We start from the raw sequence: 47,814 nt of genomic DNA, 5'->3' as shown, positions 1-47,814 counted from the left end.
CGCCTGAACGCAAACCGGATAGATAAGAGAACCTTCTTAATTACCGCTTACACATTGACCTTTCAGAGAAAATGGTCGACCATCCAGTAAGCCGTTTTCGTTGAGAGCGGCGTTCTATGGGGTTGTATTTCGTCCGGCATCGCGCGGACTCATCCTTGAAACCATTAACAGGATTAAGGAGTTAGAATGAAATCGAACCGTCAGGCCCGTCATATTCTTGGCCAGGACCACAAAATATCCAACCAACGTAAATCCGTGACCGAAGGTGACAAAACCAGCGTGGTCAATAATCCTACCGGTAGAAAACGCCGCGCTGACAGCAATAAGTAACCGCCTGTTTTCGATATGACGACCAACACCATTGCCCCCGCAATGGTGTTTTTGCTTATAAAACCCCTCTATCCATACACAATGCTTTATAATCTGTGCCCGATTCCCTGGCGCAAGGCAACATATGACGATAAATGACAATGCCAGGGACGGTAATTCAAAAAAGAGTGAGTGACATGGACATCAAAACCAAGAAACCGCGTTCCCTTTATATTCCCTACGCCGGCCCTGTACTGCTTGAATTTCCTCTCCTGAACAAAGGCAGCGCATTCAGTGTGGAAGAGCGTCGTAACTTCAACCTGCTGGGGTTACTGCCGGAAGTCGTCGAAACGATTGAAGAACAGGTTGAACGCGCCTGGATCCAGTATCAAGGATTCAAAACTGAAATCGATAAACACATTTACCTGCGCAACATTCAGGATACCAACGAAACCCTGTTCTACCGCCTGGTGCATGACCATCTCGATGAGATGATGCCCGTCATCTACACCCCAACGGTCGGTGCGGCCTGCGAGCGTTTTTCGGAGATCTACCGTCGTTCACGCGGTGTGTTTATCTCCTACCAGAACCGTCACAACATGGACGACATCCTGCAAAACGTCCCGAACCACAATATCAAAGTGATCGTGGTGACTGACGGTGAACGTATTCTGGGGCTGGGTGACCAGGGGATTGGCGGTATGGGGATCCCTATCGGGAAATTGTCTCTGTACACCGCCTGTGGCGGGATAAGCCCCGCGTACACCCTCCCGGTGGTGCTGGATGTCGGCACCAATAACCAGCAACTGCTGAACGATCCGCTCTATATGGGCTGGCGTAACCCGCGTATTACCGACGATGAGTACTATGAATTTGTCGATGACTTCATCCAGGCGGTGAAAGAACGCTGGCCGGATGTGCTGTTGCAGTTCGAAGATTTTGCACAGAAAAACGCGATGCCGTTACTCAACCGCTATCGTGATGAAATTTGCTCTTTCAACGATGATATCCAGGGGACTGCTGCGGTCACCGTTGGCACACTCATTGCGGCCAGCCATGCCGCAGGCAGCCAGTTAAGCGAGCAAAAAATCGTCTTCCTCGGCGCCGGTTCCGCAGGTTGCGGTATTGCCGAGCAGATAGTTGCGCAGATTCAGCGCGAAGGGTTGAGTGAAGAAGCCGCTCGCCAGCGCGTGTTTATGGTGGATCGCTTTGGTCTGTTAACCGACCGGATGCCTAACCTGCTGCCGTTCCAGACCAAACTGGTGCAAAAACGCGAGAATCTGCAACAGTGGGATACGCAAAATGACGTGCTCTCCCTGCTTGATGTGGTGAGGAATGTGAAGCCGGATATTTTGATCGGCGTTTCCGGCCAGACGGGGCTGTTTACCGAAGAGATCATTCGTGAGATGCACAAGCATTGTCCGCGTCCGATCGTGATGCCGCTGTCTAACCCGACGTCTCGCGTGGAAGCGACGCCGCAGGACATCATCGCATGGACGGAAGGAAATGCATTGGTGGCGACGGGCAGCCCGTTTACCCCTGTGGTGTGGAAAGACAAAACCTATCCTATCGCCCAGTGTAATAACGCCTATATCTTCCCGGGTATCGGTCTGGGCGTGATCGCCGCAGGCGCGTCACGCATTACCGATGAAATGCTGATGTCAGCCAGTGAAACATTGGCGAAATACTCGCCGATGGTGCTCAACGGCGAAGGGCTGGTTCTACCGGAGTTGAAAAATATCCAGACTGTGTCGCGCGCCATTGCTTTTGCCGTCGGCAAAATGGCTCAGCAACAAGGTGTCGCAGTGAAAACCTCTGCCGAGGCGCTGCAACAGGCTATCGACGATAACTTCTGGCTGGCGGAATACCGCGATTACCGCCGTACCTCCATCTAACTAAAAATAGGCCCGGCGGCGAAATGGTCGCCGGGCTATTCTCCCCCCGATGTTTGCAGTAGCGAAATTCCCCCTTTGTGCTTACACTTTCACCATCCATTAACATTCGGAAAATAAAAGGAGGATACTTATGCTGTACTGTGAACGTTTCATCGCTTCACATACATTAGGCGATCGCCAGTGCTCAAGCGTTATCGGTATCGTGCTGCGATAACTTTGGCTTGAGCGAAGCAACCAACTCTTACCTCTTCTCTCGGGCTTACCGGGTTATCGTCAGCGATGTTTGACGAGGCGTTTTCACGCCTGTAACTCTTGAGTAAGCAACAATGAGCACTTTATTAACCGCACAATCTTTACACGTTGATACGGCGTTTGGCCCGTTATTCCGCGATCTCACCTTTACGCTAAAAAAAGGCGATCGTATGGGGCTTATCGGCGACAACGGTTGTGGCAAAAGCACGCTGTTAAAAATTCTCGACGGCAGCGAAATGCCGACGTCAGGTTCTGTTTCTCTGGCCAGTCACTGTCATCTCGCCCGTGTTGAACAACATTTGCCGCCTGACATTCTCTCGTTACCCCTACGGGAGGCGGTGTTGGGGCAACTGCCGGAACGCGAACGCCTCAGCCAGCAATGGCAGGCTGAGTCAATACTCGCGGAAATGGGGTTTACGACGGACGATTTGTCATTGTCAGCGCAAGTTCTGAGTGGCGGACAGCATACGCGTCTGTTACTTGCCCGTGCGTTGATGCGCCATCCTGACCTGCTGTTACTGGATGAGCCAGGCAACCACCTGGATCTCCCCACCTTATTGTGGCTGGAACAGTTCTTACAACGCTGGTCAGGCAGTTTCGTTGTTGTCTCGCATGATCCAAATCTGTTAGATGCAGTCACTAACGGCACCTGGATCCTGCGTGATCATCGATTACACGCCTTTGCGCTGCCCTGTAGCGCGGCCAGACAGGCACTGGCTGACGCCGATGTCAGTGATGCGCTGCGTTACAAAGCAGAGCAAAAAGAGATCGACAGGGTCACTGCCAGCGCCAAACGCCTGGCAAACTGGGGGCGGGTTTACGACAACGAAGATTTGTCTCGTAAAGCAAAGCAGATGGAAAAACACGTTTCCCGTCTGAGAGCCGTGCAGACAGAAGTCACAGCAGGAAGTCAGTGGTCACTAACATTAAAAGGTGAAACCGTTCGTGCAGACCGTTTGCTGGAGATTAACGGGCTGCACGTGTCACCGGCGCCGGAGACACCTGTGCTGTTTTCTGTTCCGGGGGCCAGACTTAAAAGTGGCGACCGGGTTGCCCTTATTGGACGTAACGGCTGCGGAAAATCATCACTGCTCCGGCTTCTCTGGCAACAGTTTCAGTCTGTGCAGGACAATGCGAGCGTCTGTCTGCACCCTCGCGTTTCTGTGGGCTATTATGATCAAACGCTGCAGCAGCTCGCGGATAATGATTCGTTGTTTGATGCGCTTGAGCCGTTTGCCCCACAGCCCGACGTACGCAAGATGGCGCTGATAGGTGCGGGTTTTCCCTGGAACCGTCATCAGCAACGGGTCGATACGTTAAGCGGCGGCGAGCGCTCACGGTTGTTGTTTGTGGGATTGTCGCTGGCGCGGTTTAGCGTGTTGATGCTTGACGAGCCGACCAACCATCTGGATATGCAAGGGAAAGAGGCGCTGGCGCAAACCCTGCAAAGCTTCGGCGGCGGCGTGCTGCTGGTGAGTCATGACAGACAGTTTATCCGCCAAAGTTGTAATCGCTTCTGGTTTATTGATCGGGAGATATTGAGTGAATGGCACGATCTCGAGGCGATCAACGCGCGTATTCGGGAAACGTCTGTTGCGTGGCCGACGACGCCCCGCCCGGCTCAGGAATCAGCGCATTCCCTCGCAGATGACAGCGATCGCCTGCTGGAAAAGCTTCTGCTGCTGGAACAGCAATTAGCGGATGACCTGGCGCGTAAGCCAAAGCACCAGAAGCCGCATTTGCAGGCGCAATGGCGTCAGGAGATCGACGCGCTTATGTTGCGACTAGAATAAGCACGTCATTGGGCACCGTTCGGGTGCCCTCTTCACCTGCCTCGTCAAGCCATTAATATTAGTATTTATTATGATTTGACATGCCCATTAACGGTAAAAAACAGCCTGAAACGCGGAAAATATCGTTCTTCACACTTGCATATATCATCAGAAAAATTAATCCTTACGAGGTAAAAGAGAATAAGACTTACTTGCCTTACTCGCTATGCAGTTCACGATCATGATAAGGAGAAGACTATGAAAGCTGCTGTTGTCACTAAAGATCATCAGGTTGATGTCACTGAGAAAACGCTACGCTCGCTGCAACACGGTGAAGCGCTACTGAAAATGGAGTGCTGTGGTGTGTGTCATACCGATCTCCATGTTAAAAACGGCGATTTTGGCGACAAAACCGGCGTTACTCTGGGACACGAAGGCATTGGCGTGGTCACTGCCATTGGGCCAGGCGTGACCTCCCTTAAGCCAGGCGATCGCGCAAGCGTGGCATGGTTCTTTGAAGGATGTGGCCACTGTGAATACTGTAACAGCGGCAACGAGACGCTGTGCCGTGACGTCAAAAACGCAGGTTACAGCGTTGATGGCGGTATGGCTGAAGAGTGCATCGTGGTGGCGGACTATGCGGTGAAAGTGCCGGAGGGTCTGGATTCCGCGGCGGCAAGCAGCATCACCTGTGCGGGCGTCACCACTTATAAAGCCGTGAAAATCTCGAAGATTAAACCCGGTCAGTGGATTGCTATCTACGGACTCGGCGGTTTGGGCAACCTGGCGCTACAGTATGCGAAAAACGTTTTTAACGCCAAAGTGATTGCCATTGACGTGAACGACGAACAACTCAAGCTCGCCAAAGAAATGGGTGCCGATCTGGTTATCAATTCACGCACAGACGATGCGGCGAAAATCGTACAGGAGAAAACGGGTGGCGCGCATGCGGCGGTCGTGACTGCTGTTGCGAAAGCCGCGTTTAACTCTGCGGTGGATGCGGTGCGTGCAGGTGGCCGGGTGGTTGCCGTTGGCCTGCCGCCGGAAGCCATGAGCCTGGACATTCCGCGTCTGGTGCTGGACGGTATTCAGGTGGTCGGTTCGCTGGTGGGGACGCGTCAGGATCTGACCGAAGCGTTCCAGTTTGCCGCAGAAGGCAAAGTGGTGCCTAAAGTGGCCCTGCGTCCGCTCGGCGACATCAACGCTATCTTCAAAGAGATGGAACAAGGCCAGATTCGTGGCCGTATGGTGATTGATTTCCGCCGCTAATCGGTAAACGGCGACAGCTTTACGCCTCGTCGCCGTTTGTTTTGCGAAGTGTTTTCCACAAACATCCTCTCCTGCTTCCTCTTTGAACGCGTTCCTCGCAGAATTTTGACAATCGTAGCGAATGTTGTTGCGTTACACGGAACAATAATGATAGCGTTCCTCCTGAAGGAACAAGGATGATACGGATGATCATGAACTTCAGACACAAGGGATTGCGTGACTTGTTTCTTCATGGGCGCACTTCAGGCGTTCTGACAACGCAGGTAAAGCGATTGCGTTGCCGTCTCGCTGTGATTGATGCCGCCTGCCATATTAACGATATCGACATGCCGGGTTACAAGCTGCACCCGTTGAGCGGCGATCGTGATGGAATTTGGGCGATATCTGTCTCGGGGAACTGGCGAATAACCTTTGAGTTCGTCAATGGCGATGCATACATACTGAATTACGAGGACTATCACGCATGAAAATGGCAAATCATCCCCGCCCGGGAGAGATTATTCAGGAGGCGCTGAACGAACTTAACGTCAGTCTGCGCGAATTTGCCAGAGCAATGGACATTGCTCCCTCTACAGCAAGCCGGTTGCTCACAGGGAAAGCGGCGTTAACGCCAGAAATGGCGATTAAGCTCTCCGTGGTGATCGGCAGTTCACCGCAAATGTGGCTGAATCTGCAAACCGCCTGGAGTCTGACAGAAGCAGAAAAAACCGTCGATATTTCAAAGCTCCGCCATCTGGCAATGCAATAATCCACCTGAATCTGGAATTCTTGCTGAGAATGGATATCGGTGCGCCGTAGTGTATCTGATAAAAAAATGGCGCCTTTTCAGCGCCATTTTTACGGTATCGAGTCAAAAGGGATTATAACCCTTCTTCACTCTCTTTTTTGGCTTCGGCTTTCTCGACATCGCGATACCAGCGCGGATGGTGTTTCTTCGCCCAGCGACGGCTGACTTTCCCTTCAACCATGCCTTTGATCGATCCCTTCACCCAAAAGGCCATATACATATGGATGAGGATGGCGTGCATCAGAATAATGCCCGCCGCCGCGTGGATCAGCAGGCTGTAACGCACCACCTGCATCGGGAAGAACTGCGCGAAGTACGGACGCCAGATAATGACGCCCGTCACCAGCAGCACGAAAATCATGCTCATGATCGACCAGAACATCATTTTTTGCCCGGCGTTGTACTTACCCACATCCGCCACTTTGTGTTCATTACCTTTCAGCACTTCCACAATATTCTTCAGCCACGGAATGTCTTTCTTATCCGGGATGTTGTGCTGTACAAAACGAAAGAACATAAACATCAGCGCGACGAAGATAGCGATGCCGAAGAACGGGTGCAGGATGCGCCCCATCTGCGGCGTACCGAAGGTTTGCGTCAGCCATTGCAACGTCGGGAAGAAAAACGAAATTCCCGACAGCGCCACCAGGAAGAAACAAATCACCACCGTCCAGTGACAGGCGCGGTCGATAAATTTCGTGCGCACTATCATTTTTGACTTACTCATGATTTCCCTCCTCTTCGTCGTCCACTTCTTTGTTCGGGCCGATACCAATGTAGTGGTAGATCAGTCCGGCGAAAGTGGCGATAAACCCAGCTGCCGCCAACGGTTTCAACGCCCCTTTCCACAGGTTGATTGAGGTGTCGACTTTCGGGTCCTTCGGCAAACCATGATACAGCTCTGGCTGGTTCGCGTGATGCAGTACATACATCACGTGTGTCCCTCCCACGCCTTGCGGGTTATACACCCCGGCATGCTCATAGCCACGCGCTTTCAGTTTTTCTACGCGCTGCTCAGCCATTTCCAGCATCTCTTGTTTGGTGCCGAAATGAATCGCCCCCGTCGGGCACGTTTTCACGCATGCCGGCTCCTGGCCGACGCTGACGCGATCAACGCAAAGTGTACATTTATAGACGCGGTTATCCTCTTTATTGAGGCGCGGTACATTAAACGGACACCCGGCAATACAGTAGCCGCAGCCAATGCAGTGTTCGGACTGAAAATCGACAATCCCGTTGGCATACTGGATGATTGCCCCGGCAGACGGGCACGCCTTCAGGCAGCCTGGATCTTCACAGTGCATACAGCCGTCTTTACGGATCAACCACTCCAGCTTGCCGTTTTGCTCGGTTTCGCTAAAGCGCATCACCGTCCAGGATTTCGCGCTCAGATCGGCCGGGTTGTCATATACCCCAACACAATGCCCAACCTCATCGCGAATGTCGTTCCACTCCGAGCACGCCACCTGGCAGGCTTTGCAGCCTATGCAGGTGGAAACGTCGATCAGTTTGGCGACCTCAGCCTTGTAATCACGCACCTGGGGAGGCGGCGTGATGGCGTTTGTTGCGGACCGTTTGATGATGTCCTGCGTTTCCAAAGACATATGTTCGCCTCCCTTACGCCTTCTCGATGTTAACTAAAAACGCTTTGTATTCCGGCGTTTGCGAGTTTGCATCACCGACGTTCGGCGTCAGAGTGTTGGCGATAAAGCCTTTACGCGCGACCCCTTCAAAGCCCCAGTGAATCGGGATCCCCACCGTTTCGACCTGCTGACCATTCACCTGTAAGGTGCGCAGACGACGTGTGACGACTGCAACCGCACGAATAAATCCGCGCTTGCTGCTGACTTTCACATAGTCACCGTTGGCGATACCTTTCGCGGCGGCCAGCGTTTCGCTGATTTCCACAAACTGCTCTGGCTGGGCGATAGCATTCAACAATGCATGCTTGGTCCAGGTGTGGAAATGTTCCGTCAGACGGTAGGTCGTACCGACATACGGGAACTGATCCTTCTTGCCCAGACGCAAGGCATCTGATTCATACAAACGCACCGCCGGATTGGAAATGACGTTTGGATGCAGCGGGTTGGTCCCCAGCGGCGTTTCAACCGGCTCGTAGTGTTCCGGGAACGGCCCTTCCGCCATTTTATCAATCGCGAACAGACGTCCCAGCCCTTCCGGCTGCATGATAAACGGCCCGGTAGCGCTGCCCGGCGGAGCGGTATTGAAGTCAGGGATATCGTTACCCGTCCATTTCGCGCCGTTCCACTGGATCAGCATCCGTTTCGGATCCCACGGTTTACCCTGCGGATCGGCGGAGGCGCGGTTATACAGAACGCGGCGGTTCAGCGGCCACGCCCACGCCCACCCCAGTGTGTTACCGAGGCCAGACGGATCGGCGTTGTCACGGTTGGCCATCTGGTTGCCCTGCTCCGTCCAGCTACCGGTATAAATCCAGCAAGAGGACGCCGTAGTACCGTCATCGCGCAACTGCGCGAAACTGCTCAACAACTGGCCTTTTTTAGCGATCAGCACACCGTTGGCGTCATAGAGATCGGCCAGCGCATAGCCGTTGTTTTCTTTGGCGACTTCTTCTGATTCCGGATGGTCGGGCTGTTTGTAGTGCCAGCTCATTTTCAGCAGCGGCTCTACACCTTTACCGCCTTCTGTGCGATAGAGATCGCGCAGACGATGGTAAATCCCGGCCAGAATTTCGCCGTCATTGCGGGCTTCGCCTGGCGCGTCTTGTCCTTTCCAGTGCCACTGCAACCAGCGACCGGAGTTGGCAATGGAGCCATCTTCTTCCGCAAAACAGGTGGACGGCAGACGGAACACTTCAGTCTGAATCGATGCCGGATCGACATCATTGGACTCACCGTGGTTCTGCCAGAACGTCGAGGTTTCTGTCACCAGCGGATCGATAACGACCATGTACTTCAACTTACTCAGGGACTGCACCACTTTGTTTTTGTCCGGGAAGGACGCCACCGGGTTGAAGCCCTGACAGATATAGCCGGTCACTTTACCGCTATCCATCATGTTGAAGTATTTAATGACGTCGTACGACTGATCCCATTTCGGCAGCCACTCAAATCCCCAGTCATTCTCTTTCTGCGCCGCGTCGCCGTAGAACGATTTCATCAGGCTGACAAAGAACTTCGGATAGTTACCCCAATAGTTAACCTGTTCCGCCAGCGTGGCTTTTGGCGTATTAGCCGTCAAATAGGTTTGCAGATCGGTCTGTTTTTCTGACGGTAGCGTCAGATAGCCAGGCAAACTGGTGGAGAGGAGACCTAAATCGGTTAACCCCTGAATGTTGGAGTGCCCGCGCAACGCGTTCACGCCGCCGCCAGCCATCCCCATGTTGCCGAGCAGCAACTGGATCATCGCCATCGTGCGAATGTTCTGCGCGCCGACAGTGTGTTGCGTCCAGCCTAAGGCATAAAGGAAGGTGGTCGTACGATCGGCCGCGCTGGTGGAGGCTAACACTTCGCACACTTTCAGGAAGTCGGTTTTTGGCGTACCGCAGATGTTTTCCACCACATCCGGCGTATAGCGGGAGACGTGCTGTTTCAGCAAGTTCCACACGCAGCGTGGGTGACTCAGTGTGTCATCGCGTTTTGCATAGCCGTTTTCATCGAACTGGTAGTTCCATGATGACTTATCATACTGCCGTTTTTTCGCGTCGTAGCCGCTAAACAGGCCGTCTTCGAACGTAAAATCATCCCGCACCAGCAAGCTGGCATTGGTGTAATGCTTCACATACTCAGCATTGATTTTCTGATTTTCGATCAGATACAGCAGTACGCCAGACAGGAATGTAATGTCCGTACCGGAACGAATCGGCGCATAGATATCCGCAACCGACGCAGTACGCGTAAAGCGAGGATCGACGACAATCAACGTCGCATCATTATTGTTCTTCGCTTCCATCGCCCAGCGGAATCCCACTGGATGTGCTTCAGCGGCGTTACCGCCCATCACCATCACGACGTTGGCGTTTTTGATATCAACCCAGTGGTTGGTCATCGCACCGCGACCAAATGTTGGAGCAAGACTTGCTACCGTTGGTCCGTGTCAGACGCGCGCCTGGTTATCGATGGCCAGCATGCCGAGAGAGCGCACAAATTTTTGCGTCAGCATACCGGTTTCATTACTGGACGCTGAGGCGCAAAGCATCCCGGTAGTCAGCCAGCGGTTGACGGTAACGCCCTGCTCGTTCTTTTCAATAAAGTTAGCGTCACGGTCAGCTTTCATCAGTTTTGCGATACGGGAGAACGCTTCATCCCAACTGATACGCTGCCATTTGTCTGAACCCGGTGCGCGATATTGCGGATAACGCAGGCGATTTTCGCTGTGAACATAGTCCAGCAAACCCGCGCCTTTAGGACACAATGCCCCACGGCTTACCGGATGGTCCGGGTCCCCTTCAATATGGTAAATCGCTTCCTTTGCGTTTTTGGCTCCATCTCCGAGGCTATACATTAATAGCCCGCATCCTACGGAACAGTATGTGCAAGAGTTTCGGATCTCTTTGGCGCGCAGCAGTTTGTAATTACGCGCCTGAGCCAGTGCAGACTTGGGGGCAAAACCAAGCGCTGCGACTGTTGTTCCTGCCATACCGCCCGCGCAGATTTTAAAAAATTGTCTGCGGCTGACGTCCATTGCTTTCCTCTTTTTTACAGGGATGTAACTTCGCGACGAAACTAACAGCTATGCCCATATCTTTTTTGCGTCAAATCAAAAACGAATCGGTTCCGCTACTAAATAGTGCTGTTTGCCTAACATTTGTACCCACAAAGAAGTAGCAGGTAGGATGATTTATTAACGCCAGACTGTTTAAAAGTGCTATAAATTTCAGCTTCTTTAATTAAAAGGAGCGAGGACAGACGAACAGAATGACGAGACAAAAAGCAACGCTAATAGGACTGATTGCCATCGTGCTCTGGAGCACCATGGTAGGGCTGATTCGGGGCGTGAGTGAAGGGCTTGGTCCGGTGGGCGGCGCGGCCATGATTTATTCATTAAGCGGACTGTTGCTTATTTTTACTGTCGGGTTTCCTAATATTCGTCGCTTTCCTGTTCGTTATTTAATCGCTGGCAGTCTCCTTTTCGTCAGTTACGAAATATGCCTCGCGCTGTCGCTGGGTTATGCGGTTACGCGGCATCAGGCTATTGAGGTTGGTATGGTCAACTATTTATGGCCCAGCCTGACGATTCTTTTCGCCATCTTGTTTAATGGCCAAAAAACAACCTGGCTGGTCATTCCTGGATTAATGGTGGCGTTGACCGGTGTCTGTTGGGTATTAGGGGGTGAGAATGGACTTAATCCTGGTGAAATAATCAACAACGTTGCCACCAACCCATTAAGCTATTTTCTCGCCTTTATTGGGGCATTTATCTGGGCGACGTATTGCACGGTCACCAATAAATATGCCCGGGGATTTAACGGTATCACTGTCTTTGTTTTGCTCACCGCCGCAAGTTTGTGGGTACACTATTTATTGACGCCTCAGCCCGAAATGCATTTCACCCTTCCCGTTACCATCAAGCTATTTTCGGCGGCATTAACGTTAGGTTTTGCCTACGCAGCATGGAATGTCGGAATTTTGCACGGAAATGTCACTATTATGGCCGTAGGATCTTATTTTACCCCGGTACTGTCCTCTGCACTGGCAGCGGTTCTTTTAAGCGCCCCACTTTCATTTTCGTTCTGGCAAGGCGCTATTATGGTGTGTGTCGGTTCGCTGCTTTGCTGGCTGGCAACACGCCGTGCCTGAGGGCTACAGTCGGGCCTTAATATCGTCCACTGGATGAAAAACGACCCGATAGCCTATTTCTTGTTACAATTACACATCTTACTCTCACTGCAGATAATAGCCCTGCACCGAAAATTCTTATTTGCTTTTTTCCCATCTTATTGCCATATAGTTAATACACCGTGGATTGTTCATTTTGACGCCACGTGCGCATTTTGTATTCAATTGTTTTATTTTGTGTTAAATATGTTATTAATTTGATGTTATATTGATAACAAATGGCATTTTATGCACAACCGAAACTGTATTTTGCCACATAGTCCGCATTTGTAACTAAACCATTTCAAACAATAAACAGATGTATAATTCACTCATTAAAATATACCTAATAAGAAAGTCCCTTATTTAAATTAATATCATCATGACTATTATGTAGATCCAGATCACATAACTGTAAATATTTGGTAATATAGTGAAACTTATTATTGAACTTATACCACTGCGTAATTTAAAAATGGTCTGCCATTGACGGACGGGTTCGTTTAGAAATGGTTTAGGAAACACACTAAGAAAATTATAAGGATTATTGAGAATGAAACTTAAATTAGTTGCAGTGGCAGTGACTACCCTGTTGGCAGCAGGAGCAGTAAACGCAGCAGAGATTTATAATAAAGACGGCAACAAACTGGACCTGTACGGTAAAGTTCACGCTCAGCATTATTTCTCTGATGACACCAGCAGCGACGGTGACAAAACTTACGTGCGTACCGGCTTTAAAGGCGAAACTCAGATCAACGACCAACTGGTTGGTTTTGGCCAGTGGGAATATGAATTTAAAGGCAACCGTACTGAAGATCAGGGTTCCGAAGGCGACAAAACTCGTCTGGCATTTGCAGGTCTGAAATTCGCTGAATACGGTTCCTTCGACTATGGCCGTAACTACGGCGTAGCGTACGACATCGGCGCATGGACCGACGTTCTGCCTGAGTTCGGTGGCGATACCTGGACCCAGACTGACGTGTTCATGACCAGCCGTACTACCGGCGTTGCAACTTACCGTAACACCGACTTCTTCGGTCTGGTTGAAGGTCTGAACTTTGCCGCTCAGTACCAGGGTAAAAACGAAGACAAACGTAATCCTAACGAAGCCAATGGCGACGGTTTTGGTCTGTCTACCACCTATGAGTACGAAGGTTTTGGCGTGGGCGCGACCTATGCAAAATCTGACCGTACCGATGGTCAGGTCACTTATGGCCGTGCCGACACTCTGAACGCTGACGGCGATACCGCTGAAGTATGGGCTGCAGGTCTGAAATACGATGCGAACAACATCTACCTGGCAACCACCTACTCTGAAACCCGCAACATGACTGTGTTTGGTGATAACGATTATATCGCGAACAAAGCACAGAACTTTGAAGTTGTGGCTCAGTATCAGTTCGACTTCGGTCTGCGTCCGTCCGTTGCTTACCTGAAATCCAAAGGTAAAGATCTGGGTACCTGGGGCGACCAGGATCTGGTTGAATACGTTGACGTGGGTGCGACCTACTACTTCAACAAAAACATGTCTACCTTCGTTGATTACAAAATCAACCTGCTGGATGACAACAACTTCACCAAACATGCTGGTGTAAGCACTGATGACATCGTGGCTGTTGGCCTGACTTATCAGTTCTAATTTTGTTGTAACCTGAAATCAAAGCCAGCCCATGATGGGCTGGCTTTTCTTGATTTGTTGAACCGGTCATAAAGGAGTATGCCGTGCAAACGTTCACTGGACGTTGTCTCTGCGGACAGAGTCAATTTACCGTTAACGTCGAAATGCTTGATGTCTATGCCTGTCATTGCACGCTATGCCAGAAATGGTCAGGTGGCATTGCTATGTATCTGGAAGCCAGCGGTGAACCGCTGATGTCGCCAGAGTCATCAGAACCTTCGCACTTTCCCTCTTCAACGCGTGGCGAACGTTTTTTCTGTTCCGGTTGCGGATGCCCACTGTGGTTTACGCTGACCAACAACGAGCGCTACTTTATTCCGTGGACATTGCTGGAACTTAACGAGGTTGATCGCCGCCGTCTGATTCTGGCCGCGGAAATCTACACCGAAACGCAACCAGCTTTCTGGCGACTGACGGGGCAATACGCTCGCCTGAGCGGTAAAGAAGTCGAGGAGATGGACTACCCCTGTCAATTAACCCATTAAATTAACGCTGCTTTATCTTTGCCAGACTGAACCACATCCCCACCGCCAGTAGGATCAACAGACTTCCGGCGCTGCTTAACGCCACACTGTGCGACCAGGTGAACGCCTGTCTGGCCGCCCCGAGAACCGCTTCGCCAAGCTTTGGTGAGAGCGTATGGGCAAGCTGTACCGCTTCACCCATTGATGACGACGCGCGTTCTATCTCCTGCTCGTTTAACCCGCCCGGTAGCATGACAGATGCCGAGAAACTCCGGCTCAGCAGTAAACCAAAGATGGCGATGCCTAACCCCGCGCCCAGCTCATAGGCCATCGTTTCAATGGCACCCGCGGCGGCGGCTTTTTCTGCCGGTGCCGCGGCCATAATGGCCGCCGTTGATGCCAGCAACGCACTGGCGGCGCTGAATCCGAGCAATGCCATCAACCCCCAGGCCTGCCATTGTTGAGTGCTAAAGTCGGTCAACGCCAGACCATAAAAACTCAACGCGCTAAACGCCATCCCGCCTGTTGCCACCCAACGCAAACCTAGCCGTGATACCAGCATGCCGGCAATGGGACCGCTGAATCCGCTGGCCACCATCACAGGCAGCATAAACAGTCCTGCCTGATACGGCGTTAAACCGTGAACAAACTGCAACTCCTGCGCCATCAGCAGTTCAAAGCCCACCAGCGTTATCATCGCGGTCATCGCCATCACCACGCCACTCAGGATGATACGGTGGGTAAAAAGACGCATGTCGATCATCGGGCGCGAAGCTGCCAGTTGGATGCGTACAAACGCGGCCAGTAACAGCGCCCCCACCAGCAAGGTCAATGCAATCACACCGACCGCAAGATGCCCCTTCAGCGCTGTTTTCGCGCTATAGACCAACAGCAAAATGGCGATGATCAACATGATTGCGTGTGCCAGATTGAGCGACTGCTCGCGACGACCGGACTGTGGCGGTACAAAGCGCGCCGTCAATCCCATTACCAGTAAGACTATCGGTACGTTGATCAGAAATACTGAGCCCCAGTAGAAATGCTCCAGCAACATCCCTCCGACCAGCGGACCAAATGCTGCGCCCCCCGATCCTACGGCGGCCCAAACGCCCAGCGCCATATTGCGATGACGCACTTCAGAGAAAGTCGCGCGGATCCCCGCCAGTGTCGCAGGCACAATCATTGCAGCACCGATAGCCAACAGCGCCCGTGTTGCAATCAACAGGCTGGCGCTATGGGCAAATGCGGCGGCCAGCGAGGCCATCCCAAATAATCCGCCACCCAATAACAGCAGACGTTTAAAACCGATACGATCGCCCAGCGCGCCCATCGGTAAGACCATCCCTGCCATCACCAGGGAATAAATATCAATGATCCACAGCAGCTCGTTGCCACTGGCGCCCAGCGTCATACTCAGCGTGGGAGCGGCAACATGCAGCACCGTTGCATCGATCGCAACAGGGATGTAGACCAGCACAATAATCACTAACGTTAACCACTGACGAAACATAAAACTCCCGCTAAAAACAAAGTTGGACACTTGTCCAGTTTTAGCGATCCTACGGAAAGTTGAACGCATGTCCAGCTTTTTGTTACACTGCCGTCACGGTAAGCGGAGTGAGAGGCGTATGCGCTATTTAAATCGGGATGACCGTCGTGAAGTGATTCTGCAGGCGGCCATGCGCGTTGCGTTGCAGGAAGGGTTTAATGCCATGACGGTGAGACGTATTGCGACCGAAGCCAGCGTGGCGACCGGGCAACTTCACCACCATTTCAGCAATGCGGGCGAACTTAAATCACAGGCGTTTATTCGTCTGATTCGTACCCTGCTGGATACCAATATCGCACCGCAGAACGCTAACTGGCGAACGCGTCTTCATGCCATGCTGGGCAGCCAGGACGGCGGTTTTGAGCCGTACATTAAACTCTGGCGGGAAGCGCAAATCCTTGCGGATAAAGACCCTGAAATCAAAAACGCGTATCTGCTGACGATGAAAATGTGGCACGACGATACCGTGCGGTTGATCGAGCAAGGTCGTGAGGCCGGAGAGTTCACCTTCACCGACAGCGCGGCGGAGATCGCCTGGCGTTTAATTGCGCTGGTTTGCGGTCTGGACGGTATGTACGCGCTTGGCATGACGGAAATGGCCGATCCCGCCTTTGAACGGCATCTGGATCATATGATTTCACGGGAACTGTTTCTCTGATGCTAACTCTGATGTCGGGGTTCTCCGCCAGAGGGCATCGCTCTTCGGTGGACTGCGCGTTATGATGGTTCTCCGACCTAAGGAGAACCGAATGAAACCCCAGGTTTATCATGTTGATGCTTTCACCTCCGAACCATTTCGCGGCAACTCGGCGGGCGTCGTGTTACATGCTGATGGACTCAGCGACGCGCAAATGCAGCTTATCGCCCGCGAACTACACCACAGTGAAACGGCATTCGTCTTAAAAAGCGACGACTGCGATGTGCGTATTCGTTACTTTACGCCAACGGTTGAAGTGCCTATTTGTGGTCATGCGACCATTGCGGCGCATTATGTTCGCGCCACCGTACTGGGATTAGGAAACTGTACCGTCTGGCAACGCTCGCTCGCCGGACGTCACCGGGTCGATATTTTTGCGCAAGAAAATGACTATCGCATCACGCTGGAACAAGGTACGCCAGGCTTTGAGCCGCCGCTTGAAGGTGAGACGCGAACTGCCATCATCAACGCATTCCACCTTTGTGAAGACGATATCCTCCCAGGTCTGCCCATTCAGGTGGCGACAACGGGGCATTCGAAAGTGATGATCCCGCTGAAACCGGAGGTCGATATTGACGCCCTTTCCCCCGATCTTGCGGCACTTATCACTATCAGCCAGCAGATTGGGTGCAACGGTTTTTTCCCGTTCCAAATCCGTCCCGGGAAAAATGAAACCGATGGCCGCATGTTCTCCCCCACAATGGGTATTGTTGAAGATCCCGTAACTGGCAACGCCAATGGTCCTATGGGAGCATGGCTGGTTCATCACAATGTGATGGCGCATGATGGTAAAACGCTACGTATTCAAGGGCATCAAGGGAGGGCGTTAGGTCGTGATGGCGTCATTGATGTGACTGTTACCATTCGCGATAACCAGCCGGAGAAAGTGACGATTTCCGGTACTGCGGTGATCTTATTTTCCGCCGAATGGTCTATTGACCTGTAAGGTTCTCCGCCGGAGGGCACCGCTCTCCGGCAAACTGCGAAATACCTATTTTCCTGCTTCCGGATGGGTATCAAACGCAGACATCACCGCCGCCAGTTCCGCCTCGCTAAAACCGTGCTTCGCATCGTCAACGCCCAGACCAAAACGTGTCTGCAACAGCGCGTACAAACTGGCCACATCGGGCAAGTTTGTCTGCTCTATCGCGTGCCCATTTTGATAGTGCGTAAAATGGAAGTTGGTCAGCGTCAGTTTCCCTCCGTCCGGCAGATGACGACACATCAACAAATAGTGGCGAAAATGCGATTGCGGCCAGTGCGCCGACCAGAAGTTCCCCATCACATAATCACTTTGGTACTGGATGCCGAGATCGAAATAATACATCGCTTGCCAGTGCTCATGGTGGCGGAACTGCAAAATCCACGCATCGCCCTCTTGAATCAGACGGTATTCCCCATGAGGCGTCTGTTGTTCAAGGTTGGCCTGAAGTCGGATCGGCGCGGTCAGCGTTTGCCCCCCGAACCCCACGTCGGCTATCCACGGTTCACCCTGTAACTCCACCAGTAACAAGCGATGAGTGCGTGGCGGCATACTCGCCGGATTCGCCAGCACGACTCTCCCCAGTAAGATGCGAACGCTGAATCCAGTCTCACGTAATGCCCGTTCAAAAACGCCATTCTGTTCGAAGCAGTATCCGCCACGACGTGCGACGATCAATTTTTCTTCCAGCGACTGATCGTCCAGCTGTATTTCTCGCGGTAACAGCACATCGAGGTTTTCAAACACGATGGCACTGTTGTGATGCAAGTGCAGCGCCCGCAGAGTCTCAATGTTGACTTCAGGCGTGCCTGACCAACCCAGGCGGGCAAAATAAGCGTTTAAAAAAGGCGTCATTGGGTATTCCTGTTGATAGCATCCTGTATTTATAACGTATTTTTGCTGTAGCACAGGCGATTTTGTGCGGTGAATGGCGGCAACGGGGCGACAAAATCGCTAATCCCGTTAATATCAATACTATTCCCGTTACGCTTTTCATCTTGCTGAGGATCTGCCATGAGCCGTTTTCGCCCTGTTGAGTTAACGCATGCCTGCCGACTGTTAAATCATGGCCCGACGATTCTGATAACCAGTCGGGATAATCACACTGAACGCCGCAACGTGATGGCGGCGGCGTGGTCGATGCCGGTTGAATTTGAGCCGCCGCGTATTGCAATTGTGGTCGACAAAAGCGCGTGGTCGCGCGAACTGATTGAGCGCAGCGGCATGTTTGGTATTGTTGTCCCGGGGGTGGCCGCCACCAACTGGACCTATGCGGTAGGCAGCGTTTCAGGGCGCGTGGAAGATAAATTCAACTGCTACGGGATCCCAGTGGTAAAAGGTCCGGTGCTCGGATTACCGGTGATTGAAGAAAAATGTCTGGCGTGGATGGAGTGTCGGCTGCTGCCTGCGACATCCGCGCAGGACAAATACGATACGCTGTTTGGCGAGGTGGTCTCTGCTGCTGCCGACGAACGCGTCTTTGTGGAAGGACGCTGGCAATTTGATGACGACAAACTCAATACCCTGCACCATTTAGGTGCTGGCACCTTTATCACCAGCGGGAAACGGGTCACAGCGGCGTGAACATATGCAAAATCCGCCGCATAGATTACACCGTTTACTGAGGCCAATGATTGGATATCGCGGTGTTAGCCGCACAGAGGGATAAATTCACTCTCGTTGTACCTTAAGGCATACTCCCTGAGGGCGGGATTTTCCGCTCGCTTTACTCTTATATGAAGTTTATGACGCCAAATAACCGAAAATCGTCCTGGACCGTCTGGGCCAAACGTGAAGATATGGTAGAACGCGGAATAGCGATTAGCCTGCCGTGGTTCGCTTTTGTCAACATCAGCTTTGCGCTGATGATCCTGTTTCGTAACGCCCTGTTTAATGATGCGGAGACCTTATATCAGGCTAAGAAAATCCTCCTTCACTCCATCGACGGCGCGGTGCTGGGGATAATACTTATTAGCGCCATTCTGATTTTCTCGCCACGCCGAAAATCGTGGCTTTATCAGGGATTGCTGGTATTACTGAGCCTGCTCTGGTCCTGGTGCAGCTACTATTTTATCGACCAGTGGAAATTACCGATTGCCTATCCGCTGTGTTCCGTTTTGCTGCTCAGCGCCGTCGCCGCGCTCTATTTCCACACCCCTTCGTTACTCTCCTACGTGATACCGCTGTGGATTACGGTGCCGGTGGCCAGTGTCGTGCTTAACCACGGGGTCAACCCGCATTTTGCGGTCATTTGGGTTATCTTTACGCTGATTTTGCTCGGCGGGCGCGTCATTCTACTGCGTTGGTTTGATGAAGCCTGGTATCAGAATCAGCACAACAACGTGCTGATTTCTCGCCTGGACGCCCTTGCGCACCGAGACGCGTTGACCGGGGCGGCGAACCGACGCGCGCTGGAGGATATTTTACAGAGCGCCAGCGCCAATGACAGCGCGTTCGCCCTGCTCATGCTCGATGTTGATTTCTTTAAACGCTACAACGATACCTACGGACACCCAAAAGGCGACGCCTGCCTGGCGCAGGTGGCGCACGTGTTGATGCAGTCGGTGCGTAGCCCGGAAGATGTGGTTGCGCGTTACGGCGGCGAAGAGTTCGCGGTGGTGTTGTTTGGCGCATCGCTGCCGCAGGCAGAACAGGTGGCCGCCAGAATCAAAGCCGGTCTGGAGACGGCGGCGATCCCCCACTCTGCGTCGACGGCAAGTGACAACGTCACGGTAAGTCAGGGTATCGCCTGTTCAGCGAAAGGAAAAACGGCTGAACAGACGGTTGCAGAGGCCGACGCCGCGCTGTATAGGGCAAAACAGGCCGGGCGGAATCGCTGGTCGCGCTAGCCGGTTACATGCTGTAGCCCGGTTTTTTAATCAGTGAATCCATCTGGGGGGCGATCTCCGCATCCCAGACCATTTTCCAGTCGTCTGGCTCGATTTCGTTTAACGCCACGCTCACTGAGCGCTCTTTACTTTGCAGGTGGCGAACGATAACGGCGGTAATCTCGGTGGCCAGCGCCGTTTTCTGTTCTTCATTCAAATCGCGGGGAAAACATTTAATATCAACGTGCGGCATAGCAGGCTCCTTATTGTCGTGTGCGTTTAAAACTAGCATACCTGCGAGCAGATTAAATAATTTCATTGTTTTTCAGCACCGTTCGCAGCCGTGGGATCTGGCATACCGCATCGGCAACCGCACTGATGTTCGGCGTATGTTCCTGAAACCAGTCATGGCCCGGTCCCCAACTGCGCATCACGCACAGATAGCAATCCAGCAACGTGAGCTGTTCGCCAAAGGCGTACGGTTCGGCAATGAGCCGATCGTTTAGCCAAAGATAGAGCGACTTGCGATAGTCAATGCACGACTTTTTCAGCTGCAGCGGCGCATCGGCGGTCCAGCGCTCAGGATAGTCAGCATAGGTAAAGGTGGGATACACGTTCGCCACCAGCCAGATAAGCAAGCGCTGGAACTGTTGACGCTCCGGCTGATGAACGGCAGGCGCAAGGCCGGGACGACGGTCGAGGATCATCAGCGCAATGGCGGCGGTTTCCGTCATGATCTCGCCATTTTCCAGTACCAGCGTCGGCACCTGACATAGCGGATTGCGTATTTTTAATAAATCGCGTTGTGGTCCCTCGGCATCAAAACCGGTGACATCCACAAATTTATACGGGATCTCCGCCAGTGTCAGCATGACCTCACTGATTGCCGATCCCCAACCGGGTACACCATAAACAGTCATCATACCGCCTCCACAGTGCGTAAAACGCTAAGTGTAGAACAGCCGGGTCCGTTGCAGGAGACGGGCCGGGGCTACGGGCGAAAACCATCGTCATTTTTTCAATACCCCCACTCGCTGAATCGAGGCCATCCACTGTCTTTTCTGACTTCATGAATTTTAATGCATTGGTTTTGCGTCAAAAAAAATTAGCAGGTAGGATGCTGCGCCACTCATTTTTATCCCTACCCAGAATAACGGGAAAAGGTCGGTGACATGCAGCGAAGCAATCGTTTGGGTAGTCAGCGAACGGGCAAACTGCATTCCTTCGGACAGACAGGCTAACAGGTAACGTAATGCAAATAGACAACGCAAGCTCACTGGAGCAACACGCTGCGAAACGACGCTGGTTGAATACCCACGAGGAGGGGTATCACAAGGCGATGGGGAACCGCCAGGTTCAAATGATCGCCATTGGCGGCGCCATTGGCACCGGACTCTTTTTGGGTGCTGGCGCGCGCTTACAGATGGCTGGCCCTGCGCTGGCCCTGGTGTATTTGGTGTGCGGCATTTTCTCATTTTTTATTCTTCGTGCATTAGGCGAACTGGTGCTCCATCGCCCAACCAGCGGGAGCTTTGTGTCATATGCCCGTGAGTTTTTGGGTGAAAAAGCCGCCTATGTCGCAGGCTGGATGTACTTTATCAACTGGGCGATGACCGGGATCGTCGACATCACCGCCGTGGCGCTGTACATGCATTACTGGGGCGCGTTCGGTGATGTACCACAATGGGTCTTCGCTCTCGGCGCGCTGGCGATTGTCGGCACCATGAACATGATCGGCGTTAAGTGGTTTGCCGAGATGGAGTTCTGGTTTGCGCTGGTAAAAGTGCTGGCGATTGTGGTTTTTCTGGTGGTCGGCACGGTCTTTTTAGGCTCAGGTCAACCGCTGGATGGCAATACCACCGGGTTTCATTTGATCACCGATAACGGTGGATTCTTCCCACATGGACTGCTGCCCGCACTGGTGCTGGTGCAAGGCGTAGTGTTTGCCTTTGCCTCCGTTGAGATGGTCGGGACTGCGGCCGGGGAATGCAAAGATCCGCAAACCATGGTGCCAAAGGCTATCAACAGTGTTATCTGGCGAATTGGTCTGTTCTACGTCGGTTCGGTGGTACTGCTGGTGCTGTTGCTGCCGTGGAATGCTTATCAGGCGGGACAGAGTCCGTTCGTGACCTTTTTCTCCAAACTGGGCGTGCCTTATGTAGGCAGCATCATGAACATCGTGGTATTGACCGCCGCGCTCTCCAGTCTCAACTCGGGTCTGTATTGCACCGGGCGTATTTTGCGCTCAATGTCGATGGGCGGTTCTGCGCCTAAATTTATGGCGAAAATGAGCCGCCAGCAGGTGCCATATGCCGGTATTCTGGCAACGCTGTTCGTCTACATTTTCGGCGTATTGCTCAACTATCTGGTTCCTTCTCAGGTCTTTGAGATCGTACTGAACTTTGCATCGTTGGGTATTATTGCATCGTGGGGATTCATCGTTGTCTGCCAGATGCGTTTGCGTAAGGCGATTAAAGAAGGCAAAGCGGCAGATGTTAGTTTCAAAATGCCGGGCGCGCCTTTCACCTCCTGGCTCACGCTGCTGTTCCTGCTCAGTGTGCTGGTGCTGATGGCGTTTGACTATCCTAACGGCACCTGGACCATCGCTTCCCTGCCGTTGATTGCGATTTTGCTGGTTGCCGGTTGGTTTGGCGTACGTAAACGCGTTGCGGAAATTCACCGTCATGCGCCGGGCACGTCACAGGAAAGTACTGCGGATCAGCGATAAGTTCTGCTGGATGCCCGGTGGCGTGACGTTTACCGGGCATTGGCGAAAGGCCGGAAAGCCCGTTCCGGCTTCCCCCCATTAATTCGCTTCGATCAATTCAGCGACGTCACTGCTGTTAATTTCTCGCTTATTGCCGTCCTGATCGGTGTAACTGGTCATTCCCGTCTCTTTATCCAGCTTTGGCTTGCCCTGGATAACAATGGTTTTTCCCTGTTTTGTCGTCATGACGTAATCGGTGGTGCAACCGGAGAGAGTGAAAAGCATAACGCCCGCACAAAGACACATAAGTGGCTTTTTCATAATGTTCCTGTAGTTATCAATCATTCAAACGTGGCGGTAGTGTAATTCCCTGATGTTGAACTGGCTATTTGCGGGGTGTAACGAGGCATGTCGAAACGTGGGCGGAAAGACAGGAGAGGATTTCCCTCTCCTGTTGAGGATTACAGCGCGATACGAATCACATCATCTGGCTGGGTGGCTTCCTGCTCGCGCGTTGATTTTTGTTTGACGCTCACGTACAGGGTTTTTCCATCCGCCGACAGCGCGAGGCTGTTCGGGAAGGTCGGCGTGTCAAATGTCTTCACGACGTTGTAGCGCTTTGCGTCAATCACGCTGACTTTACCGGCCTGGCGATGGGTGACGTAGGCTTCGTTACGTGCAGGGTTGAACAGCACCGCCAGCGATTCCGGTGCCGCCACGTTGGCCAGCACTTTGCCGTCACGCGTATCAATCACTACGACTTCCGCCGCTTTGGCATCGGTGATAAACGCGCGGTGTCCGGCAGTGTCCAGACTCAGGTTCATAAAGAAGTGCTCTTTACCGTCATCCAGCAATTTCTTGCGACTCAGAATTTTATTCTCAGCGGTATCAATGGTGATGAATTCACCCTCGGCGTTAGTGGTATACAAACGCCCGGCTTTACTGTCGATAGCCAGACCGGTGCTCATCTTACCGGTATTCTGGATCGTGGTTTTCAGTTTGATGGTTTCACCATCAACCACCCAGATAACGCTCTCTTTACCGATGCCGCTGATGTAAACCGTATTGGTTGCATCATCCGCCACCAGTTGGCGAGGTTGCAACGGACGCACCTCTTCTGAACGCTGGCGGGGATCGAGGACCAGACGCCCTTTGACATCCCCCGTTTTAGCGTCAATTGCCGTCAGCGCGCTGTTTACCGTATTGCCGAACCACAGCGTCTGGGTTGCATTGTTAAGGGTTACGCCAAACGGTTTGAGATCGTTGTGAATCGCCTGAGTCACTTCCAGAGTGACCGGATCAAGGCGATACACGATACCGCCTTTGTCTAATTTTCGGCTCTGCGAAGTGGCCAGCCACAACGCATTTTCCTGCTGGCTATAGGCCATTTCATATGCGCCCTTACCCACGGCTTTACGCAGCATTTCATCCGCAGCCTGCGTGCTGAATGATGACGCAACAAGCAGTGAACCTAACAATAATGAACCCCGCAGGCGCGGCGAAAACAGATGACGTAAATGCATGACGACTCCCTTTGATAAATATCTGTATAACTGCTTCACACGGCTTCAACGAGCAACATCATGGTGTCGCCTCTTTTGTTAATGCGAATAGTAATCATTATTTATCTATATGTGGAGCATTCTTTTCGCCTGGTACGCAATCTTCTTAATTTCTCCACGAAGACACGACAGGACGAGTGGTCATAAAGGGAATGGCGTTTTGAAGAGCACAGTATATTCATGCTTCAATAGCGGGGAGTCGCCCCGCTATATTCCGGCGAGATTAATGAAGATATTGCGTTCTAATGAGGGACACATTTTTAGCAATGATGTCATTCAGACACTGGCGGCACGCGTCTTTATCTCCTTGCGCCAGTGCGTCGAGCAACGCGCGGTAATACTCCACACGACTCTGATACCCGTCAGGCACCCCATTGGCATATAAAAAATGCAGGCTGGGGCCCATTCGTACCCACAGTTGTTCAATCATTTGGTAGAGCGTAGGCATATTGGCATAACGGTAAATCTCAAACCGAAACGCGTGATTTGCCAGGAGTCGCTCCTGTATCGTGCCACTTTCGTGCGCCTGTTGATACTGTTCCAGTAGCGCGTTGAGCGTCTGCAAACGCTCGGCAGAAATCGCCTCTGCGGCCGCCGCTACCGCCATACCTTCAAGTTCAGTACGAACGTGGTTGATCTCTTCCCATCCCGCCAGTGAAAGATCTGGCACCATAAACGCCTGCGCCGGGGCAACAGACAATGCGCTCGCGGAGACCAACCGCAGTAATGCTTCACGAACTGGCGTAATGCTGATCCCCAGATCGTGGGCAATATTTTTCGTTATCAGTCTCGCGCCGGGTTTTAATGCACCTATTGTCAACTGGTGTTTCAAACCGTTTTCAACCTGCGTCGTCAGGCTGATATGTGATGTTTTTTCCAAACCGGGCATTTTACATCCTTCAGTTATTCATCGAGCGATATCTCAATTAAATCCTTTTAAAAAGAAAGGGATTTAATTGTAGAAAAGTAAACCTGGTCAGGAATGAAAAAAATAAAAATTAATCGTGATAGTTTACCCGCGTGATATTTCGCTTATTAACGTTTAGTGACGCTTTTTGCGGTGCTTTAATTAAAGCCGGAAATGAAAAATTTGCCCATTTTTTATGGCGGCATTATTACTTTACACTGAGTGATTCCATTGCTGTACCGCTTTGCGGCCATTTTTCCCACTATTCCGGGTCAATAAAAACAGCGCAAAAAAACCGGGATCACTCTCTGATCCCGGTTTATGGATGACTAAAAAATTAATCGATTGATTAAAAAGACTTTATAGTACCTGTCAGAAACTGTACTTCACGCCGATCATCGCTGAGGTATCACTGTAGCCTTTATCACCGATCTGCACGCCGACGTTACCCCACAGATTCAGGTGCGGATTCAGTTGCCCCTCTACGCCGGTTTTCAGTTCCCCGACATCCTGCGAACCGTCCTGGCTTGCACGCATGCCGTCCATCCGGACGCCAAACGTCTCGCTGTTGTGGATCCAGTTGGCTTCCACAAACGGCTGGAAGGTCCGGTTTTTACCGTCGTCGATTTTACTGTGGCCTTTCAGGAACGTACGCATTCCCAGACGGGTCTGCACGTTATTCTCCCCTTCACCGCTGACGCGGGTGCCATTGCTTTCACGGTGATCGTCCGCCGAAACGCCCATCCAGATGACCTGCGCCTGCGGCTGGATATACCATTCATTCAGTGAGCCCTGACTGCCTGTAAACTCGCCCAGTTTGTGCGTGTAACCCGCTTCAAGCGATGCAGTAAGCCCGCGCGATTTGTAGGACTCATTCTGAATATCCTGACCTTTGACGTCATTATCAAACCAGCCATACTGTGCCCAGCTGTCCAGATACATGCCCTGTCTGGTTTCGTCATTCTGATACCAGGTGGCGTAAAGTCCGGCGCTGTAACCGCTGACGGTGCCTTCTGAGCGATAACCAGTGATATTCGAATGGCTGTTGCTGCTGTTACGACCGTAACCGGCCATCACGCCGAGATGCCAGCGTTGCAGCGCATCCGGGCTCCACTGCGCAATATCGCCGCCCAGTTGCACCACATAACGGTTGCTCTGGGTGCTGATTTGCCCGCTGCTGTCTTTAAAGCGGTTATGTCCGCCGACCTGACGCAGCCACATGCTGGTGACTTTCTTCTCGCCAGTGAGCGCGTCGGTATACTGTGGCTCTCCCAGACGATCGTGCAGACGGGTGTTAAACAGAGTATTGGCGGCCATCAGGTTTGCGGTATAGCTGGCCGATTCCGGACGCACAACCGGGATGCCCGGAGCATCCGGTGTTTTTGGCGCGACAGGCTTATCTGGCGTACCCGGTTTTTTATCTTTATCAGACGTATCGGGGTTTGTTGGCTCTTCAGGCGTATCCGGCTTTTTCGGCGGCGTCGGTGGTGTCGCATATTGATTAGTCAGATACCAGTCAGCGCCTTTTTTCTCCAGACTGTATTCATGAATCCCGCCGACAATACGTTCATATTTGGTAAAGACGCCGTCAGACTCGCCTTTCACCTCAACAACGCGGATCCCGTTAAGGGTGTAAGCGCCATGACCACCGGCATTGATCACTTTTAGATAGGTATTACCGGAGGTATTGCCGTTGACCACGATGTTGTCGGTCACGGAGGCATCATCACCCAGCACGGTATTCAGCACGACTGTGCCGTTCTGCCCATTCCAGTTATTGGCGGTCAGGGTACGCCCGGAGCCCATGGGCAGCGAAGACGGCGCAACAAATTGGACCGTTCCCGCGAGATTCATCTCATCCACCCGTGAATCTGCCGTCATGTTCCAGGTGCTGTTTTTGTCGATGTTGATGTCAGTCGGGTCAATCCAGCCGGTTAAGGTCGCGCCATTACGCAGTGACAACGCGGTGTTGTCCTGGCCAATGATATTGCTGACCAGTTGCGCCCCGCTATTACTGCCATCCAGTACCAGTTCGCCGCCGTCAATGTGCGTGTCGCCAGTCCACAGAGTGTGACCTGACAGCGTCAACGAACCATCACCGGTTTTGCTCAGGTTGCCCGCCGATGCGCCGTCGACGATATCCCCAGCGAAGGTGGTGTTATCAATTGTCGTCGCGTTGTTCACGGTCAGCGTCGCTCCTTCCAGACGCACTTCTCCGCCGGTGCCACCCAGTCGGTTTACCTGCTGGTTATTCACGTTAAGATCGAACACGCCGCCGTTAATATTCACCTCATTGCTGCTGGCAATGCTGTCAACCACGTCCGTGCGTAGCGTACCGTTGTTGAGGGTGGTTTTGCCGGTGTAAGTGTTGACGGCATTCAATACCGTTTCCCCGGTTCCCTGCTGGGTCAGGGAACCCGTGCCGGAGACAACACCTGAAAGGGAGGTCTCACCAGGATTGTTGATAACAAATTCACTGTTGTTGAGCACGTTACCCGTGAGCGAGCCTGCCGTTGTTCCATTACCCAGTTGCAGCGTTCCACCGCTGATAGTGGTGCCGCCCGCATAGGTATTGGCGCCCGTCAACACGGTCGTGCCGCTGAGATTGGTCAGGGAACCCAGCCCTGAAACGACAGGCGAAAACAGGTAATTCCCGGAGGTATCGGTGTGATTAAAGACTAACTGGCTACCGGCCGCATGCAGTCTGACTGCCGGTGCTTCTAATATGCCAGGTGCCGCTGCTACAGAGTCTGGCTTTGCGCCGATCACCAACATGCTGGAATCATTATTCACATTGACGCCACCGCCAGCCACCATTTTGCCGTGATCTTCAAGCACCAGAGAGCCAGTACTCGACGCCATTCCTTGCTTTGGTGTAAACCCGATACTCAGTATGCGATTTGTTCCGATGTCCCATGTTGACTCCGCGCCCTTAATCGTCGCCGTCCCCGTAGCACCCGATTCAGTGGCAATACCCCCTCCCAGTGAATTCACGGTGCCGCCGTCGGTAATATTCAATATACCGTCGCCGTGGCGTCCAACATTTAATTGACCATCGGTAATCGTAAAGCGAGAGCCTTCGCCACTGACGTTGACCACACCACGCGTTCCCGCGCTATCCGCAACGTAAGAAACAGAATTGCTGGTGACGTTACCGCCATCAGTAATATTTAACGTGGCGCTACCGCGGGTTCCTACCGTAATTCCGGATGAATTTTCCGCCGTCGCAAATAATTCTGAGTCCGCGCCATCAACGGTAACAACACCAGTGCTATTTTCATTTTGGCCGATATTGATAAACTTGGTGTAGGCTTTGCCACCGTTTTTAATCTCCAGCGTACCGTTGCCTCCACCACCAACCGCGGTGTTTCCGTTACCTGAAGGAACATTTTCGGTGGTGACGCTATCAAACCATGTTCCGCCATCAACTGTGAGCGTCCCGATGTCGTTTTTGCCATAGCCCATGACAGATCCGCTATCCGGACCAGGAATTTGTCCTGATACCACCGTCTCCCCACGGGAAATAAGCAGCGAGCCCGTACCACCTTCACCGATATATAATGCAGGCGGTGATACAGGAAGATCTCCTGCTTTTTTCGAACCATTAAATGAAAGTGCGTCAGCATGCGCTGTTGTGCAAATTGACGCCAAAATAATTAAACCCACACCATTCAGAGGGATTATTTTATAAATATTATTGCCGTTGGAACTCAATATATAATTCTCCATGTTTCATTATTTTTTGGTTGCCAATTCCATTGGGGCAGCCAGGAATAAAATTTAACATAGGGTTACATATTATTTCAAATTTGTGACGGCGACCGCACAAATAATGGTCGTATTTAGTATAAATATTGACTTTGCTAGTAATTATTATTTTTTTCAGATAATATATAAAAAGGATTTAATTACCCCCCGCACTGGCAAAAACATTACGTCATATATGTGTTCTTCTTTTAAAGATGTATTTCATTTCAATCTTCACAGAAGAGTGAATGAGTTCACGCAGCGTTGGATTTAATAATAAAAAAACTGCTCTGAAAGAGCAGTGAATATCAACAGCGTTTGCGGCTTAATTGCCGGTGGGATTTAAACGCACGACCAGATACACGCAGGAGGACGATGTTTCGTTGATAAAGCGGCAGTCATTGGGCGGTCCGAGCTCGAGACAGTCTCCTGCCTTCATTTCATGCCGGGTATCCCCTTCAACAAACACCAGTTCTCCCTGCTGTAACCAGATGAGCTGACGGGCCAGCGCGTAGGACGACGCCGGCATCGGGACATCGCTACCGGGCGGAAGCTCAATCTGCACCAAATCAATGGGCAGGTCGCTGCGCGGCGAGACATGGCGACGCAGATAGTGCGTTTGCGGATCGTGCCAGACCGGTTGATCGGCAAAGCGCAACAGCTTACCTTCTTGCATCTCGGCGCGGGCGATAAGCGTCGACATGCTAATGCCAAACGCGCCCGAAAGTCTGCCGAGAAGCGTTGCCGTTGGGCTGCTCTCCCCCCGTTCAATCTTATGGATCATCGCCCGTGAGACGCCCGCCCGTTCAGCGAGCTCCGTCAACGACCAGCCCCGCGACTCGCGTTCAATACGAATTCTGACACTGATTCGTTGATTTATATTGTCTTCAATAGTATTCATATCGTAATACTATAGTGAACACCCCCTGAGGTTCAACATGCCCATTCGATTTGCCAGCAAAGAAGACTGTGCCGCCATCGCAGAAATCTACAACCATGCTGTTTTACACACCGCCGCTATCTGGAATGATCAAACCGTCGATGTCGACAACCGCATCGCCTGGTTCGAAGCGCGTCAGTTGCTGGGCTATCCGGTGCTGGTCAGCGAAGAGAATGACACGGTGACCGGCTATGCCTCCTTTGGCGACTGGCGAAACTTTGAGGGTTTTCGCCATACCGTTGAACACTCGGTCTACGTTCACCCGGAACATCAGGGTAAAGGGCTGGGGCGCGCACTGCTCAACAGACTGATTGAGGAGGCGCGTGGGTGCGGTAAACACGTGATGGTCGCCGGGATTGAATCGCAAAACCATGCCTCGCTGCATCTGCATGAAACGCTGGGGTTTAAAACGACCGCGCAAATGCCGCAGGTTGGGACGAAATTTGGCCGTTGGCTGGATCTGACCTTTATGCAATTGCAACTGGATGATCGTGTCGATCCGGACGGGCGCAGATGAACCAGACGCTGACCGTTGCGTTCCTGATTGCCGCAGGCATTGGGCTGGTCGTACAAAACACCCTGATGGTGCGTATTACCCAAACGTCATCGACGATCCTTATCGCGATGCTGCTCAACTCGCTGGTGGGAATTATTCTGTTTGTCAGCATCTTAGGGTTCAAACAGGGGGCGGCAGGATTTGGCGAGCTTATCTCCAGCGTGCGCTGGTGGACGCTGATCCCCGGACTGCTGGGGTCGTTTTTTGTCTTCGCCAGTATCAGCGGTTATCAATATGTCGGCGCGGCGACCACCATTGCGGTACTGGTCGCCAGTCAATTGATCGGTGGTTTAGTGCTGGATATCGTGCGCAGTCACGGCGTGCCGCTACGGGCGCTGGCAGGTCCCGTGTGCGGGGCGGTTATGCTGGTTGTCGGCGCCTGGCTGGTCGCCAGACGCACGTTTTAGTCTCGCGACGAGAATGTTCAGAGGATCGTGCCGCCTTTGGTGAGTTGATCGCGGCGCGTTTCCATCTCTTCTTTGTGCTGGCGTCCATGATGCGCAATAGCGGTACGCAAACGTTGCTGCTGGGTAAAACGATCTTCCCGACTCAGTTCGCCATCATCGCTTAAAACAACCAGCAGTTCATTCATATGGCTTATCACGCCCTCGTGAATGGCGGCATCGACACGTAAACTGACTTCATCCAGATGCGACATACTTTCTCCTTAACGCATTAATTTGCTTCAACGATCAGAGTATTATATTCCCGTCTTTTTCGCAGAGAAATTCATCCCCGACGTTGCGTCATTTCACTTAAGTCTTTTTGTTAACGTCAAGATTTTTCCTTGTCCTCTATGCCTGGAAAATTCACCCCTTTTTGCCTCTCTTCTGCCGTTTGTCTCTCGCGGCTCCCCGTAAAGTAGATGCGTGAAGAAGTCTAAGGGACAATAACGTGGCAAAAACTCTCTTGCGTAGCGGCAATCTGGATGACTATCAGGCCGTGGGCGGCGGCGGTCAGGCCGTTTTTGATTCAGCATTGCAAATTCGTGAAACGCTGCGCCTGCGTAAACAGCAGGCCATGGCGGAATGTCTGGCGATACCGCAACTCAACGATACCGGCGAGCGCGTTGACTGGTATTCCCCTGTCGAAGGAGAGGCTATCGCGTGGAAATCCGCTGATGAGGAGTCGCGTTTACGGGCGCTGCGCGTACTGACAGGCATGGTAGAAACGGCCGCGGCACTGAGTCGAAAAAGCCTGCAATCCGCAAAAACTTCCGTACAACTGTTTGGATCATTGCTGGAGAAAGCCCTTCAGTTCCCTGGCGAAAATCATGTTTTTCTGGTGAACGGAAGACCGGTTATCACCTTCTGGGGCTTCGTGAATCTTAATGAAAATACCCGTGAAGAGGTCCTTGATTGCCTGCGAACCGTTGATGCGCCCCCCATGCTTTATGTGGAACCCGAGCCGCAAGATGAACCAGAACCCGTACCCGAGCTAACACTTTCCCAGGCAGATGAACCGTTGCTCATTCCTGTCATCAAACCACTTCCGGAGCCTGAACCGATAGCAGCGGCTGTGCTGAATATTCCTGAGCCGCAAACGCCAGCGCCGTCAGTGAAACCCGCTCGCCGTCTACCGGTGTGGTGTTTACCGCTTGCGGCGGCGCTTATTGTGGGTATCGCAGCGCCATTGCTGTGGAAGCCATCCACGGATGTCACTGAAATCCCCGCGCCCGTGACGCTGGCGGCATCAGAGATGAAACCGTTGCCGCAGACCATCGCCCCGCTGCCGCTACATCAGGCGGAAGTGATCCCGGCACCTCAAACAGAGAAAAAACCGGATCAACCGATAGTGATAGCCGCCATCCCGAAAGATGCGCTGGTGATGGATGCCAATCAGATGAAAGCCGGGACCACGCGTTTTTTAAACGGTAACTGGCGCGTGATGCTCGATGTGAAGGACCCCATCACCGGGAAAGCGCCCTCTCTGCGCTATCAATTGCAAAACAACAAGGGCACCGCTCGCGTGGTGCATGGCGACAGTATCGTCTGCCGGGCAGAGGTGTTCTCTGGTCTGCATCAGACGGGGGAATTGATGATCAAGAGTCGCGGCAATGCGCGTTGCACTGACGGTTCACGCTATCCCATGCCGGAAATTACCTGCAAAGCGGGCGCGAATGACGTCGCGATTTGCACGGCGCGTTACGATGCTCACGCGGCGCTTCCGTTGACGTTCAAAAAGATAGGTGCCTGATTTTATGCTGGTAACTTTGTGTGATTTCAAACAAAGCGTCACGCTCATCGCCAACAGCGGTGTGCAGTTTCTGGATTTTGGGCTGACGCCGCAGGAGTCCGCGCAGTTGGGGCGGTTTGTGCGCAAAACCGCTAATGGCCCTTTGCTGCGTCTGGATTTCGATCTCAGCAGCGGTCGCTATACGTTACCGGGGCGAACCGGTGGACAACCCGAAGTCGTCAAGCCGGAAAGTACCCACACGCTGCATCATTCGCTGGAGGTGCTTGACGGCGTCTGGCTGCCGCTGCCGTTTTTACGCTTTAATCCGCCACGCACTTTCGTGGAAGGCCCGGATAACTGGGCGCGGGTCCAGGTGCGTAAACTGGCAGAGCCAGACGCTGCGGGCAATACCCATCGCATTACCCTGGCGTTAGACAGCCAGCTGGCGCAGACTGTCTCGGCTTCGCTTGCGCCAAATGAGAACGATCTGCTCAACGGTACGCGTTTTGCGCTCGCCTGGCGCGATGACGAAGTGGCTGAGTTTCTTGATCAGACCTGGGTTGACGGCTGGCTGCGGGAATCCTTTCTCCATTATCTTACGCAGGATAACGCTCACTCAGAGCAGGACGTTCAACTGGCGCTACGCAACTTTGAGTATCAGGCGCACTGGCTGAATTTGCTGACGCTGCTGGGCGCACAACTTGCGGTGCCGGAAGTGAAACTGGTTACCCATACGCTCAGCACGCCCGCGATCCCTGTCGATTTGATTCTGGATGTCGGAAATACGCATACCTGCGGCGTACTGATTGAAGATCACGGCGATGCCAACGACGGGCTGCGCCAGACGGCGGAATTGCAGGTTCGTTCGTTAAGCGAGCCACAATTCCTCAACGATCCCCTTTTCACCAGTCGCCTTGAGTTCTCCGAAGCACGCTTTGGCAAGCAGCACTTTTCCGTAGAAAGCGGTCGTGACGATGCCTTTGTCTGGCCTTCGATTGTGCGAGTAGGAGATGAAGCCAGAAAACTGGCCATGCAGCGTTTAGGCACCGAAGGCAACAGCGGGATCTCCAGCCCACGTCGCTATCTGTGGGATGAAACGCCGGTGTTGCAGGACTGGCGTTTTAGCCAGATGAACAGCAAAACCCAGCGCGAGCCGCTGGCCACGGCGTTTCCGTTAATGAACCTGATGAATGACGACGGACAGCCGCTGTTCAGCCTGCCCCAGGATGACCGATTGCCGGTCTTCTCTCCACAATACAGCCGCAGCACGCTGATGACCCACATGTTGTGTGAAATTCTGGCGCAGGCGCTGGGGCAAATGAACAGCGTGGCGACCCGGCTGCGTCTGGGGTTCCCAACCTCGCCCCGTCAGCTACGCTCCCTGATTTTGACGCTGCCGTCTGCAATGCCAAAACAAGAGCGCGAAATTTTCCGCCAACGCATGTTCGAAGCCGTCGCGCTGGTATGGAAGGCGATGGGCTGGCATCCACAAGATGAAGATTTCGCCACCCGCAAACAGCAGGAAAAGAGCGTTATCCCGGTGCCCACCATCCAGATGGAATGGGATGAAGCCAGTTGCGGGCAGCTCGTCTGGCTGTATAACGAAGCGATTTCGCACTACGCCGGTCGCACGGAATCCTTCTTTAATGCGCTCTCCCGCCCGGATCGCCTGCCCGAACCCGGTGAAGTGAAAGGCCGGGCGCTACGCGTTGCCTCTATCGACATTGGCGGCGGCACCACCGATATGGCGGTGGTTCATTACCAACTTGATGACGGTGTCGGCGCCAACGTCAAAATCACGCCGCATTTATTGTTTCGTGAAGGGTTTAAAGTCGCCGGTGACGACCTGCTGCTGGATGTTATTCAGCGTTGCGTCCTGCCTGCGTTGCAAACCCGTTTGCAACAGGCGGGAGTGAGCGATGCCGCCGCCCTGCTGGCGACCTTATTTGGCGACTCGGGGCGCGTGGATACCCAGGCGATTTTGCGCCAACAGACGGCGTTACAGCTGTTTATGCCGCTGGGTCACGCGGTGCTGAGCGCCTGGGAACAGAGCGATGTTAATGATCCGCTGGCCGGATTACATGCCTCGTTTGGCGAACTGTTGTCTCATCGCCCTACGCGCAACGTGATGAACTATATCCAGCAGGCAGTCGATCATGCGTTGCCGCCTGGCGCTGGGGCGTTTGATCTGCTGAGTGTCCCGCTCCAGGTGCAGTTCAGCGCATTGCAGGAGGCGCTGCTGGCGGGCCAGTTCACACTGACCTCCCCGCTTCATGCCGTCTGTGAAGCCATTTCTCACTATTGCTGCGACGTGTTGCTGGTCACTGGACGTCCTGCCTGTTTGCCGGGCGTACAGGCGTTGATCCGCCATTTGCAGCCGGTGCCGGTCAACCGAATCGTCTGGATGGACAACTACCGCGTGCATGAATGGTATCCGTTTAGCCAGCAAGGCCGTATTGGCAATCCGAAATCGACCGCTGCCGTCGGCGCGATGCTGTGCAGTCTGGCGCTGGACTTACGCCTGCCGCGCTTTAACTTTAAAGCGGCGGATATTGGCGCTTACTCCACGGTGCGCTATCTCGGGGTACTGGATAACACGGTGAACACGCTGCGCGATGAGAATGTCTGGTATCACAACGTCGATCTCGACAAACCCGGCATGAAGCTGGACACCCGTCTGCACTTCCCTTTACGCGGTAACGTCACCCTCGGTTTTCGCCAACTGGCGAACAGTCGCTGGCCGGCAACGCCGTTGTATACCCTGAGCATCAACTCCGCCGAACTGGCGAAAACCATTGCCGGAGACGGCGTCTTAAATGTGCGGTTACAGCTACGCGCCACACATAAAGAAACCGGGCCGGAATCTTTCGAACTCAGCGATGCCTGGCTACAGGATGGCACGCCGGTCGCCGCCAATGCCCTGACCCTCAAATTAAATACGCTGGCAGACCGCCGACACAGCGGCAGCCACTACTGGATCGACAGCGGGAGTGTGTACCTGAAATGAGTAAGCCGTTAAATACCACACAGGCCATCATTGACTGGGTTAATCACACTCGTCAGCAGGCAACACGACTGGATGATGAAGCCGATGCCCTGCTGGCGCGACTCTCCCTTGCCGCCATGAAAGAGTCGGCTCTGCACCAGGCGCTGACCACCAGAGGCTGCGTGGGGCTGTATGGGCATTCACAATCCGCCAAAGCGCATCTGCTCAGCGCGCTCTGCAGAGGCGGTAACAGTCAACTGAATATCGTTACGCCAGAACGCAGTTTTGACTATTTTTCTCATATTAATCCGGGGCATGCGCCAACGAATATGGCGCTGCGTTTTACCCGGGACACCCTCTCAACAGACAGTGATTGGCCGCTGCGTTTGCGGCTAATCAACGAAGCCGAACTGGTACAGATTTTTATCGCCCAGGCCTGCGCGCAACCCGCCCATCGAGGGGTTGAAAGGTCGATCATCGAATCACGATTAGAAAAGTGGCAGGCGCTGCGCCAGCATCAACCCGTACCCGGCGTGACGGCGGAAGACGTCGCGACCATTGCCCATTTCTGGCGAACGTGCGTGCCCTCAGGCCAACAACAAATTGATGATGCGCTCTGGCACCAGTTTGCCACCCTCTTGCCTGCTGTCGACCTCACCACCCGGGCAAACGTGTGGGCGTTATTGTGGGGAGAACAACCGGAACTGACCCGCCAATGGTTGGATCTGGCGCATACGTTGCAGCAAACCGGTCATGCTGAAGAGCTGGCGGCACCCCTGAGTTTACTGGTCGATAATTTTGGTTTACCGACGGAAAACTTTCTCACCCAGGGCGCGCAGAACAACGGGGAGACACAGAGCGACGTGGTGGTTCATCCGGTGGTAGACGGGCAACCACAAAATGCGATCAGCCTGTCTCTGGACGCCCTGGCGCTATTGACCCGTGAAGTGGTGCTGACCGTTGAAGATGCGGTGCTGGATAACGTTGATCTGCTGGAGATCCCACTGGCGCCCGACGGCATGCTTTCCCCGTTGTGGCGGGCCAAACTGGAGTGGATGCTGGAGAGTTATCGTCAGCGTTTACAACCCGACGTGTTGGTTATCTGCAACGCCCTTTCCTCCCGTGTGCAAACCCCGATGGTCGCCCGCAAGCTAACAGGCTGGGTGTATGACACTCAACCGTTGCACGACGCCACCATGCCAGGGGTGGTGTGGGCCATTACACCACAGGATGCCCGCTTTGCGACGCAACAAAATCTCGATGAAGCCGTGCAGCAGTTAATGGGCAAGCCCGGTTTACACTGGGGAACACTGCAGGCTCTGGATAAACACAGTTTACAACGCCTGGTGGAGTGGCTCTCGCAGGCGACTTCGCCGATCCAGCGCCAGGCGCGGCTGACCTCATTGAACAGGCAACATCATCAACAGCTCCGCGACCTTATGCTCCCGGACGCAGGCGAGCCAATAGCCACCGAGACGGTTATTCGCCAGTTACAGGCGCAGGCTGCCCGTCATGGCGAACTGCTCGACGGACTGTTACCGCCGATTCACCGTTTTGAGTCATTGTTGCAGACGCAACAACCGCGTGAAGAGCAGGTGAGCGGATTGTTCAGTGAAGAGATCGACCTGTTCGCCGATATGCACGACGTGCCGCGTACAGCGGAACACAAAGAAACCGGCGACCTGGCGCATCGAATGTGGGTTAACCATGTGCGTCAGTGGTGTCGTAACGAGGATAATGCGCGTCGATTAGGTCTGGCGCCACAAACGCTCCGACACACCGTGGATATTCTGGTAACGGCAAGCTATCGGCTCAACCTGCCACAGCATTTACAGCAGATGATGCAACGTGAAGAGGTGTGTGGCGCGCAGTTGCACGCCGGAATTGGCAATTTTATCGCCTGGCTCGGCTATGCGGAAGTTGCAGAAGCCGCGCGTCCGGTCAGCCGAATCCGCAAAGGCAGCACGATTTTTAGCGCGACGGTACAACCGCCGATGTCCCGCTTGACACAACTGGACGAGCAGCCCGTGCACGCCGCCAGTCGCTATGTCTATGACTGGTTGGTGGCACTTTACACACGCGCTATTGAAAACAAAGGATACCTGCATCGACGGGATGTCACAGACGCAGACAAAAAACGGTTGCGCGATCTCCTTGCCCCCACCCGATGACGAGGCTTCGGCCTCTTATCAGGCTGTGTCAGAACAGGGAAAACATCAACGCCACCGGAAAACTCATCGGCCAGGTGGCACCAACAAGCACGGCGCTCAGCAAGCGGATCCGTTTTTTATCGTGGGAGAGAAACCAGGTGATCAAACAGGTGATTGACGCCATGACGGCGTAAACAATTAACATCTTTTGGTAGACAGACATGTCAGGCATCCAGGCCAGAATTAAAAACGCGCACAATATGCTCTTTTTTTTGATCTGCATCAAGCTTTATTGCCCTGCAACAGCAATTTTACAGAAATCCAACACAGCTCTCTAATGTCCAGAATAAGTACTATTGCGAATAGTTTGAAGCCGTACTATACACATAAGGGCAATGTAAAAAGGTGGCAAAAATGAATGTTTCCAGTAAAACCGTAGTGCTGATTAATGTCTTTGCTGCTGTGGGGCTCTTTGGTCTTATCTCTTTGAGATTTGGCTGGTTTTCGTAATTTAATACCGCGCTTGCAATGTAGAGTGGCAGAGAGAATGTCTCCTCTCTGCCCTTTGACTTACGATGTTCTTGTGGCTGAGACGCCCGGTTAATGTTTAACCATAACGTGGCGGACAACGGTGTAATCTTCTAACCCATACAGTGACATATCCTTACCGTATCCCGACAGTTTTTGCCCACCGTGCGGCATTTCACTCACCAGCATGAAATGGGTATTCACCCAGGTACATCCATACTGCAATCTGGCGCTCAGACGATGCGCACGACCGACGTCCCGTGTCCACACCGATGACGCCAGCCCGTACTGCGTGTCGTTCGCCCACGCCAGCACCTGATCTTCATCGTCAAAGACGGTGATGCTCACCACAGGACCGAACACTTCACGCTGCACAATGGCATCGTCTTGTTTGGCGCCTGCCAGCAGTGTCGGCGCAAAATAGTACCCCGCCCCGTCCACCTTTTTACCGCCAGTAACGACCTTGATATGACCGAGCGCTTTCGCCTCTTCCACGGCTCTGCTTACCCGCTCAAGATGGGCCAGCGAACTTAACGGTCCCAGCTCTGTGGTCTCATCTTCCGGCGCGCCGGTCTTCAGGCTGGCGACCGCCGCACCGAGTTTCTCAACCAGCGCGTCGTAGACCCCTTTTTGAGCATAAATCCGGCAGGCCGCGGTACAGTCTTGCCCGGCATTGTAGAATCCAAAGGTGCGTACGCCCTCAACCACCGCATCCAGGTCTGCATCGTCGAAGACAATCACCGGCGCTTTACCGCCCAGTTCCATATGTGTACGTTTAATCGACGGCGCAGTATGACTGATGATGTGTTCGCCCGTCGCGATGGAGCCGGTCAGGGAAACCATGCGCACTTTTTCATGACCCGTTAGCGGATCGCCCACCGTTTTCCCGCGACCAAACAGCACGTTAATCACGCCCGCAGGGAAAATGTCCTTCGCAAATTCGGCCAGTTTCAGCGCGGTGAGCGGTGTGATTTCAGAGGGTTTAATCACCACACAGTTCCCTGCCGCCAGCGCAGGCGCCAGTTTCCACGCCGCCATCATCAGTGGGTAGTTCCACGGGGCGATGGAGGCGACAACGCCGACCGGATCCCGGCGGATCATTGAGGTGTGTCCTTCCAGATACTCACCGGCGGCCAGACCGTTCAGGCAACGCGCCGCTCCCGCAAAAAAGCGAAACACGTCGACAATCGCCGGGCTCTCGTCGTTCAGTACGCAGTGCAGCGGTTTGCCACAGTTTTGTGACTCCAGCGCCGCAAAGACCCCGGCGTTGGCTTCGATCGTATCGGCCAGTTTAAGCAGCAGATCGGCACGGAACTTCGGCGTGGTTTGCCCCCATTCGACAAAAGCGCGATCGGCCGCCCGCACGGCGGCATCGACCTGCGCGGGAGAGGCTTCCGCAATCTCCAGTATCACCTCGCCAGTGGCGGGGTTATAAACGGGTTGCTTTTCACCTTCACCGCTGACCAGCGCACCGTTAATCAGTAATTGATGTTGCATAGCATTTTCCCATATTGTCGTTTATTTACCGTTTTCGGCGAGCGAGTCGCCTTCACGTGTTAGCCACCAGGCACCTAAGATTGGAATTGTTGTCACCAACATCACCAGCAATGCCACAACGTTGGTCACCGGGACATCGCGCGGTCGGCCCAGTTGATTGAGCAACCACAGCGGCAGCGTCCGTTCATGTCCGGCCGTGAATGTGGTTACGATGATTTCATCGAAGGAGAGCGCAAACGCCAGCATGCCGCCCGCCAACAGCGCCGACCCTAAATTGGGCAGCACCACGTAGCGGAAGGTTTGCCAACCATTCGCCCCCAGATCCATTGACGCTTCCACCAGACTCCAGGAGGTGCGTCTGAAACGGGCGATCACGTTGTTAAAAACCACCACCACGCAAAACGTTGCATGCCCCACCACAATGGTGAAAAAACCCGGCTCCAGATTGAGGGTTTTAAAGGCGGTCAGTAAGGCCAAACCGGTGATGATCCCCGGCAGCGCAATCGGCAACAGCAGCAGCAACGAAATCGCATTCTTGCCAAAGAAGTCACGACGCCACAGCGCGGCCGCCGCCAGCGTTCCCAGCACCAGCGCGATCCCGGTGGATAGCGCAGCGATTTTAAGTGACAACGTCACCGACTCAAGGATATCGTTACGTTGCGCGGCGACGCTAAACCAACGCAGCGTCAGCCCCTGAGGCGGAAAGCTAAACGCCGCATCCTCGTTGTTAAACGCATAGGTGGCGATGATCAGTATCGGGAAATGGAGAAAAATCACCCCGCCCCAGGCCGCCAGTTTGAGGAGAAATGGTGCGCGTTCAGAGTGCATCGAACGCTCCCAGACTTTTCACGAACGCCAGATACAGTGCGATCAAAACCATCGGCACCAGTGTGAATGCCGCCGCCATCGGCATATTGCCGATCGCCCCTTGTTGCGAATAGACCATGTTGCCGATGAAATACCCCGGCGGCCCAACCAGTTGTGGCACGATAAAATCACCCAGGGTCAGTGAAAAGGTAAAGATAGACCCTGCCGCGACGCCCGGAATAGCCAGCGGGAGCACCACGTAGCGGAAGGTTTGTCCTGGACGAGCGCCCAAATCGGCTGACGCCTGTAGCAATGAAGGCGGCAAGCGTTCCAGCGCGGCCTGAACGGGGAGGATCATGAACGGCAACCAGATATAGACAAACACCAGAAAACGGCCAAAGCCGGAGGTCGATAGCGTGTTGCCGCCCACCGCTGGCAGCGTCAGAAACGACATCAGCAAAGGTTCCAGCCCCATATGGGTCAGGAACCACTGCGCCACACCGTCTTTTGCCAGCAGCAATGTCCAGGCATACGCTTTGACAATGTAGCTGGCCCACATCGGCAGCATGACCGCGATGTAGAAAAAGGCTTTCATCTTGCCGCGCGTGTAACGCGCCATAAACCAGGCCATCGGGAACGCCAGAATCGCACTGGCGATGGTTACCGCCACCGCCATTGTCAGCGTTCGCAAAATGATGTCGTAGTTGGCGGGATTAAACAGCGCCTGCAGGTTGGCCAGCGTCAGGTCAGGCGTCACTGACATGGTAAAATCGTCAAAGGTATAGAACCCTTGCCACAACAACGTCAGCAATGACCCCAAATAGACGATGCCAAACCACATCAAGGGTCCCAACAGCAGCAGAAACAGCCCAAGCCCTGGGTTGCGCCAGAAAAATCCGGAGATTTTACTCAGGCGGTTTGATGGGGAGGGCGAATGTAATACGCTCATTGCCATTTACCTCTCCTCAATCAACGGCACCATGACGTTCCGTGACCATGACGCCATCACGTTTTGTCCTGGTGACAGCGCGGAAGGCAGACTTTCCCCCGTCAGATTGGCCTGACTGACCAACAGCTTTTCGCCGCCGCTCAGTTTCAGCTCAAAGCGGGTCGCCGCCCCCTGATACTGCACCGCCTGAATCACCCCCACCGTCTGCACTTCACCCGGCACGTTTAACCGAATATGCTCAGGGCGCAGCGAGTACGTTCCGGTAAGACCGCACACGCGGGAGGCCATCGCCGCATCAAACACGTTTGAGGTGCCGACAAACCCTGCCACAAAGGGCGTACGCGGTCGCATATAAAGTTCATGGGGAGAATCAACCTGCTCGATACGGCCATTGTTGAATACCGCCACGCGATCCGACATCGACAGCGCCTCGCCCTGATCGTGCGTGACGAAGATGAAAGTAATGCCGAGCGACTGCTGCAGTTTTTTCAACTCCAGTTGCATCTGTTCGCGCAATTTGAGATCGAGTGCGCCCAGCGGTTCATCCAACAGAAGCACCCGCGGCTCGTTGACCAGCGCCCTGGCAATCGCCACACGCTGGCGTTGACCACCGGAAAGCTGTGACGGTTTACGTCCCTGAACAAAACCGAGGGCGACTTTTTCCAGTGCTTCCTGGGCCTGCGCATAACGCTGTTTTTTCGCAACGCCTTTGACCATCAGACCATACGCGACGTTGTCGAGAATCGACATATGCGGGAACAGCGCGTAATCCTGGAAGACGGTGTTAACGTCCCGCTCCCAGGGCGGCAGTTCGCTGGCATGCTGACCAAAAATTTTAATTTCACCGCCGGAGAGCTGCTCAAACCCCGCAATCAAGCGTAAGCAGGTTGTTTTGCCGGAGCCGGAAGGCCCCAGCATAGAAAAAAACTCACCGTCATTAATCGCAATACTGACACCATCCACCGCCCGTACGTCACCGTACAGGCGTGAGACGTTCTCAAATTCCACTGCGTACGTCATAAATCACCCCAGAGGAATTAGCGACCGCCCATAATGGCAATGTAATCCTGCGTCCAACGGCTGTAAGGCACAAATTTGCCGCCTTCTGCGATTGGCGTTTTCCAGAAAGCGATTTTGTCGAAGAAGGTGTAGCCGTTGGTTTCACACCCTTTTTCACCCAACAGCGGGCTGGCTTTACAGCCATTGGGCACCACGGGCAGAGAGCCAAACCAGGCAGCGACATCGCCCTGCACTTTCGGCGTCAGCGACCAGTTCATCCACTTATAGGCGCAAACCGGGTGTTTGGCCTCGCTGTGCAGCATGGTGGTATCGGCCCAGCCGGTCACCCCTTCTTTTGGGAAGACCGTGGCGATTGGCTGGCCTTCGGCTTTCAGCGCGTTTGCCTGATAAGGCCAGGCACCCGAAGCGACCACGCCTTCATTTTTGAAATCACTCATTTGCACGGTGGTATCGTGCCAGTAGCGATGGATCAGACCGTGCTGGGCGCGCAGCACTTCGAGTACGGCCTGGTACTGTTTCTCATTCAGCTGGTAGGGGTCGGTGATGCCTAACTTCGGTTGAGTCGCTTTCACGTATAACGCGGCATCCGCAAGATAGATGGGGCCATCGTAAGCCTGGACGCGCCCCTGGTTTGTTTTACCATCCGGGAGATCCTGCTTCACAAATACCACGCCCCAGCTGTCCGGCGGTGTTGGGAATGTTTTGGTGTTGTACATCAGCAGGTTCGGTCCCCACTGATACGGCGTGCCGTAGACCTTGCCGTCGACGTTAAACCACTCGCCTTTTACGACGCGTGGGTCGACCTCTTTCCAGTTAGGGATCAACGCGGTGTTAATCGGTTGCACACGTTTGCCCATAATCAATCGCAGCGACGCATCTCCCGAGGCGGTCACCAAATCGTAGCCCCCTTTTGCCATCAGGCTCACCATCTCATCTGACGTTGCGGCCGTTTTCACATTGACCGCACACCCCGTCTCTTTTTCAAACTGGGTGACCCAATCGTACTGTTTATCGGTCTGACCCCGTTCGATGTAACCAGGCCAGGCGATAATATCGAGGCGACCTTCCGGTTTTTCTAATGAGGTGGGCGGTTCGGCGGCGTGTGCGGTCATCAATGTCATACCGAGCGCACACAGGCTGCTGCGGGCAAATTTCTTGCTCATAACGTCTTACTCCTGTCGCAAAATATTGAGCGGCAGCCTTGCCGTAAATATATGTCCTTTCCTAAAAATAGTCGGCGGCTTTGAAGCGCACCTGTCGGGGCAAAGAAATTTAATCAGGTTGTGAGCTAACACGCATTACGCTGCGAATAGCAACAGCAATGCAAAATCTTCTGGAGTATAGACAAGGAGTTAGCGCGCAGCGGAAAAACAAAGCGGGCTATTCAAATTTCCTATGACGGGCAATACGTTAATAGCAATGGAGTTAACAATCGATGATGAATAATTATTTTGAAATTGACCCGGCGCTATTCAAATTAAAACAATAGCGCCCGGGAATTTATTTCAGCATGCCGCGAATCAGATTTCCGAGTTGTTTCACCGCCTGCTCTTCTCTTTCTCCCCAGGGCCAGGCGGTATTAAAACGAAAGAAACGCGTCCAGGTGTCAGCGGTGGAAAACATTTTTCCCGGGGCGATACTGATGTGATGCGCCAGCGCTTGTGCGCTCAGCTCCCCGGCATCCAGCGCATCGGGCAGCTCCAGCCAGAGAAAATAGCCGCTGTCATTATGGTGAATTTTGACCTCTGCCGGAAGGTGGCGGAGCAACGTTTGCCAGGCCTGTTGCTTGCGCTCGGCGAGCTGGCGGCGTAAACGGCGTAAATGCGCGTCATAACGGCGTGTCGCGAGGTAATCCACCAACGCCAGTTGCATCGGCGAACTGGTGGAAAGCGTACTCATCAACTGTAACCGCTGGATTTGTCTGGCGTGCTGGCCCGCAGCTACCCAGCCGATGCGAAATCCCGGTACCAGACATTTCGAAAACGACGAGCAATGTAGCACGCTATCGCTGCGATCCCAGGCTTTGGCGGGCAAGGGTTTTTCACGGCCAAAATAGAGTTCACTGTAGACATCATCTTCTATCAGCATCACGTTGTACGCTTCCAGCAGTGCGACCAGCCGCGCCTTTTTCTCCGGGCTGAGCGTGAAGCCAAGCGGGTTTTGGCTGTTGGTCATTAGCCAGCACGCTTTCACCGGATACTCCTGTAATGCCTGTTCCAGCGCCGCCAAATCAATGCCCTCTTTCACATCGGTCGCCACCGAAAGTGCTTTCAGACGTAAGCGTTCCAGCGCCTGCAATGCGCCGTAAAAACAGGGATTTTCAACAATCACCCAATCGCCGGGTTCGGTCACGGCTTGCAGGCTGAGGTTTAGCGCCTCCAGCGCTCCGGCCGTGATCACGATTTCATCCGGAGAGACGGTTATGCCCTGCTGGGCATAACGGCGTGCAATTGCATGACGCAGCTCGGCATTCCCCGGCGGCAGGTTTTCAATGACGCTCATTGCCGTGGCGGTCTTGCTGACCTGGGCGAGCGATCGGTTGAGCTGCTGTAAAGGAAATAATCGCGGATCGGGAAACGCCGAGGCAAACGGCATGACGGAGGCATCCCGGCTGGCCTGTAACATCTCAAAAATATAGGTATTGATGTCCACCGCCTCATCGCGCATGACCTGCGCAGGCGGCACAACTGGCTGGCGCACCGGACGCGGCGCGACATAGTAGCCCGATTGCGGACGGGCAATAATGCGCCCCTGACTTTCCAACAACTGATACGCATGACCGACCGTCATAAAACTCATGCCGCTACTGGCAACCTGCTCTCGCAACGACGGTAAACGGTCGCCGGGCTGCCACACGCCGGAGGCGATTTGATCGCGAATCTGTTCGGCCAGTCGCTGATATTTCTTCATTTCTCTTCCTGAACGCGGACAGGGATAAACGTAGTGTATATCAGTTTACATAACCACCCGGTTTTTGATAACTGTTATGAACAATTTACTTAAAAACCGCGCATTTTCTTGTCTGTCACACGAGCGTCAGTTTCAGTTCTTTCCCCAGCGCTTTGGCCGCAGCCTGGACGGTATCAATTTTCGTCGAATGGCGTAAATCAAAGAGGCGGGTAATTTCTTGTTTTGGCTTACCAATCCGCGTTGCCAACTCCTGCTGCGTGATGTGAGATTCCAGAAATGCGTTGAGTAACAAAATCTTGGAGGTCACGCTTAACGGGACGTCTACGTAAGCATCTGCATCGCAACGCACTGAAGGCTGCGGTATCGATTCATTGTCTTCAAAATAAAATTCAAACGCGGTCATCAGCGCACCAAAGGCCGCCGCTAAAGATTCCTGACGCGTATCACCCTGTGTTAATGCCTCGGGGATATCCGGGAACGACACGACATAACCGCCTTCTGGCGCAGGAGTTAAATTGACGGGATAGCGCATAATGATTTGAGACTCTCGCATGTGGTCAACCTCTTTATCCGTGATGATCAACGCAAACCCAGTTGCTTAAGTATGGCTTTACGCAACGGTTCTTTTATCTCATCGCCGGGATGTCTGGGCATGACGCTGCGTTTCCCGTGATATCTCAGTTTCAAATGATTGGTCCCATTTGTCACTTCAACGCCCTGAGACTCAAGCCAGCGTCTTAATTCGCTTTGCTTCACTGCGCCCCCCAACGGTGTATTATAACCACAAAGTAAACGTTTATGTTTACCCGTCTCTTTATTTAGCATCTATATCACGCTTTTCTTCATCCTGTATCCGCGACATTTAAAAACGGGAACGCGGATTCCAGAATCGCGTTCATCAGCCCCAACACATAACAGCATGCAACTGTTATGGTTAAATAAGCGGGTTCTGTTTCTGCCACTGAACATGCCGGACGCTTAAAATTGCGCTGAATCAATTTTCTCTGTGGAGTTAGGATGTTCGGTCTTGATGCGTTTCACCTGGCGCGGATTCAGTTCGCGTTTACGGTTTCTTTCCACATTATTTTCCCTGCGATCACTATTGGGCTCGCCAGCTACCTGGCGGTACTGGAAGGCCTTTGGCTGAAAACGAAAAATCCCACCTGGCGTTCGCTGTACCATTTTTGGTCGAAAATCTTCGCCGTTAACTTTGGTATGGGGGTGGTTTCCGGCCTGGTGATGGCTTACCAGTTTGGCACTAACTGGAGCGGTTTTTCCGAATTCGCGGGCAGTATTACCGGCCCGTTGCTCACCTACGAGGTGCTGACCGCTTTTTTCCTGGAAGCCGGATTCCTCGGTGTGATGCTATTTGGCTGGCATAAAGTCGGACCTGGCCTGCACTTTTTTTCTACCTGCATGGTGGCGCTGGGCACCATTATTTCAACCTTCTGGATCCTCGCCTCAAACAGCTGGATGCAGACGCCACAAGGGTATGAAATCATCAACGGCCAGGTGGTGCCGGTTGACTGGTTTGCCGTCATTTTCAACCCCTCTTTCCCCTGGCGTTTGTTGCATATGTCCGTGGCGGCGTTCCTGAGCAGCGCATTGTTCGTGGGCGCATCTGCGGCCTGGCACCTGTTGCGCGGCAACAACACGCCTGCCATCCGCGCGATGTTTTCCATGGCGCTGTGGATGCTCTTAATCGTTGCACCGCTTCAGGCTGTGATCGGCGATATGCACGGGCTGAACACCCTGAAACATCAACCGGCGAAAATCGCCGCCATTGAAGGTCACTGGGAGAATCCTCCCGGCGAACCCACGCCACTTTACCTGTTTGGCTGGCCGGATATGGAACAGGAACGTACCCGCTACGGACTGGCGATCCCCGCGCTGGGGAGCCTGATCCTCACGCACAGTCTGGATAAACAGGTCCCCGCTCTGAAAGAGTTTGCAAAACAGGACCGTCCAAATTCAACCATGGTGTTCTGGTCGTTTCGCATTATGGCAGGACTGGGCATGCTGATGATTCTGTTGGGCGCCATCGCACTATGGCTGCGCTACAGAGAGCGGCTATACACCTCACGTCCCTTCCT

At 53.3% G+C, this 47,814-nt stretch carries 44 protein-coding genes (1 of these 44 cut by a window edge); 21 read left to right on the top strand and 23 right to left on the bottom strand.

Features of this window, described 5'->3' with window-relative positions:
• Positions 1-186: 186 nt before the first annotated feature.
• The 6 genes from sra to CJP72_RS15635 all read left to right on the top strand — a co-directional run bounded on the left by sra (position 187) and on the right by CJP72_RS15635 (position 6,245).
• Complete coding sequence (sra, locus tag CJP72_RS15660) at positions 187-330, top strand: stationary-phase-induced ribosome-associated protein (protein WP_162382275.1); 144 nt, start codon at positions 187-189, stop codon at positions 328-330.
• A gap of 176 nt (positions 331-506) precedes the next feature.
• Complete coding sequence (gene maeA, locus CJP72_RS15655; RefSeq protein WP_162382274.1) at positions 507-2,204, top strand: malate dehydrogenase; 1,698 nt, start codon at positions 507-509, stop codon at positions 2,202-2,204.
• Between the two features lie 326 nt (positions 2,205-2,530).
• Positions 2,531-4,249, top strand: a complete 1,719-nt coding sequence (locus tag CJP72_RS15650; protein WP_162382273.1) for an ABC-F family ATP-binding cassette domain-containing protein — start codon at positions 2,531-2,533, stop codon at positions 4,247-4,249.
• A 237-nt stretch (positions 4,250-4,486) separates the two neighbouring features.
• Complete coding sequence (adhP, locus tag CJP72_RS15645) at positions 4,487-5,497, top strand: alcohol dehydrogenase AdhP (protein WP_162382272.1); 1,011 nt, start codon at positions 4,487-4,489, stop codon at positions 5,495-5,497.
• A gap of 185 nt (positions 5,498-5,682) precedes the next feature.
• Positions 5,683-5,964 (top strand): type II toxin-antitoxin system RelE/ParE family toxin, encoded by a 282-nt coding sequence (locus CJP72_RS15640; RefSeq protein WP_162382290.1) that lies wholly within the window; start codon positions 5,683-5,685, stop codon positions 5,962-5,964.
• Positions 5,961-6,245, top strand: a complete 285-nt coding sequence (locus CJP72_RS15635; protein WP_162382271.1) for a HigA family addiction module antitoxin — start codon at positions 5,961-5,963, stop codon at positions 6,243-6,245. Before CJP72_RS15640 ends, CJP72_RS15635 begins: the two co-directional genes overlap by 4 nt.
• Before the next feature lie 112 nt (positions 6,246-6,357).
• Here the strand turns inward: CJP72_RS15635 and fdnI are convergent, their stop codons facing one another.
• The 3 genes from fdnI to fdnG are packed head-to-tail and all read right to left on the bottom strand — an operon-like array spanning position 6,358 to position 10,949.
• Entirely contained in the window at positions 6,358-7,011 is a 654-nt protein-coding gene (gene fdnI / locus CJP72_RS15630) for a formate dehydrogenase-N subunit gamma (RefSeq protein ID WP_162382270.1), read from the bottom strand.
• Positions 7,004-7,888 (bottom strand): formate dehydrogenase subunit beta, encoded by an 885-nt coding sequence (gene fdxH / locus CJP72_RS15625; RefSeq protein ID WP_162382269.1) that lies wholly within the window; start codon positions 7,886-7,888, stop codon positions 7,004-7,006. Before fdxH ends, fdnI begins: the two co-directional genes overlap by 8 nt.
• 13 nt (positions 7,889-7,901) lie before the next feature.
• Complete coding sequence (fdnG, locus tag CJP72_RS15620) at positions 7,902-10,949, bottom strand: formate dehydrogenase-N subunit alpha (protein WP_162382268.1); 3,048 nt, start codon at positions 10,947-10,949, stop codon at positions 7,902-7,904.
• Positions 10,950-11,182: 233 nt separating this feature from the next.
• On the opposite strand from fdnG, the gene yddG reads away from it, so the two are divergent.
• The 3 genes from yddG (at position 11,183) to CJP72_RS15605 (ending at position 14,245) form a co-directional block, all read left to right on the top strand.
• Positions 11,183-12,064, top strand: coding sequence for an aromatic amino acid efflux DMT transporter YddG (gene yddG / locus CJP72_RS15615; protein ID WP_162382267.1), 882 nt, complete (start codon positions 11,183-11,185; stop codon positions 12,062-12,064).
• 571 nt (positions 12,065-12,635) lie between these two features.
• On the top strand, positions 12,636-13,721 hold the full coding sequence (ompC, locus tag CJP72_RS15610; RefSeq protein WP_162382266.1) for a porin OmpC: 1,086 nt from the start codon (positions 12,636-12,638) through the stop codon (positions 13,719-13,721).
• Positions 13,722-13,804: 83 nt separating this feature from the next.
• Positions 13,805-14,245 carry a GFA family protein gene (locus CJP72_RS15605; RefSeq protein ID WP_446714972.1) on the top strand — a complete coding sequence of 147 codons (441 nt, stop codon included), beginning with the start codon at positions 13,805-13,807 and terminating at the stop codon, positions 14,243-14,245.
• Between the two features lies 1 nt (position 14,246).
• Here the strand turns inward: CJP72_RS15605 and CJP72_RS15600 are convergent, their stop codons facing one another.
• The gene (locus tag CJP72_RS15600) at positions 14,247-15,734 is read right to left on the bottom strand and encodes an MFS transporter (protein WP_162382265.1); all 1,488 of its coding nucleotides are present in this window, start codon (positions 15,732-15,734) and stop codon (positions 14,247-14,249) included.
• Between the two features lie 118 nt (positions 15,735-15,852).
• Between CJP72_RS15600 and CJP72_RS15595 the strand changes: the two genes are divergently transcribed.
• A complete protein-coding gene (locus CJP72_RS15595; protein WP_162382264.1) occupies positions 15,853-16,431 on the top strand; it encodes a TetR family transcriptional regulator in 579 nt (192 codons plus the stop codon).
• A gap of 91 nt (positions 16,432-16,522) precedes the next feature.
• A complete protein-coding gene (locus CJP72_RS15590; protein WP_162382263.1) occupies positions 16,523-17,416 on the top strand; it encodes a PhzF family isomerase in 894 nt (297 codons plus the stop codon).
• A gap of 45 nt (positions 17,417-17,461) precedes the next feature.
• Here CJP72_RS15590 and nhoA read toward each other — a convergent pair whose 3' ends face one another.
• Positions 17,462-18,307, bottom strand: a complete 846-nt coding sequence (gene nhoA / locus CJP72_RS15585; RefSeq protein WP_162382262.1) for an N-hydroxyarylamine O-acetyltransferase — start codon at positions 18,305-18,307, stop codon at positions 17,462-17,464.
• Between the two features lie 29 nt (positions 18,308-18,336).
• A complete protein-coding gene (locus CJP72_RS25865) occupies positions 18,337-18,468 on the bottom strand; it encodes a hypothetical protein (RefSeq protein WP_255498346.1) in 132 nt (43 codons plus the stop codon).
• On the opposite strand from CJP72_RS25865, the gene CJP72_RS15580 reads away from it, so the two are divergent.
• Positions 18,467-19,036: a flavin reductase family protein gene (locus CJP72_RS15580; protein ID WP_162382261.1), complete on the top strand. Its 570-nt coding sequence runs from the start codon at positions 18,467-18,469 to the stop codon at positions 19,034-19,036. The two genes, CJP72_RS25865 and CJP72_RS15580, sit on opposite strands and share 2 nt — an antisense overlap.
• 215 nt (positions 19,037-19,251) lie before the next feature.
• Complete coding sequence (locus tag CJP72_RS15575; RefSeq protein WP_162382288.1) at positions 19,252-20,301, top strand: GGDEF domain-containing protein; 1,050 nt, start codon at positions 19,252-19,254, stop codon at positions 20,299-20,301.
• Positions 20,302-20,305: 4 nt separating this feature from the next.
• Here the strand turns inward: CJP72_RS15575 and pptA are convergent, their stop codons facing one another.
• Complete coding sequence (pptA, locus tag CJP72_RS15570) at positions 20,306-20,533, bottom strand: tautomerase PptA (RefSeq protein WP_162382260.1); 228 nt, start codon at positions 20,531-20,533, stop codon at positions 20,306-20,308.
• Positions 20,534-20,585: 52 nt separating this feature from the next.
• Complete coding sequence (locus tag CJP72_RS15565; protein ID WP_162382259.1) at positions 20,586-21,203, bottom strand: glutathione S-transferase family protein; 618 nt, start codon at positions 21,201-21,203, stop codon at positions 20,586-20,588.
• 329 nt (positions 21,204-21,532) lie between these two features.
• Here CJP72_RS15565 and ansP point away from each other — a divergent pair, with 329 nt between their 5' ends.
• Entirely contained in the window at positions 21,533-23,008 is a 1,476-nt protein-coding gene (gene ansP, locus CJP72_RS15560) for an L-asparagine permease (RefSeq protein WP_162382258.1), read from the top strand.
• Positions 23,009-23,086: 78 nt separating this feature from the next.
• Here ansP and CJP72_RS15555 read toward each other — a convergent pair whose 3' ends face one another.
• The 5 genes from CJP72_RS15555 to CJP72_RS15535 form a co-directional block, all read right to left on the bottom strand.
• Positions 23,087-23,308, bottom strand: a complete 222-nt coding sequence (locus tag CJP72_RS15555) for a YgdI/YgdR family lipoprotein (protein ID WP_162382257.1) — start codon at positions 23,306-23,308, stop codon at positions 23,087-23,089.
• Positions 23,309-23,448: 140 nt separating this feature from the next.
• Complete coding sequence (gene yncE, locus CJP72_RS15550) at positions 23,449-24,510, bottom strand: 7-bladed beta-propeller protein YncE (protein ID WP_162382256.1); 1,062 nt, start codon at positions 24,508-24,510, stop codon at positions 23,449-23,451.
• 262 nt (positions 24,511-24,772) lie between these two features.
• Positions 24,773-25,438, bottom strand: a complete 666-nt coding sequence (locus CJP72_RS15545) for a GntR family transcriptional regulator (protein WP_162382255.1) — start codon at positions 25,436-25,438, stop codon at positions 24,773-24,775.
• A gap of 390 nt (positions 25,439-25,828) precedes the next feature.
• Positions 25,829-28,921, bottom strand: coding sequence for an autotransporter outer membrane beta-barrel domain-containing protein (locus CJP72_RS15540; protein ID WP_162382254.1), 3,093 nt, complete (start codon positions 28,919-28,921; stop codon positions 25,829-25,831).
• Between the two features lie 607 nt (positions 28,922-29,528).
• A complete protein-coding gene (locus CJP72_RS15535) occupies positions 29,529-30,104 on the bottom strand; it encodes a helix-turn-helix domain-containing protein (protein ID WP_162382253.1) in 576 nt (191 codons plus the stop codon).
• Positions 30,105-30,141: 37 nt separating this feature from the next.
• Here CJP72_RS15535 and CJP72_RS15530 point away from each other — a divergent pair, with 37 nt between their 5' ends.
• Complete coding sequence (locus tag CJP72_RS15530; protein WP_162382252.1) at positions 30,142-30,660, top strand: GNAT family N-acetyltransferase; 519 nt, start codon at positions 30,142-30,144, stop codon at positions 30,658-30,660.
• The gene (locus CJP72_RS15525) at positions 30,657-31,106 is read left to right on the top strand and encodes a DMT family transporter (protein WP_162382251.1); all 450 of its coding nucleotides are present in this window, start codon (positions 30,657-30,659) and stop codon (positions 31,104-31,106) included. Before CJP72_RS15530 ends, CJP72_RS15525 begins: the two co-directional genes overlap by 4 nt.
• Before the next feature lie 17 nt (positions 31,107-31,123).
• On the opposite strand, the gene CJP72_RS15520 is transcribed toward CJP72_RS15525, so the two are convergent.
• A complete protein-coding gene (locus CJP72_RS15520) occupies positions 31,124-31,357 on the bottom strand; it encodes a YdcY family protein (protein WP_162382250.1) in 234 nt (77 codons plus the stop codon).
• A gap of 236 nt (positions 31,358-31,593) precedes the next feature.
• On the opposite strand from CJP72_RS15520, the gene CJP72_RS15515 reads away from it, so the two are divergent.
• Genes CJP72_RS15515 through CJP72_RS15505 form a run of 3 tightly spaced genes read left to right on the top strand, consistent with a single transcriptional unit; the run spans position 31,594 to position 38,031 of the window.
• Entirely contained in the window at positions 31,594-32,895 is a 1,302-nt protein-coding gene (locus tag CJP72_RS15515; protein WP_162382249.1) for an SrfA family protein, read from the top strand.
• 4 nt (positions 32,896-32,899) lie between these two features.
• Positions 32,900-35,881: a virulence factor SrfB gene (locus CJP72_RS15510; protein ID WP_162382248.1), complete on the top strand. Its 2,982-nt coding sequence runs from the start codon at positions 32,900-32,902 to the stop codon at positions 35,879-35,881.
• The gene (locus CJP72_RS15505) at positions 35,878-38,031 is read left to right on the top strand and encodes a virulence factor SrfC family protein (protein WP_162382247.1); all 2,154 of its coding nucleotides are present in this window, start codon (positions 35,878-35,880) and stop codon (positions 38,029-38,031) included. The genes CJP72_RS15510 and CJP72_RS15505 overlap by 4 nt, the downstream gene beginning before the upstream one ends.
• A 28-nt stretch (positions 38,032-38,059) precedes the next feature.
• On the opposite strand, the gene CJP72_RS15500 is transcribed toward CJP72_RS15505, so the two are convergent.
• Entirely contained in the window at positions 38,060-38,233 is a 174-nt protein-coding gene (locus tag CJP72_RS15500; RefSeq protein ID WP_162382246.1) for a GhoT/OrtT family toxin, read from the bottom strand.
• 191 nt (positions 38,234-38,424) lie between these two features.
• Here CJP72_RS15500 and yncL point away from each other — a divergent pair, with 191 nt between their 5' ends.
• Positions 38,425-38,520, top strand: coding sequence for a stress response membrane protein YncL (gene yncL / locus CJP72_RS15495; RefSeq protein ID WP_162382245.1), 96 nt, complete (start codon positions 38,425-38,427; stop codon positions 38,518-38,520).
• Between the two features lie 90 nt (positions 38,521-38,610).
• Here the strand turns inward: yncL and patD are convergent, their stop codons facing one another.
• The 8 genes from patD to CJP72_RS15455 form a co-directional block, all read right to left on the bottom strand.
• Entirely contained in the window at positions 38,611-40,035 is a 1,425-nt protein-coding gene (patD, locus tag CJP72_RS15490; protein ID WP_162382244.1) for an aminobutyraldehyde dehydrogenase, read from the bottom strand.
• 21 nt (positions 40,036-40,056) lie between these two features.
• Positions 40,057-40,863: an ABC transporter permease gene (locus CJP72_RS15485; RefSeq protein WP_162382243.1), complete on the bottom strand. Its 807-nt coding sequence runs from the start codon at positions 40,861-40,863 to the stop codon at positions 40,057-40,059.
• Entirely contained in the window at positions 40,853-41,797 is a 945-nt protein-coding gene (locus CJP72_RS15480) for an ABC transporter permease (RefSeq protein WP_162382242.1), read from the bottom strand. Before CJP72_RS15480 ends, CJP72_RS15485 begins: the two co-directional genes overlap by 11 nt.
• The gene (locus tag CJP72_RS15475; protein ID WP_162382241.1) at positions 41,798-42,811 is read right to left on the bottom strand and encodes an ABC transporter ATP-binding protein; all 1,014 of its coding nucleotides are present in this window, start codon (positions 42,809-42,811) and stop codon (positions 41,798-41,800) included.
• A gap of 17 nt (positions 42,812-42,828) precedes the next feature.
• Positions 42,829-43,974 (bottom strand): putative ABC transporter substrate-binding protein YdcS, encoded by a 1,146-nt coding sequence (gene ydcS / locus CJP72_RS15470; protein ID WP_162382240.1) that lies wholly within the window; start codon positions 43,972-43,974, stop codon positions 42,829-42,831.
• 337 nt (positions 43,975-44,311) lie between these two features.
• Positions 44,312-45,721 (bottom strand): aminotransferase-like domain-containing protein, encoded by a 1,410-nt coding sequence (locus CJP72_RS15465; RefSeq protein WP_162382239.1) that lies wholly within the window; start codon positions 45,719-45,721, stop codon positions 44,312-44,314.
• A gap of 115 nt (positions 45,722-45,836) precedes the next feature.
• The gene (locus CJP72_RS15460) at positions 45,837-46,253 is read right to left on the bottom strand and encodes a type II toxin-antitoxin system HicB family antitoxin (RefSeq protein ID WP_162382287.1); all 417 of its coding nucleotides are present in this window, start codon (positions 46,251-46,253) and stop codon (positions 45,837-45,839) included.
• 47 nt (positions 46,254-46,300) lie between these two features.
• Complete coding sequence (locus tag CJP72_RS15455) at positions 46,301-46,477, bottom strand: type II toxin-antitoxin system HicA family toxin (protein WP_162382286.1); 177 nt, start codon at positions 46,475-46,477, stop codon at positions 46,301-46,303.
• A gap of 261 nt (positions 46,478-46,738) precedes the next feature.
• On the opposite strand from CJP72_RS15455, the gene CJP72_RS15450 reads away from it, so the two are divergent.
• A protein-coding gene (locus CJP72_RS15450; RefSeq protein WP_162382238.1) for a cytochrome ubiquinol oxidase subunit I crosses the window boundary here: on the top strand, positions 46,739-47,814 show its 5' portion. The gene runs 328 nt beyond the window's last position; 1,076 of the gene's 1,404 nt are visible here — the first part of the coding sequence; the start codon lies at positions 46,739-46,741; its stop codon lies beyond the right edge, outside the window.

Origin of the sequence: Citrobacter sp. NCU1, assembly GCF_010231475.1 — a bacterium.
GTDB lineage: Bacteria > Pseudomonadota > Gammaproteobacteria > Enterobacterales > Enterobacteriaceae > Citrobacter_D.
This window is presented reverse-complemented; position numbering and strand designations above follow the sequence as displayed.

Coding starts and splice junctions, on each gene's coding strand:
- sra (WP_162382275.1), top strand. CDS start 187: ATGAAATCGAACCGTCAGGCCCGTCATATTCTTGGCCAGGACCACAAA.
- maeA (WP_162382274.1), top strand. CDS start 507: ATGGACATCAAAACCAAGAAACCGCGTTCCCTTTATATTCCCTACGCC.
- CJP72_RS15650 (WP_162382273.1), top strand. CDS start 2,531: ATGAGCACTTTATTAACCGCACAATCTTTACACGTTGATACGGCGTTT.
- adhP (WP_162382272.1), top strand. CDS start 4,487: ATGAAAGCTGCTGTTGTCACTAAAGATCATCAGGTTGATGTCACTGAG.
- CJP72_RS15640 (WP_162382290.1), top strand. CDS start 5,683: ATGATCATGAACTTCAGACACAAGGGATTGCGTGACTTGTTTCTTCAT.
- CJP72_RS15635 (WP_162382271.1), top strand. CDS start 5,961: ATGAAAATGGCAAATCATCCCCGCCCGGGAGAGATTATTCAGGAGGCG.
- fdnI (WP_162382270.1), bottom strand. CDS start 7,011: ATGAGTAAGTCAAAAATGATAGTGCGCACGAAATTTATCGACCGCGCC.
- fdxH (WP_162382269.1), bottom strand. CDS start 7,888: ATGTCTTTGGAAACGCAGGACATCATCAAACGGTCCGCAACAAACGCC.
- yddG (WP_162382267.1), top strand. CDS start 11,183: ATGACGAGACAAAAAGCAACGCTAATAGGACTGATTGCCATCGTGCTC.
- ompC (WP_162382266.1), top strand. CDS start 12,636: ATGAAACTTAAATTAGTTGCAGTGGCAGTGACTACCCTGTTGGCAGCA.
- CJP72_RS15600 (WP_162382265.1), bottom strand. CDS start 15,734: ATGTTTCGTCAGTGGTTAACGTTAGTGATTATTGTGCTGGTCTACATC.
- CJP72_RS15595 (WP_162382264.1), top strand. CDS start 15,853: ATGCGCTATTTAAATCGGGATGACCGTCGTGAAGTGATTCTGCAGGCG.
- CJP72_RS15590 (WP_162382263.1), top strand. CDS start 16,523: ATGAAACCCCAGGTTTATCATGTTGATGCTTTCACCTCCGAACCATTT.
- nhoA (WP_162382262.1), bottom strand. CDS start 18,307: ATGACGCCTTTTTTAAACGCTTATTTTGCCCGCCTGGGTTGGTCAGGC.
- CJP72_RS15580 (WP_162382261.1), top strand. CDS start 18,467: ATGAGCCGTTTTCGCCCTGTTGAGTTAACGCATGCCTGCCGACTGTTA.
- CJP72_RS25865 (WP_255498346.1), bottom strand. CDS start 18,468: ATGGCAGATCCTCAGCAAGATGAAAAGCGTAACGGGAATAGTATTGAT.
- CJP72_RS15575 (WP_162382288.1), top strand. CDS start 19,252: ATGGTAGAACGCGGAATAGCGATTAGCCTGCCGTGGTTCGCTTTTGTC.
- pptA (WP_162382260.1), bottom strand. CDS start 20,533: ATGCCGCACGTTGATATTAAATGTTTTCCCCGCGATTTGAATGAAGAA.
- CJP72_RS15565 (WP_162382259.1), bottom strand. CDS start 21,203: ATGATGACTGTTTATGGTGTACCCGGTTGGGGATCGGCAATCAGTGAG.
- ansP (WP_162382258.1), top strand. CDS start 21,533: ATGCAAATAGACAACGCAAGCTCACTGGAGCAACACGCTGCGAAACGA.
- CJP72_RS15555 (WP_162382257.1), bottom strand. CDS start 23,308: ATGAAAAAGCCACTTATGTGTCTTTGTGCGGGCGTTATGCTTTTCACT.
- yncE (WP_162382256.1), bottom strand. CDS start 24,510: ATGCATTTACGTCATCTGTTTTCGCCGCGCCTGCGGGGTTCATTATTG.
- CJP72_RS15545 (WP_162382255.1), bottom strand. CDS start 25,438: ATGCCCGGTTTGGAAAAAACATCACATATCAGCCTGACGACGCAGGTT.
- CJP72_RS15540 (WP_162382254.1), bottom strand. CDS start 28,921: ATGGGCTATGGCAAAAACGACATCGGGACGCTCACAGTTGATGGCGGA.
- CJP72_RS15535 (WP_162382253.1), bottom strand. CDS start 30,104: ATGAATACTATTGAAGACAATATAAATCAACGAATCAGTGTCAGAATT.
- CJP72_RS15530 (WP_162382252.1), top strand. CDS start 30,142: ATGCCCATTCGATTTGCCAGCAAAGAAGACTGTGCCGCCATCGCAGAA.
- CJP72_RS15525 (WP_162382251.1), top strand. CDS start 30,657: ATGAACCAGACGCTGACCGTTGCGTTCCTGATTGCCGCAGGCATTGGG.
- CJP72_RS15520 (WP_162382250.1), bottom strand. CDS start 31,357: ATGTCGCATCTGGATGAAGTCAGTTTACGTGTCGATGCCGCCATTCAC.
- CJP72_RS15510 (WP_162382248.1), top strand. CDS start 32,900: ATGCTGGTAACTTTGTGTGATTTCAAACAAAGCGTCACGCTCATCGCC.
- CJP72_RS15505 (WP_162382247.1), top strand. CDS start 35,878: ATGAGTAAGCCGTTAAATACCACACAGGCCATCATTGACTGGGTTAAT.
- CJP72_RS15500 (WP_162382246.1), bottom strand. CDS start 38,233: ATGTCTGTCTACCAAAAGATGTTAATTGTTTACGCCGTCATGGCGTCA.
- yncL (WP_162382245.1), top strand. CDS start 38,425: ATGAATGTTTCCAGTAAAACCGTAGTGCTGATTAATGTCTTTGCTGCT.
- patD (WP_162382244.1), bottom strand. CDS start 40,035: ATGCAACATCAATTACTGATTAACGGTGCGCTGGTCAGCGGTGAAGGT.
- CJP72_RS15485 (WP_162382243.1), bottom strand. CDS start 40,863: ATGCACTCTGAACGCGCACCATTTCTCCTCAAACTGGCGGCCTGGGGC.
- CJP72_RS15480 (WP_162382242.1), bottom strand. CDS start 41,797: ATGGCAATGAGCGTATTACATTCGCCCTCCCCATCAAACCGCCTGAGT.
- CJP72_RS15475 (WP_162382241.1), bottom strand. CDS start 42,811: ATGACGTACGCAGTGGAATTTGAGAACGTCTCACGCCTGTACGGTGAC.
- ydcS (WP_162382240.1), bottom strand. CDS start 43,974: ATGAGCAAGAAATTTGCCCGCAGCAGCCTGTGTGCGCTCGGTATGACA.
- CJP72_RS15465 (WP_162382239.1), bottom strand. CDS start 45,721: ATGAAGAAATATCAGCGACTGGCCGAACAGATTCGCGATCAAATCGCC.
- CJP72_RS15460 (WP_162382287.1), bottom strand. CDS start 46,253: ATGCGCTATCCCGTCAATTTAACTCCTGCGCCAGAAGGCGGTTATGTC.